The organism is Agrobacterium sp. M50-1 (assembly GCF_049843495.1).
GTDB classification, from domain to species: Bacteria; Pseudomonadota; Alphaproteobacteria; order Rhizobiales; family Rhizobiaceae; genus Agrobacterium; species Agrobacterium radiobacter.
This window is the reverse complement of record NZ_JBBHZH010000003.1, coordinates 1-57,671: the sequence shown is the minus strand read 5'-3', so window position 1 is coordinate 57,671 and position 57,671 is coordinate 1. Positions and strand designations below refer to the sequence as shown.

The 57,671-nt window shown below is 59.2% G+C and carries 48 protein-coding genes, 1 pseudogene and 1 riboswitch (1 of these 50 running past the window's edge); of the genes and pseudogenes, 22 read left to right on the top strand and 27 right to left on the bottom strand.

Translation table 11 applies throughout. The features are described 5' to 3' along the window. A protein-coding gene (locus WDZ78_RS07830; protein WP_425672732.1) for an FAD-dependent oxidoreductase crosses the window boundary here: on the top strand, positions 1–57 show its final stretch. Its footprint begins 1,980 nt before the window's first position; 57 of the gene's 2,037 nt are visible here — the last part of the coding sequence; its start codon lies off the left edge, out of view; it ends in the stop codon at positions 55–57. Positions 58–135: 78 nt separating this feature from the next. On the opposite strand, the gene WDZ78_RS07825 is transcribed toward WDZ78_RS07830, so the two are convergent. From WDZ78_RS07825 to WDZ78_RS07810, 4 genes are all read right to left on the bottom strand, one after another. Then, positions 136–1,197 (bottom strand): ABC transporter ATP-binding protein, encoded by a 1,062-nt coding sequence (locus WDZ78_RS07825; RefSeq protein WP_425672731.1) that lies wholly within the window; start codon positions 1,195–1,197, stop codon positions 136–138. Beyond that, complete coding sequence (locus WDZ78_RS07820) at positions 1,194–3,425, bottom strand: ABC transporter permease (RefSeq protein WP_425672730.1); 2,232 nt, start codon at positions 3,423–3,425, stop codon at positions 1,194–1,196. Before WDZ78_RS07820 ends, WDZ78_RS07825 begins: the two co-directional genes overlap by 4 nt. An 85-nt stretch (positions 3,426–3,510) precedes the next feature. Beyond that, positions 3,511–4,536 carry an ABC transporter substrate-binding protein gene (locus WDZ78_RS07815; RefSeq protein ID WP_020011729.1) on the bottom strand — a complete coding sequence of 342 codons (1,026 nt, stop codon included), beginning with the start codon at positions 4,534–4,536 and terminating at the stop codon, positions 3,511–3,513. A 112-nt stretch (positions 4,537–4,648) separates the two neighbouring features. Next, positions 4,649–5,641: an ABC transporter substrate-binding protein gene (locus WDZ78_RS07810; protein ID WP_425672962.1), complete on the bottom strand. Its 993-nt coding sequence runs from the start codon at positions 5,639–5,641 to the stop codon at positions 4,649–4,651. Positions 5,642–5,881: 240 nt separating this feature from the next. On the opposite strand from WDZ78_RS07810, the gene WDZ78_RS07805 reads away from it, so the two are divergent. Next, positions 5,882–6,622, top strand: a complete 741-nt coding sequence (locus WDZ78_RS07805) for a response regulator transcription factor (RefSeq protein ID WP_425672729.1) — start codon at positions 5,882–5,884, stop codon at positions 6,620–6,622. Continuing rightward, on the top strand, positions 6,619–8,724 hold the full coding sequence (locus WDZ78_RS07800; protein WP_425672728.1) for a sensor histidine kinase: 2,106 nt from the start codon (positions 6,619–6,621) through the stop codon (positions 8,722–8,724). Before WDZ78_RS07805 ends, WDZ78_RS07800 begins: the two co-directional genes overlap by 4 nt. Here WDZ78_RS07800 and WDZ78_RS07795 read toward each other — a convergent pair. After that, positions 8,721–10,055 carry an aspartate aminotransferase family protein gene (locus tag WDZ78_RS07795; RefSeq protein WP_425672727.1) on the bottom strand — a complete coding sequence of 445 codons (1,335 nt, stop codon included), beginning with the start codon at positions 10,053–10,055 and terminating at the stop codon, positions 8,721–8,723. The genes WDZ78_RS07800 and WDZ78_RS07795 overlap by 4 nt on opposite strands. Before the next feature lie 102 nt (positions 10,056–10,157). Between WDZ78_RS07795 and WDZ78_RS07790 the strand changes: the two genes are divergently transcribed. Next, on the top strand, positions 10,158–11,006 hold the full coding sequence (locus WDZ78_RS07790; RefSeq protein WP_173992184.1) for a LysR family transcriptional regulator: 849 nt from the start codon (positions 10,158–10,160) through the stop codon (positions 11,004–11,006). 292 nt (positions 11,007–11,298) lie between these two features. Next, complete coding sequence (locus WDZ78_RS07785) at positions 11,299–11,502, top strand: cold-shock protein (protein WP_003503933.1); 204 nt, start codon at positions 11,299–11,301, stop codon at positions 11,500–11,502. A gap of 639 nt (positions 11,503–12,141) precedes the next feature. Here WDZ78_RS07785 and WDZ78_RS07780 read toward each other — a convergent pair. Next, positions 12,142–13,380 (bottom strand): amidohydrolase family protein, encoded by a 1,239-nt coding sequence (locus WDZ78_RS07780; protein ID WP_020008996.1) that lies wholly within the window; start codon positions 13,378–13,380, stop codon positions 12,142–12,144. An 81-nt stretch (positions 13,381–13,461) separates the two neighbouring features. Between WDZ78_RS07780 and WDZ78_RS07775 the strand changes: the two genes are divergently transcribed. Further along, on the top strand, positions 13,462–13,860 hold the full coding sequence (locus WDZ78_RS07775) for a hypothetical protein (RefSeq protein WP_020008995.1): 399 nt from the start codon (positions 13,462–13,464) through the stop codon (positions 13,858–13,860). Positions 13,861–13,889: 29 nt separating this feature from the next. On the opposite strand, the gene WDZ78_RS07770 is transcribed toward WDZ78_RS07775, so the two are convergent. Beyond that, the gene (locus WDZ78_RS07770; protein ID WP_020008994.1) at positions 13,890–14,594 is read right to left on the bottom strand and encodes a GntR family transcriptional regulator; all 705 of its coding nucleotides are present in this window, start codon (positions 14,592–14,594) and stop codon (positions 13,890–13,892) included. 233 nt (positions 14,595–14,827) lie between these two features. Between WDZ78_RS07770 and WDZ78_RS07765 the strand changes: the two genes are divergently transcribed. The 4 genes from WDZ78_RS07765 to WDZ78_RS07750 all read left to right on the top strand — a co-directional run bounded on the left by WDZ78_RS07765 (position 14,828) and on the right by WDZ78_RS07750 (position 19,139). Then, a complete protein-coding gene (locus WDZ78_RS07765; RefSeq protein ID WP_026363360.1) occupies positions 14,828–15,667 on the top strand; it encodes an ABC transporter ATP-binding protein in 840 nt (279 codons plus the stop codon). Between the two features lie 3 nt (positions 15,668–15,670). Further along, the gene (locus WDZ78_RS07760; RefSeq protein WP_020008992.1) at positions 15,671–16,444 is read left to right on the top strand and encodes an ABC transporter permease; all 774 of its coding nucleotides are present in this window, start codon (positions 15,671–15,673) and stop codon (positions 16,442–16,444) included. A 29-nt stretch (positions 16,445–16,473) separates the two neighbouring features. Further along, positions 16,474–17,496: an ABC transporter substrate-binding protein gene (locus WDZ78_RS07755; protein WP_034500890.1), complete on the top strand. Its 1,023-nt coding sequence runs from the start codon at positions 16,474–16,476 to the stop codon at positions 17,494–17,496. Positions 17,497–17,558: 62 nt separating this feature from the next. After that, the gene (locus tag WDZ78_RS07750) at positions 17,559–19,139 is read left to right on the top strand and encodes a gamma-glutamyltransferase family protein (RefSeq protein WP_081629421.1); all 1,581 of its coding nucleotides are present in this window, start codon (positions 17,559–17,561) and stop codon (positions 19,137–19,139) included. Between the two features lie 61 nt (positions 19,140–19,200). On the opposite strand, the gene WDZ78_RS07745 is transcribed toward WDZ78_RS07750, so the two are convergent. Beyond that, positions 19,201–19,443, bottom strand: a complete 243-nt coding sequence (locus tag WDZ78_RS07745) for a hypothetical protein (RefSeq protein ID WP_020008989.1) — start codon at positions 19,441–19,443, stop codon at positions 19,201–19,203. Between the two features lie 339 nt (positions 19,444–19,782). Between WDZ78_RS07745 and dinB the strand changes: the two genes are divergently transcribed. Then, positions 19,783–20,880 carry a DNA polymerase IV gene (dinB, locus tag WDZ78_RS07740; RefSeq protein WP_020008988.1) on the top strand — a complete coding sequence of 366 codons (1,098 nt, stop codon included), beginning with the start codon at positions 19,783–19,785 and terminating at the stop codon, positions 20,878–20,880. A gap of 541 nt (positions 20,881–21,421) precedes the next feature. Here dinB and WDZ78_RS07735 read toward each other — a convergent pair. From WDZ78_RS07735 to WDZ78_RS07710, 6 genes are all read right to left on the bottom strand, one after another. Continuing rightward, the gene (locus tag WDZ78_RS07735; protein WP_425672726.1) at positions 21,422–22,150 is read right to left on the bottom strand and encodes an SDR family oxidoreductase; all 729 of its coding nucleotides are present in this window, start codon (positions 22,148–22,150) and stop codon (positions 21,422–21,424) included. A gap of 52 nt (positions 22,151–22,202) precedes the next feature. Further along, complete coding sequence (locus WDZ78_RS07730) at positions 22,203–23,327, bottom strand: ABC transporter ATP-binding protein (RefSeq protein ID WP_425672725.1); 1,125 nt, start codon at positions 23,325–23,327, stop codon at positions 22,203–22,205. Between the two features lie 4 nt (positions 23,328–23,331). Beyond that, on the bottom strand, positions 23,332–24,165 hold the full coding sequence (locus WDZ78_RS07725) for a carbohydrate ABC transporter permease (RefSeq protein WP_020008984.1): 834 nt from the start codon (positions 24,163–24,165) through the stop codon (positions 23,332–23,334). Continuing rightward, a complete protein-coding gene (locus WDZ78_RS07720; protein ID WP_099086759.1) occupies positions 24,162–25,028 on the bottom strand; it encodes a carbohydrate ABC transporter permease in 867 nt (288 codons plus the stop codon). The genes WDZ78_RS07725 and WDZ78_RS07720 overlap by 4 nt, the downstream gene beginning before the upstream one ends. Positions 25,029–25,245: 217 nt before the next feature. Beyond that, positions 25,246–26,532 (bottom strand): ABC transporter substrate-binding protein, encoded by a 1,287-nt coding sequence (locus WDZ78_RS07715; RefSeq protein ID WP_425672961.1) that lies wholly within the window; start codon positions 26,530–26,532, stop codon positions 25,246–25,248. Positions 26,533–26,647: 115 nt separating this feature from the next. Then, complete coding sequence (locus WDZ78_RS07710) at positions 26,648–27,664, bottom strand: hypothetical protein (protein ID WP_003504412.1); 1,017 nt, start codon at positions 27,662–27,664, stop codon at positions 26,648–26,650. Between the two features lie 497 nt (positions 27,665–28,161). Between WDZ78_RS07710 and WDZ78_RS07705 the strand changes: the two genes are divergently transcribed. Genes WDZ78_RS07705 through WDZ78_RS07695 form a run of 3 tightly spaced genes read left to right on the top strand, consistent with a single transcriptional unit; the run spans position 28,162 to position 31,096 of the window. Then, the gene (locus WDZ78_RS07705; RefSeq protein ID WP_425672724.1) at positions 28,162–29,430 is read left to right on the top strand and encodes an ADP-dependent glucokinase/phosphofructokinase; all 1,269 of its coding nucleotides are present in this window, start codon (positions 28,162–28,164) and stop codon (positions 29,428–29,430) included. Between the two features lie 10 nt (positions 29,431–29,440). After that, complete coding sequence (locus tag WDZ78_RS07700) at positions 29,441–30,214, top strand: SDR family NAD(P)-dependent oxidoreductase (protein ID WP_425672723.1); 774 nt, start codon at positions 29,441–29,443, stop codon at positions 30,212–30,214. 60 nt (positions 30,215–30,274) lie between these two features. Continuing rightward, positions 30,275–31,096: a DeoR/GlpR family DNA-binding transcription regulator gene (locus WDZ78_RS07695; RefSeq protein WP_020008978.1), complete on the top strand. Its 822-nt coding sequence runs from the start codon at positions 30,275–30,277 to the stop codon at positions 31,094–31,096. A gap of 25 nt (positions 31,097–31,121) precedes the next feature. Here the strand turns inward: WDZ78_RS07695 and WDZ78_RS07690 are convergent, their stop codons facing one another. The 4 genes from WDZ78_RS07690 to WDZ78_RS07675 form a co-directional block, all read right to left on the bottom strand. After that, entirely contained in the window at positions 31,122–32,726 is a 1,605-nt protein-coding gene (locus WDZ78_RS07690; RefSeq protein ID WP_425672722.1) for an FGGY-family carbohydrate kinase, read from the bottom strand. 113 nt (positions 32,727–32,839) lie between these two features. After that, a complete protein-coding gene (locus WDZ78_RS07685; protein WP_425672721.1) occupies positions 32,840–33,655 on the bottom strand; it encodes an ATP-binding cassette domain-containing protein in 816 nt (271 codons plus the stop codon). Continuing rightward, positions 33,652–34,737 carry an ABC transporter permease gene (locus WDZ78_RS07680; RefSeq protein ID WP_425672720.1) on the bottom strand — a complete coding sequence of 362 codons (1,086 nt, stop codon included), beginning with the start codon at positions 34,735–34,737 and terminating at the stop codon, positions 33,652–33,654. The genes WDZ78_RS07685 and WDZ78_RS07680 overlap by 4 nt, the downstream gene beginning before the upstream one ends. Positions 34,738–34,969: 232 nt before the next feature. Further along, positions 34,970–35,995: a substrate-binding domain-containing protein gene (locus tag WDZ78_RS07675; RefSeq protein ID WP_425672960.1), complete on the bottom strand. Its 1,026-nt coding sequence runs from the start codon at positions 35,993–35,995 to the stop codon at positions 34,970–34,972. Positions 35,996–36,298: 303 nt separating this feature from the next. On the opposite strand from WDZ78_RS07675, the gene WDZ78_RS07670 reads away from it, so the two are divergent. Continuing rightward, positions 36,299–37,540: an ROK family transcriptional regulator gene (locus tag WDZ78_RS07670; RefSeq protein WP_020008973.1), complete on the top strand. Its 1,242-nt coding sequence runs from the start codon at positions 36,299–36,301 to the stop codon at positions 37,538–37,540. Between the two features lie 38 nt (positions 37,541–37,578). On the opposite strand, the gene WDZ78_RS07665 is transcribed toward WDZ78_RS07670, so the two are convergent. Beyond that, on the bottom strand, positions 37,579–38,925 hold the full coding sequence (locus WDZ78_RS07665; protein WP_425672719.1) for an MATE family efflux transporter: 1,347 nt from the start codon (positions 38,923–38,925) through the stop codon (positions 37,579–37,581). 412 nt (positions 38,926–39,337) lie between these two features. Further along, the gene (locus WDZ78_RS07660) at positions 39,338–40,717 is read right to left on the bottom strand and encodes an enoyl ACP reductase FabMG family protein (RefSeq protein ID WP_425672718.1); all 1,380 of its coding nucleotides are present in this window, start codon (positions 40,715–40,717) and stop codon (positions 39,338–39,340) included. Between the two features lie 639 nt (positions 40,718–41,356). On the opposite strand from WDZ78_RS07660, the gene ggt reads away from it, so the two are divergent. After that, a complete protein-coding gene (ggt, locus tag WDZ78_RS07655; RefSeq protein ID WP_425672959.1) occupies positions 41,357–43,114 on the top strand; it encodes a gamma-glutamyltransferase in 1,758 nt (585 codons plus the stop codon). Between the two features lie 247 nt (positions 43,115–43,361). After that, positions 43,362–44,060, top strand: a complete 699-nt coding sequence (gst, locus tag WDZ78_RS07650; protein ID WP_026363353.1) for a glutathione S-transferase — start codon at positions 43,362–43,364, stop codon at positions 44,058–44,060. Positions 44,061–44,213: 153 nt separating this feature from the next. Here gst and WDZ78_RS07645 read toward each other — a convergent pair whose 3' ends face one another. Continuing rightward, on the bottom strand, positions 44,214–44,627 hold the full coding sequence (locus WDZ78_RS07645; protein ID WP_020008968.1) for a winged helix-turn-helix transcriptional regulator: 414 nt from the start codon (positions 44,625–44,627) through the stop codon (positions 44,214–44,216). A gap of 89 nt (positions 44,628–44,716) precedes the next feature. Here WDZ78_RS07645 and WDZ78_RS07640 point away from each other — a divergent pair, with 89 nt between their 5' ends. After that, the gene (locus WDZ78_RS07640; RefSeq protein WP_425672717.1) at positions 44,717–45,601 is read left to right on the top strand and encodes an NmrA/HSCARG family protein; all 885 of its coding nucleotides are present in this window, start codon (positions 44,717–44,719) and stop codon (positions 45,599–45,601) included. A gap of 67 nt (positions 45,602–45,668) precedes the next feature. Here WDZ78_RS07640 and WDZ78_RS07635 read toward each other — a convergent pair whose 3' ends face one another. The 6 genes and pseudogenes from WDZ78_RS07635 to WDZ78_RS07610 form a co-directional block, all read right to left on the bottom strand. Further along, positions 45,669–47,618 (bottom strand): MacB family efflux pump subunit, encoded by a 1,950-nt coding sequence (locus WDZ78_RS07635; protein WP_425672716.1) that lies wholly within the window; start codon positions 47,616–47,618, stop codon positions 45,669–45,671. Between the two features lie 8 nt (positions 47,619–47,626). Continuing rightward, the gene (locus tag WDZ78_RS07630; protein WP_425672714.1) at positions 47,627–48,820 is read right to left on the bottom strand and encodes an efflux RND transporter periplasmic adaptor subunit; all 1,194 of its coding nucleotides are present in this window, start codon (positions 48,818–48,820) and stop codon (positions 47,627–47,629) included. Positions 48,821–49,066: 246 nt separating this feature from the next. Further along, positions 49,067–50,431 (bottom strand): sensor histidine kinase, encoded by a 1,365-nt coding sequence (locus tag WDZ78_RS07625; RefSeq protein WP_425672713.1) that lies wholly within the window; start codon positions 50,429–50,431, stop codon positions 49,067–49,069. Continuing rightward, positions 50,418–51,092: a response regulator transcription factor gene (locus WDZ78_RS07620; protein ID WP_425672712.1), complete on the bottom strand. Its 675-nt coding sequence runs from the start codon at positions 51,090–51,092 to the stop codon at positions 50,418–50,420. Before WDZ78_RS07620 ends, WDZ78_RS07625 begins: the two co-directional genes overlap by 14 nt. A gap of 199 nt (positions 51,093–51,291) precedes the next feature. After that, a complete protein-coding gene (locus WDZ78_RS07615; RefSeq protein ID WP_081629420.1) occupies positions 51,292–51,576 on the bottom strand; it encodes a YMGG-like glycine zipper-containing protein in 285 nt (94 codons plus the stop codon). Positions 51,577–51,870: 294 nt separating this feature from the next. Beyond that, positions 51,871–52,308: pseudogene (locus tag WDZ78_RS07610) on the bottom strand (Fic family protein); the annotation flags it as partial. A gap of 498 nt (positions 52,309–52,806) precedes the next feature. Here WDZ78_RS07610 and WDZ78_RS07605 point away from each other — a divergent pair. From WDZ78_RS07605 to WDZ78_RS07590, 4 genes are all read left to right on the top strand, one after another. Continuing rightward, the gene (locus WDZ78_RS07605) at positions 52,807–53,556 is read left to right on the top strand and encodes a L,D-transpeptidase (protein ID WP_425672711.1); all 750 of its coding nucleotides are present in this window, start codon (positions 52,807–52,809) and stop codon (positions 53,554–53,556) included. Positions 53,557–53,728: 172 nt separating this feature from the next. Beyond that, a riboswitch (glycine riboswitch) is annotated at positions 53,729–53,822 on the top strand. Between the two features lie 449 nt (positions 53,823–54,271). Next, on the top strand, positions 54,272–55,123 hold the full coding sequence (locus tag WDZ78_RS07600; protein ID WP_425672710.1) for a LysR family transcriptional regulator: 852 nt from the start codon (positions 54,272–54,274) through the stop codon (positions 55,121–55,123). A 157-nt stretch (positions 55,124–55,280) separates the two neighbouring features. Continuing rightward, positions 55,281–57,017, top strand: a complete 1,737-nt coding sequence (locus WDZ78_RS07595) for a peptidoglycan D,D-transpeptidase FtsI family protein (RefSeq protein ID WP_425672709.1) — start codon at positions 55,281–55,283, stop codon at positions 57,015–57,017. A gap of 15 nt (positions 57,018–57,032) precedes the next feature. Then, positions 57,033–57,671, top strand: a 639-nt coding sequence (locus WDZ78_RS07590) for a trimeric intracellular cation channel family protein (RefSeq protein WP_425672708.1), incomplete at its 3' end; no start/stop codon positions are given.

Below are 57,671 nucleotides of genomic sequence, written 5' to 3'. Positions count from 1 at the left end.
GCGCGCAATACGCATGCGGCGATCTACGATGCGCTTCGTCTGGCAAAGGACATTTGAGGCGGGCGTTCCCGACACACGGAGGCAGACCAAAGCTGCCTCTGTCGCAATGTAATCCTGAATAGGAGACCGGCGGCGTCAGGCCTGAATCAAGGCGATACCCCGGTTCCTGAACCCCAGCGTCACGTCGCTCGCTGCCGGCAGGCTGGTCTCCACGGCATGGTCGACAATGAAAAGCGTACCGATATCGGTTTCCACCTCATATTCGACGTGACCGCCGAGATAGGCGCTGTGCAGCACCCGGCCGGCAAGCCCCTGCCCGCCCGGCTGTCCGATGGAAATCGAGCCGGGACGAACCGCGAGTTTGGCTGGGCCCGGCCGGGCATTGCGGGCCGAGACCCGATGATCGATCCCGCCGACGCGGATCAGCGCATCGACGCCCTCAACGCCGATGACCTCGCAACCGACGACATTGGCCTCGCCCATGAAATCGGCGATGAAGGCGGAAGCCGGGGCTTCGTAAAGATCGCGTGGCGCACCCGACTGAGCGATCTCGCCATCCTTCATCACGATGATCCGGTCGGAAACAGCCAGCGCCTCATCCTGATCATGCGTCACATAAACGGCAGTAAAGCCAAGCCGCTGCTGCAATTCGCGGATTTCGGTGCGGACCCGGCGGCGAAGGCGGGCATCGAGGTTGGAAAGCGGCTCGTCCAGCAGCAGAACCTGCGGCTCGAGCACCAGAGCGCGAGCGACCGCGACACGCTGCTGCTGCCCGCCGGAAAGCTCGGCGGGCAGACGATGCCCCATGCCGGCAAGGCCGACAAGCTTCAAGCCCTCTTCCGCCTTTTCCCGTGCCTCCGCCTTGCGCAGCCCGGAGGATTGCAGGCCGTAGGCGACGTTATCGAGCGCCGTCATGTGCGGGAAAAGCGCATAGGACTGGAAGACCATCGAGACATCGCGCTCATTGGCGGGCAGCATGGTCACATCCTTGTCGCCGATTAGGATACGCCCGTTGGTCGGATGTTCGAGGCCAGCCAGCATGCGCAGCGTCGTCGTCTTGCCGCAGCCGGAGGGGCCGAGCAGCGTCACCAGCGTGCCGGGCTCGATGGTGAGCGACAGATCGGGAATGGCGGTGAAAGCACCGAAGGTCTTGCGGACATTCTGGAAGGTGACGGAGCCGGGCTTTACGGAAATCATGCGGTTTTCTCCTGGGCAAGAGGAACGGAGGAAGTGGAGGGCAGGCCGGCGACGCGGTTTTCGCGCCGCAGGCGACGCTCGCCGACAATGAGTTGGAAGCCGGTAATGACGGTGATCATCACCACGATCAGCATGGAGGAATAGGCGATCGCCACCCCATATTCGCCGTTCTCGACGAGGCCGACGATATAGGAGGTCGCCATGTTGTATTCGGCGCTGACGAGGAAGATGACGGCGCTGATCGAGGTGATGGCGCGGACGAAGGAATAGACCAGTGCGGCCGTGATTGCGGGCCTGAGCAGCGGCAGGATGACCTTGCGGATGGTGCGGAAACTATTGGCCCGCAGCGTCAACGAAGCCTCATCAAGGCTCTTGTCGAGCTGGCTCATCGCCGCGATGCCGCCGCGCACGCCGACCGGCATGTTGCGGAACACGAAGCAGGCGATCAGGATCAGCGCCGAGCCCGTCATTTCCACCGGCGGCAGGTTGAAGGCCATGATATAGCTGACGCCGATGACCGTGCCGGGAATGGCAAAGCTCATCATCAGCGCGAATTCGAAGAGGTTCCGCCCGGCAAATTTCTGCCGCACGATGATATAGGCAGTCAAAAGACCGACGGCAGCGGTCAATGGCGCGGAAACCAGCGCGATCTTCATGGTCGTCCAGAACGAGTTCCAGGCTACACCGGTCCAGGCGATGGAGCCATTGGAGAAGCTGATGGAAAAGGCGCGGATGTAGTGGTCGAAGGTCAGGGAATTGTCGAGACCCCAGGTCTTCACGAAACCGCCCACAAGGATCATGCCATAAACAACGATGGTGAAGACCATCCACGGCACGACGACAGCGTGGACGCCGATGGACAGGCCACGCGGAAGCGCGATATGCGCGCCGCTGTCGCCCTTCCCCGTCACCGTGGCGAAATTCTTGCCTGCCAGCCATAAACGCTGGGCAAGGAAGGCCGAAAGCGTGAAGCACAGCAGGATGATCGCCAGAACCGCGGCGCGGGACGGATCATTCTGCGAGCCGACGACGGCAAAGAAGATTTCCGTCGACAGCACACCATGCGTGCCGCCGAGCACCAGCGGATTGCCAAAATCCGCCATGCTCTCGATGAAGCCGATCAGGAAGGCATTGGCGAGCCCGGGCTTCATCAGTGGCAGAGACACCCGCCAGAAGGTGCGCCAGCGGTCGGCGCGCAGCGTCTGCGAGGCTTCTTCCATTGACGGGCTGACGCCTTCGACCACGCCGATCAGCACCAGAAACGAGATGGGCGTGAAGGAAAGGACCTGCGCAATCCAGATGCCGGTCATGCCGTAAAGCCAGCGACCCGGTTCGATACCGAAGAGATAGGAAAGCCATTCGGTGACGACGCCGGCGCGGCCGAAAAGCAGCGTCAAAGCAAGGCCGATGACAAAAGGCGGCGTGATGATCGGCAGAACCGTCAGAAGCCGCAAGCCCTTCTTGAACGGAAAGCGCGTGCGGGTGGCGATCAATGCAAAGCCAAGACCGAGCACGGTCGAGCCGAAGGCGGTCATCAGGGCCAGGAACAGCGTGCGCCAGGCAACACCGCAACGCTCTTCACCCATCACGCAGCCGAGGCTCCAGATGCCGGGATCCTTGATATTGCGGATGAAGCCTTCGGCGTTGAAGGAGCCGTCGAAATCCTGAACGGACGCGACCAGCATGCTGCCGATCGGATAAAAGACAAAAACCGTGACAAGGAAGACGAGAACGGAAATGGCGCCGACAACGAAGGCGTCGCCCTTCATGACGCCGCGTTCGGCAAGCCCGAAGGCAAAAAGAAGCACGAAGACGAACGACATGACGACGGCCCCAGCTCCCATGGAGGGCTGGCCATCGGCAAGCATGCCGAAGAGGTTTTCGCTCACTGACCAGCTCCAGCCGGTAAAGCCGATGGCCAGCCCCTGCAGGGCGAGGAAAACGAGACCGACGGCTCCGATAATCGCAAGCAACCGCCCACGCCGCATCGGATCATGAATGGGCCGGACAAGGCATGCGGCAAGGAAGAAGACAACGACGCCGGCAAGCCACGGTTTTCCATAGGACAATATCTGCAGCACACCGGGAGCATCGCTGCCGGAAGAGAAAAATCCGGATAGCCAGCGGAAGCTGAAAAAGCCGCCTTCTATGCGATACCAGGGAAGAAAAATGAGGGCAAAAGCCCCGAGCGCCAGGACCATGTCCAGCCTGCGATTGCCACGTGTCATGGCCGACCTCGCTTATTTCATGCCGATGAAAGAGTGGCGGACACCCCGGCTTTGAAAGCCGGGATGCCTATCGCCGGAGTTAAGATCAGTTCGCGACCGCACCGACCTCACGGTCCCAGCGTTCCAGCAGCGCCTTGCGCTTGGCCGGATCGCCATAGGTCTTGAAGTCGTAGTCGATGAGCTTGATGTCTTCGAACTTCGGCGCTTCCTTCGGCACTTCCGCCGTCTTGTTGGAGGGAAGCTGGAAGGACTTGGCGTCCTTCATGCGTGACTGCACGTCCGGCTTCAGCGCCCAGTCGTACCAGGTCTTCGCATTGTCGAGGTTGCGGGCGCCCTTGATGATCGACATGGAGCCGATCTCGTAACCCGTGCCTTCGCACGGTGCGATTGATTTGACCGGGAAGCCTTCCGCCGTCTGCGCCACCGCATCATGCATGAAGACGATGCCGAGCGCCGTTTCGCCACGCGCCGCCGCCTTGACCGGTGCCGAACCGGACTTGGTATATTGCGAGATATTGGCGTTGAGCTTCTTCAGATAGTCGATCGCCTGATCCTCGCCCATGATCTGCACGAGCGACGCCAGCGCCGTATAGGCGGTGCCGGACGAATTCGGATTGGCGATCTGGATTTCGCCCTTCAGCTCCGGCGCCAGCAGATCGGCCCAGCACTTCGGCTCCTTATAGCCCTTGGACTTGAAGATTTCCGTGTTGTAGCCCCAGCCCAGCGCGCCTGCATAAACGCCGACAGTCCTGTAACCGGTGCTTTCCGCCTGTTTGACGGCCCAGTCCTGCAGTTGATCCAGCATCGGCGACTTGTATTCGAGCGTCAGGTTCTCGGATGCCGCCTGCATGTGCGGATCGCCGGTGCCGGCCCACCAGATATCGGTCTTGGGGTTACGGGCTTCCGCGCGCACCTTGGCGTAGGTCTCGCCCGAAGACAGGCGCACCATATTGACCTTGATGTCGTGTGACTTTTCGAAATCGCCCTTCATCTGTTCGCAGATGACGACATCGGCCGAGCAGATCAGGTTAAGTTCGCCCGCCGCCTGAGCGGAAACGGCGCTAAGCGCCGTACCGGCAAAAAGCAGGGTGGAGAGTATTGTCAGTCGCATGGTTATCCTCCTGTAGCTTGCGTCTGAATTCTTGGGCCACGCGCAGACATGGCTCTGCCGGTCGCGACACCTTGTGGAGCGCGTGCTGTCTTTTGGGATGTTGGTTTTTGCCCTACTGGGTCGGGTGGATTTCGCTGTCGAAGCGGCTCAATAACCGACTTCGCTCTTCAGGCTGGCCAAAGGTGGCGAAGTCGTAATCCACCATCTTGATCATCGATATGTCAGGTGCGGTCAGCGGCAATGTCGCCCGGGCGTTGGAAGGCACCTGGTTCTGGCCGGCCGCGGCCCCGGTCGCCTGCCCTTGCGGGCTCAGCGCAAATTCCACGAAGCTTTGCGCAAGGGCAGGATTGCGATTGCCCTTGACGATGCTGACTGCCCCGATTTCATAACCGGTACCCTCGCACGGCGCGACGATGACAAGCGGGAAACCCTCGATCTTCTGGGTCACGGCATCGTGCATGAAGGAAATCCCGATCATGATCTCGCCCCGCGCCGCCGCCTTGACCGGCGCTGCACCAACCTTGGTATAGCTCACGACATTCTGGTTGAGCTTCGCCATGAAACCAAAAGCTTCCTCCTCGCCAAACAGCTGGACGAGAGTGGCCAGCATGGTGAAGGCCGTACCGGAATAGTTTGGATTGCCGGTCAGGATATGGCCGCGATAGACATCCTTCGCCAAGTCCTTCCAACAGGTCGGCGCCGGCAGATTGTTCTTCGCAAGCAGTTCCGAATTATAGGCAAAACCCAGCGCGCCGGCATAGACTCCGGCAGACCGCGATCCCGACATCACGGAGAAATTCTGCGCCCAGGGCAACAAATCCTGCTGATGGACAGGCCGGTATTCATCCAGCAACCCTTCCGAACCCGCCTGCAAGTGGGTGTCGCCGGTACCACCCCACCAGACATCAACCGTAGGATGGGATCGTTCGGCACGGATCTGATCGAGGATTTCGCCGGTGCTCTTCCGCACCATTGATATTTCGAGACCGGCCTTGGCTTCGAAAGCCCGCTTCATGGTCAAACACCAGGCCTCGTCGACGCCGCACAGGACGCTCAACTTCGGCTCGGCCATGCCATGCCCTGCGCCGCACAGCCAAAGGACCATGCTCGCCGCAAGTGCGGTCAATCGTTTCACTTAAAGCCTCCCTGCCTGGAACCTCCCCGTTCCAGTCTCCACCAACAGCATGTCACATCCAGCCCGCACCGCAATCGAAGAATGGTTACCAATCTTTCACCGCACCGCCGAACAAGATTACAGATATTACAATTATGACAGGGGAGATAACCAGCCAGCCTTTGAAGATCGCCGCCGCCATGCCTATGATGATGGCGGGAGGAATATGCAGTGCTTAATCAGAAGGTTCGCATTCTGATCGTTGAGGACGATCCGGATATGGCCGAGCTCATCTCGGACCTCATCGAGGCGGAGGGCTGGCTGCCCACCTGCGCGCGCTCCGCCGAGGAGGCGGACGAGATATTGGCGAAGGACAGGATGGAGCTCGTCCTCGTCGACCACAATCTGCCCGGCACATCCGGGCGCACCTTTGCCCAGCGGCTGCGCAGCCAGATCGACATCGGCATCGTTATGGTCACCGCCGCCGGCAGTGCCGCCGACCGGGTGCTCGGTCTGGAAACCGCTGCCGATGATTATGTGGTCAAACCCTTCGAACCGATCGAACTCACGGCGCGGATCAAGGCCGTCCTGCGACGAACAATCCCGTCGCTGAAACAGGACAAGGACAGCGAGCGTGAGCACGGCCGCACAGCGCTGCGCCTCGGCGACTGGGCGATCGATCTCGATGCCCGTCGCGCCGTCTGCCTTGCTGACCGCAGCCGCACCCTCACCAGCGCCGAATTCGCGCTTCTGGAAATTCTCGCCGAAACACCCAACCAGGCCGTCAGCCGCTCCCAGATTCTCGACAGGCTAGGTTCGGAGAGCGACCGTTATATCGACAGAAATGTCGACGTGCTGGTGCTGCGGCTCAGGCGCAAGATCGAGCGTAACCCGGATCTTCCGCGTCACATCAAGACGCGGCGCGGCAAGGGTTATGTCCTGCATACCGACGAGGGCGAGCTTTCCCCGTGATCAGCCGCTCTTTCCTTTCCTCGATCGCCTTTCGCCTGCCCTTTGCGATCGTCTTTACCTGCATCCTCGTCTTCAGTCTTTCCGCCATCGCCATTTACGGCCTGCAGCGCGCCCGCGATGAAATGGCGGCCTATGGATTGCAGGCCTTTTCCAGCCTCGCCAAGGCGTCGCTGGTCTCGCGGCAGGTCTCCGATCTCGTCTCCAGCGCACCGTTTCTGATGAATGCCGCCTCGCCCTATCGCGTTTCCAGCGAAAGCCGCTCCGTGGTCCAGCAGGTCGACCTGCTGTTGCAGATGACGGGTCCAGACAGCGGCGAACGGGCCGCACGCGGCTTTGCGAGCGAGCGTATCGTTGAACTGCTTCAGCTTATCCGGGCGCAGACACTGGACCTCGCAAAGGACGCCGATGCCGCGCAGGGGCACAAGGCAGAGGCGGCGGCAGCACTCGGTGAAATCGCCACCGGTCAGGGCATCCTCGATCCGGAACTGCGCCGGCGAATGAACGGCATCGTGCAGGCCGCATCTGCATCCGACAGCCTTTTCCAGCTTGGCGAACTGCGCCGCCGCTACATGGCGGAAACAACGGCGCGCCAGCAGGGTTACCCCGGCGAGCGGCTGCCCGAGTCCGAGTTACAGCCCTATGAGCGGGTATTCGAGGCCCAGAGCCGTTACCTTCTGGAGATGTTCGCGATCCGCGCGTCGGTCTCCCGGCTTCACACCGTATCGCGCGATCTTTCCCATGTGACCGAAACCCAGGGCGACGCGGTTGCGCGAAGCCTGAATGAAGACCTCATTTCGACCTCCGATGCTCTTAACCGGCTGCTGATCATTGTTGCCGTGGCCTCGCTGCTGGTTCTCATCGTGGCAATCTTCTCGATCCGCTCGGTAATGCGTGTCTCGCGCGGGATCGTGACGCTCTCCAACGGCATGAATGCCCTCGCCAAGGGGGAAAAGGACGTCGGGCCGCCCTCTTATACGGGTCCCGAAACGGAGTTGATCCGGCTGCTCGACGCATTCCGCGCCTTCCACGACAGCGTCGATCGCGTCTCGCGCCTCAGGCGCACGGCGGAAGCGGCGGCCCGCACCATTCGCTCGACCTTCCGCAACATGAATGAGGGAATAGCGCTGTTCGATCCGGCCGGCCGGCCCATCACCATGAACCGCCGCATCATCGAACTCGTCGGACGCTCCGGCTCGTCGCGAAAACTGCCGCTTCGCCGGTTTGTCGAACCCATCCCGGAAATCGACCCGGCTCTACTGCCCTTCGATACAGAGCCGGGGGAATTGCTCGACCGCGCAGTCGTGCGCCATCGCACTGACGATCAGCGGGTGATCGAAGTCTCGATGTCACGCCAGCCGGATGGCGGCATCGTGCTGCTCGCCCGCGATGTGACCGCTCTCGACCGTCAGGAAGCGGAAGCCGTGAAGGCCCAACGGCTTGATGGCATTATGCGCATGACCCACCAGCTCAGCCATGAAGTGGGCAACATGATCGGCATCATCACCGGCAGCCTCGGCCTTCTGGAACGGGAAGCCGGTTTCAACGATCGCCAGAAGCGGCACATCGCCCGTATCCGCAAGGCGGCAGACCGCGGCCGGTCTCTGGCCACCAGCATGCTCACCATCGGCAGCCAGCAGCCGATCCACCCAAGCGTCATCAATGTCGCAAGCCTGCTGCGGGGCATGGCCGATATTCTGGAAATCGCCGTCGGCCCCAAATGCCGGATCGCGCTTGATACCGATGACAATCTTCCCTCGATACCGCTGGACCCTGCCCTCTTTGAGCAATCCATTCTCAATCTATGCCTCAATGCCGCAGCCGCCATGCCCGATGGCGGCCTGATTTCGATCGAGGCCGCCTCTGGAAAAGATACGCTGGTGATCACCGTCACCGACGAGGGCATCGGCATGACGCCGGAGGCCGTGGACAAGGCGTTCGAGCCCTATTTCACCACGCGGGGCGATCATGGCGGTGCGGGCCTTGGCCTCGCCATGGTCTACGGGTTCGTCCGCCAGAGCGGCGGTGAAGCGCATATCAGTTCCAGACCCGGCGAAGGCGCAAGGGTGGAACTGACATTCCCGGCAAATGCCGGCCACACCTAGCGGGCAAGCTGTGCGGATTCGATAGAATCCGCCAGTATCTCCAGCCCAAGGTCGATTTCCGAATCCGATACCGTCAGCGCCGGCGCAATGCGGAAAACGCCGCCCATGCCGGGCAGCTTGACGATGTTCATGCTGAGGCCACGCAACATCGCCTCCTGCATGATGCGCGCACCAAGTTCGAAACCCGGGGCTTTCGTGTGGCGGTCTGCGACGACTTCAAGTCCGAGCAAAAGCCCGCGCCCGCGCACATCTCCAACGCATTCGAACCGTTGCTGCAGCGAGAGCAGCCCCTCCTTCAAACGATTTCCGCGGGCAATCGCCTGTTCCACCAGACCATCTCGCGCCACCACATCGAGAACCGTCACGCCGACAGCCGCCGGCAGGGGATCGGAAACATGGGTCGTATAGAACAGAAAACCCCTCTCGAAAGCCTTCTGCTCGACCTCCGCACGCGTCATCACCGCCGCAAGCGGCAAGCCGGCGCCGAGCGTCTTCGACAGCGTCATGATATCAGGCGTCACGCCATCGCGCTGAAAGGCGAACATGTGTCCGGTCCGGCCGACGCCGGTCTGCGCCTCATCGAGGATGAGCAACATGCCCCGCTCCTCGCACTTTTTCTTCAGGGCAGCGAGATAACCGAGGGGCAATTCGAGGATACCGCCGCTCGACAGGATCGGTTCGGCAATGAAGGCGGCGAGATTGCCCGTCGACTGGCGATCGATCAATTCGAAGGCATCGTCAAGCTCCGCCTGCCAGTCATTCGATCCATCGGGGTTCTTGAAGCGCGGACGATAGGCATTCGGCGCGGGAATAACGAGTGAGCCGGCCGTCGCCGGGCCATACCCCCGGCGGCCGGCGCTATAGGTGGCGGAGGCCGCAGCACCGGTCATGCCGTGCCAGCTCTGTGCGAAGGCGACGATCTCATGCCCGCCGGTCACGAGCTTCGCCTTGCGGATCGCCGCTTCGTTGGATTCAGCGCCTGTTGTCAGCAATTGCACGCGATCGAGACCCGGCGCCAGAGCCGCCAGCCGCGCCGCAAGTTCAACGACCGGGCGGGACAACATGCCGGAAAACAGATGCGCAACCGATGCCATCTGCCGGTTGACGGTGGCGACAATATCCGGATGGGTATGTCCGAGCAAAGCGCTCATCTGGCCGGAGGTGAAATCGAGAATGGCGCGGCCATCCGCATCATAAACGAAACTTCCCTCGGCCCGCTCGACGATGATCTCCTCAAAGGCGGGTCCGTAACGGGTCAGGTGTTTATTGGCAGCGTCCCAGAATGCCGGTTCGTCGTTGAGCGAGGCGAAGTTCTTCGCGAGATTGTCCATGGCTCGTTCCCCAAAGTTTATCTTGCCGAAACATAACAACCCATTGCCACCCCGGTCCAATTGATAGTATTTTATTCCGATATCGATAATTTTGATATCGCCATGCTCGACCTTACGCTCCTGAAGAACTTTACCATTGTCGCGCGAGCTGGCTCCATCAGCGTCGCCGCCACACAGATCGGGCGCACCCAATCCGCGCTCAGCACACAAATGCAGCGGCTGGAGGAACTGGTCGGCCACACGCTGCTGCAGCGAACGGGTTCGGGAGTACGTATAACCGCGGCGGGCGAGAAGCTGCTCGCCCATGCCAGCGCGCTTCTTGCCCGGCATGATGAAATCCTTGCCGACATGGGCGAGGCGACGCTGCAGGGAACCGTCAGCCTGGGCTGCCCTGAAGATTACTCCATCGCCTTCCTGCCGGAACTGCTGAAAGGTTTCTTCAGCACCTACCCGAAAGTCGATCTGCGCATGGTCTGCGCTCCCACGACGGAATTGCGTCCCCTCCTGCAGCGCCGCCAGATTGACATGGCGCTGGTTTCGCAATCCGATCCTGAACACCGCGACGTGCTCCGCAGGGAAAGTTTCGTCTGGGTGGCGGACAGGCCGGAACCGGACCTCATCACCAAGGATGTGCTGCCGCTGGCGCTCTCAGCACCCGTGACGCTCGATCATCGCGCGGCGTGCGACGCCATGGAAACCGCCAATCGCCGCTACCGTGTCGCCTTTGCCAGCAACAGCCTTGCCGGCCTCATCGCAATCGCGCGTTCCGGCCTTGCCATCAGCGTTCTGACCAGAACCGCCGTTCCACCGGACCTTCATATTGTCAAAAGCGGACTGCCACCCCTGCCGACAATCGGCATCGCAATCGAGTTTACCGATCCGCAGACGTCATCGGCAGCCAGGGCGCTCGGCGATCACATCCGCGCTGTTCTTCCGGGTCTCAGCCTTTAACGCCGGTCGATCCGTCGCTCCGACCTACAGTCGTTTGGTCCTGAATTTGAAATGAGAACGTCTTTATGGGCAAATCTAATCTCTTCGCGATCTTAAGCGTAAGAATATCGGAACGACAGACATGTGACCGTTCATGAAGAAAACGGCTCATCGCGATGCTCTTTGCTACAAGCGGCAACGCGGTAAACGCGCCTTTTTCCAGCTTTGTTATTGCCAAGGTGGGACCGCTGACTTGATGCGGATCACCGCAACCGCTATGCGATGATGTCGCACATCAAAAAACGAGGACATCATGGCAACTGGTATCGTAAAATTCTTCGCTCAAGATAAAGGCTTCGGCTTCATCACTCCCGACAGTGGTGGCCCTGACGTCTTCGTCCATATCTCAGCCGTCGGATTTGGCGGCGCCCTGCAGGATGGCCAGAAGGTCAGCTACGACGTGGGACAGGACCGCAAGACCGGCAAGTCCAAGGCAGAAAACGTAACTGTCCTCTGACAGGCCACTCTGTCGTCGAATGTGAGTGCCCCGTTCGAAATGACCAATGTCACTTCGAACGGGGCACCTGCTTTTCGGTCCTGTCGAACGGAAAGACAGGAGCGGCAGGCAAAGAACTGAAATGTAAAAGCCGCACGAGGACGTTGGTTCTCGCGCATGAGTATCTGGAGAACCTGCAGATATCTTCCGAACCGTGTCGTATTATCGTCGAATCTCGCTGTATAGGGCGGTCTCCGGAGCAACTGCATCAAGTCGGCGACAGGGGTTCAGACACGTTATTTCTGCGATAACGAGAACCAGATAGACTTGGCCTTCGATGCCGCGCACAAGACAATTGATGCTGCCGGGCCGGACCACCCCCTCAGCAGGGGCACTGGGCGATCACATTCGCGCTCTTCTTCCGGGGCACTGTCCTTAACCTTAAATGACCTGTCCGTTTGACCCATATGCCTGGCTTTGAATAGCCCCGAGTTTGGTAGACACCCTCGAGTTAGATTTTCTGCTACTTCTCGAACTCGGCGGGAGTTCGACGGTAATGGGGAGCCAGTGCGTGGCCTGCGTTCGATTGACACCAATGTGGCAACCACTGTCTGGATTTTTGAGCGGTACGCGAATGGCGTGAGCCCCGTTATGCTTCTGTCAAGGCCGGAGCAACGTCGCGGCCGGCCTTATAAAACTCTTACGCCCGCGCTTGAAACCCATAGCAGGTTCGCGCAGCCCGCCGAAGACCTCGGTCTCGTCCTCGCCTTCCATGACGACGATATCGGCTATCGCCCCGACAGCCAGCCCGTAACCTTCGATCCGCATCAACCGGGCTGCATCCTCCGAGACAAGATCCAGACAGGCTGCAAAATCCTCCGGCCCGAGATGCATGACATTGGCGTAGAGATTGGCCATGCGCAGCAGCGAACAGTCGCCGAAGGGCGTGAACGGGTTGAGAATATTGTTGCTGGCGATGGATGCGGTGACGCCCCGATCCCTCAGTATATGCACGGGTGCAATACCTCGAACGGCGCGAAAGCCGGCTTCCCGGCCGTTCAGATAGAGATCGGTCGACGGCAGCGCCGTCACCCCGACGCCCGCCTGGCGCAACCGCGAAACCCGACGTTCGAATGCTGCCTCGTCCATCGCCGCAAGCTTGGTAGCGTGGCCGACAGTCACCCTGCCCCGCCAATCGGCCCCCTCCGTCCGCTCGCAAATCTCCTCCAGATGCCCCCAGCTCGGATCGAGGTCGAAATCCAGATGAAAATCCAGATCCACGTCATGCCGCGTGGCCATGGTGAAAAGCCGCTCCATTTGGCCGGACGGATCGCTGTCGGTATAGGGACAGCCACCGAGAAGGTCCGCGCCCTCCCCAAGCGCCTGCTCCAGCAGGTCCTCCGTGCCAGGATCGTTGGTCAGCCCTTCTTGCGGGAAGACGCAGATGGAAAGATCGAGCGCGAAGGCATAATCCTGTCTCAACCGCTTTATCGCCTCGAAGCTGCGCAGACCCGCCCGCGGATCGACCTCAACATGGGTGCGCATATGCATCGTACCTTTGGCAATCGCCATCTCTATCGTCCGCGCCCCGCGGGCATAGACGTCCTCGACCGTATAGTCCCGCTTCAGATGGGCAACCGCGGCAATCGCCCCCTTCAGCCCACCTCCGGCATTGCCGCAACGGCAGAGCAGACAGGACTTGTCGAGATGCACATGGGTATCGACGAAGCCCGGCAGCACCAGCCGCCCGCCGATCGACTCATCCTCGTGGCCCGCGCCGGCGGCGATCCGGCCAATGGCGGCGATGCGGCCATCCACAATGCCTATATCCTGCAGCACGGCACACCCCCTCAGGCGCACATCGCGTAGCACGAGATCGAAGGATTCTTGAAATGACATATTGCGACTCGAGGCGTAATTTTTGTAACACTTACTGTATGCACTTTTGATATAAAATTCGCAACAGTCCTGGAGATATCGATGCACAAGACAACAGAACGCGACCTGCAGGCAGTGAAGGACTATCTCGCTGCCTCCATGGCGCCCGATCCGGTTCGCGCCGCGACCTATGTCGCTCCCGGCTTCACCTGCCGCTTCACCGGCAACCGGCTTTTTGACACGCCAAGCGGCCCGACCAGCTTCAATGCCTCCCGCTACAAATGGGTGAAAAAACGCATAGAGCGCTATGACGTCGTGCCGGGCGAAACCGAAACCATCATCTACAGCCTAGGCTATCTCCACGGCGAATGGCCGGACGGCACCCCTTTCGACAACAACCGCTATATCGACCGGTTCACGGTACGCGACGGCCTGATCATCGACACCGACGTCTGGAACGACAGCGCCGAATGGATACTCGACCCGTCCATCGCCCGCTGAATGCCCGTTAAAGGGGCCATCAGGCCCTTTCAGTCTGCATAGGGCGCCAGGATATCCATCAAGTCGCGTGGCTTGGCGCCCGAGCTTTGCAGCAATGCCCGCAAGGCAACCGCCTCCAGATGTTCGCCCATCATCGCCTCCGCCTTTTCCGCCGGCCCGGTGCGGATCGCCTCGATCAATTCGAGATGTTCGCTGACTGCGCAGTCGGAGGAATGTGGTCGTCCGAAGACGGCAAGCGACAGGCCTGCGCGATAGCAGATTTCCGTGACATAGCGGATCAGGATCGGCTTGCCGGTCATCTGCGCCAGAAGCACATGAAACTCGGTGGCGAGCCGGATCGAAGCACCTTCAGGCCCGTGCCGCGCGCCGTGCTCGGCCTCCACGATTGCTTTCAGTTGCTTCGCCTGCGCATCCGTCAGCTTGCCCGCGAGACGCCTCACCACCTGCTTTTCCAGATCAAGACGGATGTCGAAAATATCCCGCGCATCCTCGAAGGACGGCGTGGCGACCACAGCGATGCGGTTGCGCCGCAGATCGACAAGACCTTCCGCCGCAAGCTGGCCGAGCGCATGGCGGGCAATAGTGCGACTGACACCGAACCGCTCACCGAGCGAATCCTCCGGCAGCCGGTCACCCGGGTGCAGCGCCCGCTCGATGATGGCACGGCGCAAGCCCGTACAGATCGCCGCGACGCGATCCCCTTCACTTCTTGCCGAACCCTTGCTGCCCGCCATCACCAACCCTCTTCTTCCGGTCAATCGATAAGCGAGGCGACGGCAAAGATCAACTCGGCGCGCTGCCGCATTTAAATGCAAATGAAATCGAAAATGCACAAAACAATTGCATACAGTTATTGCATTCACTTTTACAGATAATGAATCCATCCTGGAACGCCACAATTCCGCACTTATAGAAACTGGCACGCTCATTGCATGCACTTTTCGGAAACGCTTTCAATGGTGATCTGATGCTGACTGTTCCTCAACCGACGACATACGCCCCTCCCGCCGTGGAGCTCTCCCAGGCAGCCGTCTGCTTCGGCCGGCAGGAAAAAGCCGTCGTTGCGCTGCAGGAGACCAGTCTGCGCATTGCCGATGGGGAATTCGTGGCACTCGTCGGCCCGTCCGGCTGTGGCAAGTCGACGATCATGCGGCTCGCCGCCGGCCTGCTGCAGCCGACCAGGGGCGCGGTCATCGTCGGCGGCCGCGAAGTCGACGCCAAGGCGCTGCGCATCGGCATGGCCTTCCAGAACCCTACCATGCTCCCTTGGCTGACGATCGAGCGCAATGTCATGTTGCCGCTCAAGATCGTAAAGCCGTTCCGTTCCGAATACCGGGCGAAGAAGAACGGTGACTTCCGCGATCGGGTGCGTGCGCTGCTTGCCGATGTCGGACTCGACAAATTTGCCAACCACTACCCGTGGCAGCTTTCCGGCGGCATGCTCCAGCGCGCCAATCTCTGCCGCGCGCTCGTCCACGAGCCGAACCTGCTCCTGCTCGACGAACCTTTTGGCGCGCTCGATCAATTTACCCGCGAAGAACTATGGGGCACGATGCAGTCGCTCTGGATGAAGCGCAAGCCGACCGTCCTGCTCATCACTCATGACCTGAAGGAAGCGGGCTTCCTCGCTTCACGTATCTGCGTCATGAGCGCAAGGCCCGGTCGCATCATTGATGACAGCACGGTCGATTTCCACCGCCCCCGCACCATTGAGATGACGTTCGAGCACGATTTCGTCGCGCTCAACCAGCGCCTGCGTGAACTCATCATCAATGCCCGCTCCGACACCGCAATCCAGGGAGCCTGATCCATGAGCTATGCATTGCGCCGCCGCTTCTGGGCAGCCGCCCTCATCGTCGCCTTCTTTGGCCTGTGGGAAATCCTATGCCTGGTACTGCAGGTGTCCGATCTCGTCCTGCCTCGTCCGAGTCAGGTCTTCGATACGCTCATCGACCGCTTGCCCATCCTCATGCCGCATATCATCCAGACGCTCTGGACGACGATGGTCGGCTTTGTCCTCGGCGTAGCCGTCGGCGTCGTCATCGGTGCTGCGATCGGCGTGTCGCGCACGGCCTATGATACGGCCTATCCGCTGCTGATCGGCTTCTCGTCGATCCCCAAGGTCGCGGTCGTGCCGATCTTCGTTCTGTGGTTCGGCTCCGGCTCGGTGCCTGCAATCCTGACCGCGCTCGCCATGTGCTTCTTCCCGATCGTCGTCAACATCGCCACCGGCCTTGCGACAACCGAGCCGGAACTGGAGGATGTCCTGAAATCGCTGGGCGCCAGCAAACTCGACATCCTGTGGAATGTCGGCCTGCCACGCACCATGCCCTTCTTTTTCGCCTCGCTGAAGATTGCCGTCACCTTCGCTTTCGTCGGTTCCGTCCTGTCGGAAACCGTCGCCTCGAACCGCGGCATCGGCAATGTCATGATGTCGGCCTCGTCCAATTTCGATGTGCCGCTGGTCTTTGCCGGCCTCTTCATCCTCGCCCTTCTGGGTGTGCTTCTCTACGTCGCCTTCTCGCTTATCGAGGTGCGCGTCACGGGCTGGGCCGTCCGCGGCCAGGATTTCACTGCCGCCTGAATATCTACTCAAAACAAATGGAGCCAGACATGCTGAAGAAACTGATCTCGACTCTTGCGCTTGGCCTTTGCCTCGGCGGTGTCGCCCAGGCTGACACGGATATCAAGTTCACTCTCGGCTGGAAGACGCAAGGCTCGGACGCCCCCTTCCTGCTCGCCATGCAGAAGGGCTACTTCAAGGAAGAAGGCCTCAATGTCACGATCGACCAGGGCGAGGGTTCAGCCGCCACGGTCACCCGCATCATGTCGGGCGTCTACGATGCCGGTTTCGGCGATATCAATGCCATCATCCAGAATGCCGCCACCCGACCGAACGAAGTGCCGGTCATGGTCTACCAGCTCTGGAGCAAGCCGCCCTTCGCCATCGTCAGCAAGAAGGAAAGCAACATCACCAAGCCGGCCGATCTGGAAGGCAAGAAGCTCGGCGGCGCACAGGGCACGCCCACCACCCGCCTCGTCAACGTGCTCGGTTCGATCAACAAGGTCGACATGACCAAGGTCGCAATCGAGAACATGGGCCCCAACCTGCAGGAGCCGATGCTGATCAAGGGCGATATCGACGGCGCGCTCGTCTTCAATATCACCAGCTGGTTCAACCTCATCAACAACCGCCAGGACCCGGCAAAGGACTATAACTGGCTATCCTTCGGCGATTATGGCCTGGATCTCTATGCCAACGGCATGATGGTGTCGCAGAAACTCGTCAAGGAAAACCCGAAGGCCGTGGAAGGACTGGTGCGCGCGGTCAATAGGGCCACCAGGGAAATCGCCGGCAATTCCAGGGCAGGCATCGAGGCCATCATGGCCTATGACAATCTCGCCAAGGAAGAGCTCGAATTGGCGCGCATGAAATTCTCCTACGAGAACCTGATCATCTCGCCTGAAGTCGACAGGCTCGGTCTCGGCGATGTCGATGACGCCCGCCTGGCCCGCTCGATCGATATCGTTACCGAAGGCTACCAGCTACCGTCGAAGCCGAAGCCGGAAAATGTCTTCTCGCGTCAGTTCCTGCCGTCGTTGGCCGAGCGCAAGCTCGTCTACAAGGTTGACTGATTGACGGAAACACGCCTCCCTGGCCGGAAATGTCCGGCCAGGCTATGAAGAGAGGAAATTTCATGTCGCTAAATGTGCCGCTAGCAGCCCGGCCGGGAATGGTCACCAGCCCGCATCCCCTGGCAAGCGAAGCCGGCGCAGCGGTGCTGAGGCGCGGCGGCAACGCCATCGAGGCCGCCGTTGCGATCGCCGCGACACTTGCGGTGGTGATGCCGCATTTTTGCGGTCTGGGCGGCGATGCTGTATGGCTGGTTGCAGACAGACAAGGCCTCCGCCGGTCGTTTCTCGGGATAGGTCAGGCCGCGGCTGTCCTTCCTGATTATCATACGCCGATCCCGTTGCGTGGCTCCGCTTCCATGATCACAACCGCCTGCGCGGTGGATAGCTGGGGGCATGCCCTGACATTTGGGCAGCAGCATTGGCAAGGGCGCGAACAGCTTTCAGATCTCCTGACGCCGGCTATCGCTTTTGCGGAAAACGGCTACCGGCCGAGTCACTCGCAAGATTTCTGGCTCGAATTCAGACGCGCCGAGATAGCCGGCTGGCCGGGTTTCGCGGCCGCATTTGATCATCCCGGGAGCAGGGGTATTTTCACGCAAAGTTCACTCGCTCGGACGCTTCGCCATGTCGCCGAGCATGGGCACCGTTCCTTCTATGAGGGAGAGTTGGCGGCACGCTTCGGAGAGGCTATGGCTTCGCTAGGGTCGCCGATCACTGCCACCGACTTGCGGCTTACCCGCACCCGCGATGCCGAACCCGTGTCGCAGGACTATCGCGGCGTAACACTGCTCGCGCCGCCTCCGCCAACGCAGGGGGTTTCCACACTCGCAATCCTTGGCATTCTGTCCCGGCTGGATCTGGCGGCGCTACCGTCGTCAAGCGCAGCGCGATACCATCTCTTGGTTGAAGCCGTGAAACAGGCGTTCCTCGATCGCGAACACATCGCCGATCCGGATTTCGTTAACGACAATACCCCCGGCCTTCTTGACCCGATGCGGCTTGAGGAGAAAGCCTGGACCATAGACCGCCAGCAGGCCCTCGAGTGGCCGCATCCTTACCAGCATGGCGACACGGTGTTCTTTGCGGCAACCGACGAGCAAGGACGCTGTGCAAGCGTGCTTCAGAGTACCTATTTCGACTGGGGCAGCGGCGTGGTCGTAGGCGATAGCGGAATCATCTGGCAGAACCGTGGTGCGGCGTTTTCAGTTGCGCCCCGCCATCCGAACGCCATCCGGCCAGGAAAGCGCCCGTTCTACACCCTTAACCCCGGCATCGCATTCAAGGATGGAGCGCCCCATATGCTTTACGGAACTCAAGGGGCCGATGGCCAACCGCAGACATTGTCGCTGCTGCTCACCGGCCTGCTCGACTACGGCATGACGCCCACACAGGCTCTGGCCCAGCCTCGTTTTCTGCTTGGGCGCACCTTTTCCGACGTCCACAACAGCCTGAAGGTCGAGCAGTCGCTTGGCGGAAACATCATCCGGGAACTCGCTGCGCTCGGGCATGACATCTTGTCGCTGCCGGCACTTTCGCCGATTTTCGGCCAAGCCGGTGTCATCTGCATCCAAGATGAAGGAAGGATTATTGGATCCCACGATCCGCGTGGGGAAGGCGTCACTATTTGTGTTTCCACAAATTGAAAATCGGCAACGCGGTTTCCATGATGGTGCAACAATTCGCAACATGGAGTCTTCCCAGACCTCAAAGAGTATCAAATGGTTTTCCGGCCATCGGCGCGATTTTCGTGAACAGCAAATCCTGATCTCGCCACTGCTTTTCGAAGCTTGCGATGGAGCGTGCGCTCATCTCAGGATCGAGTGCTCCCAACTCCGCCGGAATAGCTTCCACGAGGCTAATTCCAGGAATGATCGTCGTGTAAAAAGATGTGCTTTCAGCCGGCGCCAAGAGAACGTAGCCGCCACTTTCAGCCAACGCATTTTGCAATCATCATCTCTCGCAAGTTCCATACGATAGCCGCACAGAGTCGCGTGGCGCGTGTTCTTCGCCGACGCCGACTGGATAAAGATGTCCGGTCGCGCAATGCCGTGCCGTTGGACAAGACGCTCCACTACAAGGTCGGCCGCCTGTCGCGTTTAGAAAACTGCCGTGATCGTAGCCCTGTCGTCGGCCATCGGTCAGCCTTCAGTTCGCTTGAGTACATGATCAAACGCCTGAAGAAGCGGGTAGTTTCGCTTTGGAGGTCCCAAACACGGCTAGCACTTGGATGCAGCTCCAAAAACTGATATGTTCCCGTTTCGTTTCCACCAGTGACACGCAAGCGCCATGGATCTCACCACCGTCTCAACCGTCAGGAAAATCATCCATGTGGATATGGATGCCTTCTACGCGTCGGTCGAGCAGCGCGACAATCCGGAGCTTCGTGGCAAACCCCTGGCTGTTGGCGGAGCGGCTGCCCGCGGCGTCGTTGCAGCAGCAAGCTACGAGGCGCGGGAGTTCGGCGTGCGCTCGGCCATGCCGTCGGTCACGGCGGCTCGAAAATGTCCGGATCTGATCTTCGTTAAGCCCAGGTTTGAAGTCTATCGCGCCGTCTCGCAGCAGATCCGTGAGATTTTTGCAGAGTACACGCCGATCGTCGAACCCTTGTCGCTCGACGAGGCCTATCTCGACGTGACCGAAAATCTCAAAGACATGCCGATTGCCACTGACATCGCGCTGGAAATCCGCGCCAGGATCAAGGCGGTCACGGGGCTGAACGCTTCGGCTGGTATTTCCTATAACAAATTCCTCGCCAAGATGGCGTCGGATTTGAACAAGCCAAACGGCCAGGCAGTCATCACGCCAAAGAACGGTCCGGCGTTCGTCGAGCAGCTCGCCGTCAAGAAATTCCATGGCGTCGGCCCGGCTACGGCGGAAAAGATGCAACGGCTTGGTATCGAGACTGGCAAGGATTTGAAGGCAAAGTCCCTGCAGTTTCTGGTGGAGCATTTTGGGAAATCGGGCCCGTACTTCTATGGTATTGCCCGGGGCATCGATGACAGGCGGGTTCGGCCGGACCGGGTGCGTAAGTCGGTCGGTGCTGAAGATACATTTACCGCCGACATCAGCGATCTTGATCTCGCAACCAGCGAGCTCCGGCCGCTTGCCGAAAAGGTCTGGGCCTACTGCGAGGCCAAGGGCTTCAGCGGCAAGACGGTGACCGTGAAAATCAAATACTCCGACTTCACCCAGGCAACGCGGAGCAGGACGTCTGCTCTCCCCTATTCGGGCATCAAAGACATTTTCGATGCGGCCAACGCCTTGCTGGCTGGTGTCTATCCGTTCAAGCGCCCGGTCCGGCTCCTTGGTGTAACACTGTCGTCGCTCACCAATGAAAAGGAAGCCGAAGGCGAGGAACAATCGCAGCTCGGCTTGGGTTTGTAGTCAAAGGAACCTGGAACGAATCCAGCAGCGGAAGCCGAAATTCCAAGTTGTGGCAGATGTCGCTTGGGTGGAGCGACATCTGCCATTTCTTCAAGCTCCGACCGGAATCGGGTTATCGATAACCCGTCGATTGATTGCTTCGAAAAGGCCGTGCTCCTTCGCTCCTCGATTGTCATATAGATGGCATCGACGGTTGCTTCGGGGGTCGTCTGTGGCGAGCGCGACGAGGGTTTGCTCGATAAAATCGGGAAGTGGCACGGCGCGTGAGTCACCGCTTTTGTAGATCAGATCGGTGTCCACCCACGGCGGTGCGATTTCCTGCACCCGAACGCTGGTGTCGCGCAGTTGAAAACTGCTGCGACAGAGCAAAGGAATGAAGCGCTGCTTTGGTCGCCGAGTAGATCGCGTTACCTTTTCGGGCTTCCTCTCTTAGAATGAACGTAGCCCTCTTCATGAATGGCTTTTTATCTATCTCCCTCAGCGTGGTGCGTCACTCCATCTGCTCGCTCCCCAGTAACGCGACACCGAACATTGATGGCGATCAGCGGCAGGTGAACCCACCGTCGACAGGCAGCGAAACGCCAGTAATCATTGAGGCTGCGTCGCTGAGCAAAAAGACGATGGGGGCGGCGATTTCCGCTTCGCTGGCCCACCGGCCAAGCGGCATCTGCTTAAGGAAAGGCTCGGCCACATGCGGCTGGCTCCAGTGGCCAGACGAGATCGGCGTCATGACGACGGTTGGATTGACGCTGTTGACGCGGATATTATAGCGGCCGAGCTCCAGCGCCGAGCAGCGGGTAATGTTGTCAAGAGCTGCTTTGGACGAGCCGTAGGAAATGTGGCCCGGCAACGCCACAAGGGCTGCCTGGCTGGACACGTTGACGATGGCGCCGCCCTTGCCGAGCCTCACCATGGACTGGCTGGCATATTTCGTCACCAGCAGCGCACCACGCGCATTGATGGTGATGGCCTTGTCGAAAATGGCGATATCCGTGTCCATCGGCGTGGCGATCTCACCGCCGAAACCGCCGCAATTGACGACCCCCCATAGATCCAGCCCCTCCAGCGCGGCGCGGATTTCTTCGTCGCGGGCGAGATCGAACGCCAGTGTGCGGCAACCGGTTTCTTTCGCGATGGCCGCGAGCGCCTCTTGCGAACGCCCTGCCGCGATGACATCGGCATTGGCGCGCACGAGATGGCGAACCGTTTCCCCGCCAATACCGCCGCTGCCGCCCGTCACAAGGATCGTTCTGCCCTGAAAATCCGTCATTTCCCGTCTTCCTCCCTCATGGCGCCGAAGATTCCGCGCCCTTCACAACGTTTCAATTGATCCGCACCGCTTCAGTCTCCTGCGCGATCTTCATATCCCGCGACACTCTCTGCCCGTTCGCATCGAACAGATGGCAGGCGGCAGCCGGGAACGACACGGCTATGCGGTCGCCCGCGCGCGCCATGCGGCCAAGACTGTCTCTTATGGTGATCGTTTCCTCGCCCTCGCGGACATGGATGAAAGTATCGCTGCCGAGCAGTTCGACCATCGTCGCTTTCATCTGATAGGACTGTCCGCCCTGCCCATCGCCGATTGCAATATGTTCGGGGCGGATGCCGAGGGTAACGGTGTCGCCAGATTCAAGCGGCCTTGAAACCGCAATGTCTAGGGAGGGGCCGGTCGCGAGAGACACGGTGGCGATGCCTTCTGCGACGGCGACAACGCGCGCTTTCAGAAGGTTCATGGCGGGCGAACCGATGAAACCCGCAACGAAAAGATTGGCGGGACGCTGGTAAAGCGCAAGCGGCGAGCCGATCTGCTCGATACGGCCGCCATTCATGACGACGATCTTGTCGGCAAGCGTCATCGCTTCCACCTGGTCGTGTGTGACATAGATCATCGTGCAGCCGAGTTCCGCCTTCAGCCGCGCGATCTCCACCCGCATTCCGACGCGCAGAGCCGCATCGAGGTTGGAAAGCGGTTCATCGAGCAGGAACAGCTTCGGCTTGCGCGTCATCGCGCGGCCGATGGCGACACGCTGGCGCTGACCGCCGGACAATTCGCGCGGCTTGCGTTTCAGGTAGCTCGAAAGCTTGAGTTTGCCGGCCGCCCGCCCCACCCGCTCGCCGATTTCAGCCGCTGGCGTCCGGGCGATTTCCAGCCCGAAGCCGATATTGCGGGCAACATTCATATGAGGATAAAGCGCATAGGACTGGAAAACCATGGCGACGCCGCGTTCGGGCGGCTCGGCATCACTCATATCCGCGCCATCCACCAGCACGCGGCCCGAACTGATCGGCTCCAGCCCGGCGATGATGCGCAGCAGCGTGGATTTTCCACAGCCCGACGGGCCGACCAGCACGCAGAATTCGCCATCCTCTATGGTCAGCGACAATTCGGGAATGACCGTCAGGCTGCCGAAGGCCTTTGTGATTTTGTCGATCGAAAGCATCGCCATGGGTCTAGCCTTTCACCGCACCGGCAGTCAGGCCGCGCACGAAGGCGCGCTGCACCAGCACATAAAGAAGAATGAGGGGGAGCGCGATCAGGGTCAGCACCGCAAACAGCGCGCCGGGATTGGCCATGTAGAGGCCGGAATATTGCATCGGCACGATGGTGAGCGTCTTCATCTCGCTTTTCGTCAGCACGATCAGCGCCAGGAAAAATTCGTTCCAGGTGACGATGAACTGCCAGATGGTGACAAAGACCAGCGCCGGGCGCACCAGCGGCAGCGCCACATGCCAGTAGGTCTGCCAGGCGTTGCAGCCATCCACTTTGGCCGCCTCGAACAGTTCACGCGGGGCGTCTTCCATGAAGGATTTCAGAATGACCATGGCAAAGGGCACGCCAAGGGCGGCATAGGGCAATATGAGGCCGATATAGGTGTTCACCCAGCCGAAATTCTTCAGGAGAATGGCAAGCGGCAACACCATCGAGGCGAGCGGCACCATGAGCGTGGTCAGAAGTGTGGTGTAGAGGAACAGCGTGCCTTTGAGCCGAAGGATGGCGATGGAGAAGGCAAAAAGCGAGGATACGGCGACCACGATCGCCACCGTCGCGACGGTCACGATCAGGCTGTTCAGGAAGATGCCGCCGAGCGGATTGTCGCGGATGACCGTGATGAAATTGTCGAAGGTCACCGGCCATGTGAAGAGCGCGGCGTCGAAAGCCTGCGCCGGCGTTCTCAGACCAACGGACAGCATATAGACCTGCGGGACCATCCAGATGCCGAGCACGATGAACAGCACCGCATGAATGAGAAGGCCGCGTGCGCGGTTACGGGCAAAAGCCGTCATGACCGATCCTTTCCGGCAGGCGTCAGCCGCGCGCCCAGCGCCGCGATCTGCAGCAGCGAAAGGCCAAGCGCCACGACAAGAACAATCACGGAAAGCGCTGCACCGCTGCCGGTATCGCCCAGCACAAAGCTCTGCTTGAAGATGAAGGTGCCGAAAACCTCGCTTGCCCGGTTCGGGCCGCCGCCGGTCATCAGATGCACGATGGGAAAGGTCTGAAGGGTGCCGATGACGCCGAGAAGCAGCAACGATTTCGTGGCGGGCGCCAGCATGGGAACCACGACATGGGCGGCAAGCTTCAAACCCTTCGCGCCATCGATGCGCGCCGCATCCAGCACTTCAGACGGCATGTTGGCGATGCCGGCGATATACATCAGCATGGAAAACCCGGTCCACTGCCAGATATTGACGACGATGAGGGCATAGATCGCCGTTTTGGGATCGCCGATCGGCGAGGTCGACATGACGATGCCAGCATATTTCAGATATTCCTGCGCGATGCCGTAATAGGGCGCGTAAATCTGTACCCAGACAAGGCTGACCACCGAAACGGAAGTGACGACGGGCAGGAAGAACATGGTGCGGAAGAAACCGCGCAGCCGGTCCGTGTGCCGTTCGATGAACCAGGCGAGCACCCCGCCCACCAGCATCTGGACCGGAATGGTGATGACACCCCAGAGCGCCATGTTGCGCACGACGGTCCAGAAGGTGGGGTCACCAAGAACCGTGGCGTAATTCGAAAATCCCGCAAAGCTGCGCGCCTCGCCGGAAGCCGCATAGAAGCTCTGTCCCGTCACCCAGAGGATTGGATAGGCAATGAAAACGACGAACAGCAGAACGGCAGGAAGGGCGAAGACATAAAGCATGGACGTCCTCGAAACTCTGCTGCGTTCAATGATAACAGGCGTAGCGCCGGCCCTTAAAACTTCTGCACGCATGGGTTCTCACCGATTGATAATCACGCCGCCATCAAACGAAACGGCATCGAAAGGTGTTGAAGCGCACCCGGGAGGTCTTGTCGCGGTCGATGCGCTTCAACCCGCCGGGCGCATTTGGCAACGCCCGGCATCTTGAGGCCGCCTGTCACTTTGACGCGAGCGCTTTCTTGGTCGCCTCGTCCACCTTGGCCAGCGCGGCCTCGGCTTCGATGCTACCGGCGGCGACGCCCGCCAGGGCGTTGTCCAGCGCCTCAGCCACGGTCGGCGAAGAAAAGCGCTGGTTTTCAGCCTTGGGCAGATCTGCCATAAACCGCGCCGACAATTGCTTGACGTGGTCGGTAATATCGCCCTTCGGCATATGGCCTTCGAAGGCCGGCAGATCGTTCAGGTCGTTCAGCGCCTCCTGCAGACCGACACCGTTGGTCAGTTCAGCAAGGAAGGTCCATGCGGCGTCATTCTTGCCGCCATTTTTCGTCAGGCCGTAACCGATGTCGATGCCGCCGACAGGTGGGCTTGCCTTGTTGCCCTCCTTGACGGGTGGCATGTAGAAAAAGTCGAACCCGTCCATGTTCTGTACATATTCGGAGAGCGGCGGCGGGAACTTGCTTTCCTGCATCCACCAGGAGCCAAGCGCCATCATGCCCACCTTGCCCTGTGCGAAGAGCTGCGCGCCGGTCGGATAGGCATGCGCGCCAAGCGCGCCCTGCTGGAAGATGCCGTCATCGAAGAGGCCCTTCCACGCCTTCATGGCGGCCACCAACTCCGGCGCGGTCCACGGCGTTTCACCCGCCTGCGCCTTGTCGACGATGCCGGGGGAAAACTGGTTGGCGAGCATCAGGAAGACGTTTTCGTTCTGCCAGCCGTCCGCAGCCCCCTGAAACATCGGGATAAGACCGTTATCGCTCAGCGCCTTGGCGGCAGCCTTCAGTTCCGCATAGGTCTTCGGCACAGCGATATTGTGTTTTTCGAAGAGCTTGCGGTTGTACCAGATGCACAGAACCTGCGACTCCTGGGGAATGATGTAGAAATTCTTGTCGCCGGCGGGGTTGCCCATCAACATCTGTTTGCGGTTGACGGGGAAAATCTTCTCCTCCCACGTTGCACCCCATTGTTTGGCGGCGCGGTCGTTTACGGGCTCCAGATTATCGCGATATTGCTGTGTGAGGGACCCCGGCTGCAGGCCGATGATGTCAGGCAAACTCCCGGATGCCGCCGCCGCCTTCAGCGCCGTGATATATTCCGGAGAATAATTGTAATAGGTGTAGTTCACCTTCACGTCGGGATGGGCCTTCTCGAAGGCCGCGATCGACTTCTTCATGGTGCTTTGCACGAACCATGACCATACGGTCACTTCTTTCTGCGCGGCGCTCGCGACAGCAGCGGACAGAACGGCAGTCAGAACTGTCGTTGCAAGAAACAACGTCTTCCTCATCATATTCCTCCCTTTATTGTTTAAAGACGCATTGTTTAAAGACGCCGGCGGACCTGCCGCCCGATTTTGTCGCGGCCCTCCCCAGAGCCGCGTTCACTCGAAATGCCGGCAGCTATCAGGCTGCCTTGGCCGCCGCCGCTTTCAGCACATCCTCGGTAATGACGCGGTCGTCAGCGAGCGGGCGTACCGGGGAAAGCCCCAGTGTCTGCAGCTCGCCATGATAGGCGCGAACCGCCTCTTCCGGCTTCAGGGCGCCGTCGGCAACCGCGCGCATCAGCACGATCAGATTGAGCGGTGCTTCAGCCAGATTGATCTTGCGCCCGAACAGCGCGAGCCGCGCACCGTAACGCTCCGACTGCGCCACTAGCTCAAACGTATCGCGGGTAGTGCCCGCTCCGCCGCCAAGAACGCCGACGATCAGCTCGGAATCGAACGAGGCGAGTTCCTCCAGCGCCTTCGGCCCGTTATAGGGCATCTTGAGAAACAGCGGCCGTTCGGCACGCGGCACGCTCGCCAGTGACTTGATGATGTGGTCATTGACAAACTCGCCGGTCTGCTCGCGCGTAAGACCGATATCGACATTCGGGTTGAAGACCTCATAGAAATATTTGAAATTGTGCTTCGACGCTTCGGCGCGGAACTCGGCGAAAGCTTTCAGCGTGCATATGTCACGGTCGAGATCGTTGGTGAAGCACACCGAATAAAGGCAGAGATCGGTGCCCGAGGTCGGGTAGTTGGCGATGGCGCGGGCAAGGCCCGTATCGCGGAACGGGACGGATGGCGACTGTGTATAGGTGCCATGCCGCACGCCGCCCCAGCACATGCTTTCCAGATTGCCGCGAATGGCCGGTTTCACCTCGCTGCCGGAAAACGCGCCGCGCTCGTCCAGCAGATCGAGATTGGACTGCGACACCAGCATGATGTCGACCACGTCCTGATCGATGATCTCCTCGATCTGGGTGATGAATTCCTGGCGGGTGCGACGGCGTGGCGGCTTGACGGAATAATCGAAACCGGTGGCGGAGACACCCGCGCCGACATCGCTGTCCTTCGCATCGGCAATGATAAAATCAGTCGGTTTGTAACGCCCTGCGCGAATATTCGCCAGTTTTCTGTCGAGTCTCGTGACCATCGTAGCCCTCAATGAATGTTGGAGTTCGGCTGCCAGCGCTTCGATTGCGACCGCAGACTTGCATTTATAAACGGCTACTTCTCATATTCTGTCAATAGCTATCTTTTTCTCTCTAAACGAAGACAGCTCGCCCCATATTCTTAACCGAAGGATGGGATCAAAAGCTTCAAAAGCTCGATTTTTATAAAAATAAATCAATACTTTAAATTGCTCACCCAGACGTTTTCCAGCGTCTTTTCATGCCGCATCAACAAAACATCAGCGCTATAATGGGCGTCAGCCCACACGCTTGAAATGTCTTTATTTTTGGCAAATTAGCGGTCAATACGCCGCCCAAGACGTTCGCATGCGCAAAACATGTGCTGCGCCGCTCTAAAAATGCGCTGCATTGCGCAAATTCTGGCAAAATAACATTTTCAGCGCAAAATCTCGTTGACGATTTGAGAGATAATGGTAGCAATTGACATCATCGCCGCGTGAGGAGGAGATACTCGGCTATGGGTGACGTTTTTACAGGCGACTGGGGGGAGCGTTATGCCGCGCTTGCAGATCCGCGCTCCGGCCCGATTGGAACATCGGCGCTTTCGCGGGCGGGGCTGTTTTTGTGCGGCATGTCCACCTGTGTCGATGCACGGGTCGACATGCACAATATGCAGCCGCTTCTAGATGCTCCAGCCGAAACGCCAGCGGGTCAATTCGCCGCCATGTTGCTGGCGCGCGCCGCAAAGGGTATCGGCGGCGAAGTACGCGCCGACTGGGTGGACGGCCCGCAATGGCTGCGCGACCATCTGGATGTTCGCTACGCGCTGGGCGGCACCGGCCCGCAGGCCGCCTGGGTGCTTTCGCGGCTCGGCGTCGCGTCTCTGGTGGCGCTGGAGGATCGCCACGAGCAGCAGCTTCGCCAGATCCCCCCGGGCGTTTTATTGGCCGAGGGCAATGCGCTCAAAACGGCAGCGGAAGTGACGCCGACAGAACGGCATATTCCCGAAATATTCATCTTCGAATTCACGGCGGGCAAGCCAATCGGTGCGCTCATACCCAATCGTTCGACACGCATCATCGTACGTTTCTGTGATCGTGGTATCCAGCATGATGCAGCATTCGAGGCGGTATCACGAAAGCGCGCCTCCACCGCCGCTGCCGGCCTTCTGTCCGGCCTTAACGATGAAGCAGCCGAAAATGTCGGCGCCGCCGCCCGCCATGTCTTTGCGCTCAGCCGCGACTGGATGGATGCGGGCTTGAAGACGGTGCATTTCGAGCTTGCCGGTTATGCTTCGCAGGACGCCGTAAGCGAGCTGCTCGATCAGGCCAGCGGTGCAATCAGTTCGCTCGGCATGAGCCATTCGGAACTGCTGGCAATGGATAGCGCCGCCCAGCATCCGATGGAGGCGCTGATCGCTCTTGGAGACCGGCTGGATATAGACCGCGTCTGCGTGCATGCTGACACCTGGGCCGCTGCTGTGACACGCAACGACCCCGACGAGGAGGAACTGGCGCTGATGGCCGGATGCGCCATTGCTAGCGCCCGGGCCGCCAATGGGGAGCCGGCAAACGCGATCCGTACCGATGCGCTGGCGCAGTTCCACGCGTTGCCCTTCGACAATCGCGTGCGGAAAGGCCGCTGGACCTTTGTTGCCTGCGCCTCGCCTTATGTTGAAAAGCCCGCCACCACGCTCGGCCTCGGCGACAGTTTCACGGCCGGGTGCCTTCTCGTTCTCGGCAATCCCGGCGTCGCGACCGCCCCCGCCGCCCTCAAACATGCCTAAAGGAAAAACGATGTTTCTCGAACGATTTCGTCTGGATGGAAAAACCGCCTTCATCACCGGCGGCGGGCGCGGCATCGGCCTTGCGACGGCGCAAGCGCTGGCGGAAGCAGGCGCGCATGTCATCATTTCCGACATGAATGCCGAGGTGCTGGAGACGGGTCTCTCGGAACTGAAGGCACAAGGCCATGCGGCGGATGCCATGCAGCTGGATGTAACGGATGCGAAAGCCGTCGCCGAGGCCGCGCGGGCCGCCAACGACCGCTTCGGCGCCGTCGACATCCTGATCTCCAATGCCGGCATCGCCTGGCCGGACACGCCGGGCGAAGAGATGAGCGACGAGGTCTGGCTGAAGGTGGTGGATGTCGATCTCAACGGCGCTTACTGGTCATGCCGTGAATTCGCCCGGCCGATGCTGGCGCGGGGACACGGCTCCATCGTCACCCTCGGTTCGATGTCCGGATTGATTTCCAACAAGCCGCAGCGGCAGGTGCATTACAACACGGCAAAGGCCGCCGTTCACCACATGACGCGGTGCCTCGCGGGCGAATGGGCTGAGCGCGGCGTTCGGGTCAATTGCGTTGCGCCCACCTATGTCGATACCGTCATGTCGCGGGGCGGCTTTTTAGACGAAACGCTGATGCCGGTCTGGATGGAAATGACGCCGATGAAACGCGTCGCAAGGCCCGATGAGATCGCCGCGCCGATCCTGTTTCTGGCGTCGGACGCCGCCAGCGCCATGACGGGCACAATCGTTGCGGTGGATTGCGGATACACGATTTGGTAGAGCTTGACGGACATTGGAGAGAATCGGCGCGTTTTTGCGGGCCGAAAACCGGGTGATTGCATGGAGTCTTCGAGCAAGCGTGTTGATATGGTTCCCGCCAAAAGACGGGCGCTCATTCTGGAGCACCTGCGCATCAATGGCGCGGCGGGCATTCAGGAGCTCGCGGATACGATCGGCGGATCGCAATCGACCGTGCGGCGTGATCTCGAGCATCTGGTGGAAAAAGGCTATCTCGAGCGCACCCACGGCGGTGCGCATCTGTTGCAGCCGATGCGTGCGACCTTCGAAAGGGAGATGACGGTCAATGCAGCGCTTCAGCACGCGGAAAAAGTTGCGATCGGCCGCGAGGCGGCGGAGCGGCTGAGTGCCGGTGACAGCGTCATCTTCGACAGCTCCTCGACGGTCATGGAGGCGGTGCGGGCCGCCGCCGAACGCGACCTTCCGTTGACGGTGGTGACCAACAGCCTGCAGATCGCCGATTTCGCCGCCGACATCAAATCCTGGCGCACCATCCTGCCGGGCGGCACGGTGCGGCCGGGGCATCGCCATCTTGCTGGCGAGCCGGGGGAAAGCTTCATCAAAACGCTGCATGCCGATATCTGCATGACGGGGGCTTCGGCGGTTACCGGCACGCTGCTGACGGAAACTTCGCTGGAAGTGGCTTCGCTCAAGCGCGCCATGATCGCCGCGGCCCGCAAGACCGTGCTTCTGGTCGACAGCTCGAAATTCGCGGCGCCCGGGTTCTGCACGCTTTCGGATATTTCGCAGATAGATGAGGTCATCACCGATAACGGCATTTCGCAGGATGCGATGACGTCGCTCAAAGCTACGGAGTGCAAGGTGACGCTGGTTTCGCCCGCCGCCCCTGCGCCACTGACCTGACGAACCGCCGTTTCCATCGCCAAATTCACTGTGCCGCCTCGGCGTTCGGCGATTGCGGTTGCGAATGTGCATTTTGACGTGCGGCAAACAGATGAAGCGAGCGCATGGCTCGCCGGAGTTCCTCGTCCGCCGCAAGCCGGCGATATTCGGCATAAAGCGTCTCGTATTTTTCGAAATGGCGCAGGTTCGGCACAAATTCGCGAAGGCTGCGCGCACCGAGCCTTTCTGCGCCCTCGGCAAAAGAGCCAACGATCCCGGCCGCCACCGCCGCATGGATTGCCGCGCCGAGCGCCGTCGGGTTCTCCACATCAGGAACCTCGATTGTGCGCCCGAACACATCCGCCATCGTCTGCACCAGAAAAGGGTTGCTGCGGGCCAGACCGCTCGTCATCACGATACGGCTGATCGGCACACCGCCCGCTATCGCCATGTCCAGAATGGATCGCGTGCCGAAACACAGCGCCTCGATCAGCGCCCGGTAGATTCCGGCCGAGGTCGATTTCAGGCTGAGGCCCACCAGCAATCCCGACAGCATGGAGTCGGCGAGCGGAATGCGGTTTCCCGCAAACCAGTCGAGCGCGAGAACACCGCCCTCGCCCGGACTGACCGCCTGCGCCGCCTCATTATGCAGGGCGAAGTTGCGGGAAAGGTCTTCATCGCGCGGAAAGGTTTTCACATACCAGGCCAGCATATCGCCGAACGCCGCCTGCCCCGCCTCGTAACACCACAGATCCGGCAGGGCTGCACCAAAGGCCGCCCCTTCTAGCCCCGGCGGCAGGCCGCGTCCTTCGCCGTCCAGAATGAGAAAACCGGCAGAGGTTCCGAGCGCGCCGACAAAAACACCGGGGCCGACGGCGCCGACCGCAGGCAGCACGACATGGCTGTCGATAACCGAAACCGCAACGACGGCGTCGCCTGTAATCCCGGTACGGCGACGCCACTCCGGCGTCAGGGAACCGGCCGAACTACCGACCTGAAGCGGTTTTGAAAGACGCTCCGCAAGCCCCGGCACCACGTCCTCCGGATAGCCGGTTTCCCGGGAGAACTGCACCTTGTAGGAGGCAAAGTCGAGGCTTCGCGCCTCCTTGCCGGTAAGTTGCCAGACCAGCCAGTCTCCCGCCTCGATGAAGCGCCCGGTTTCGGCCCATAATGCGGGTGCTTCAGCGCGCATTTGCGCCGCCTTGGCAAGCATCCATTCGCCGGAGAGCTTTCCGCCGAAGTTTCCAAGGTAATCACCGCCCAGAGCATTGATCGCATCGGCATGAGCCTGCGCCGAGTGTTTCCAGAGCTTCACATAGGCATGCGGTTCATCCGGATAAAGCACTGAAAGCGCCGTACCGTCGGCGCGTGCGGGCATGGGGGAAGACGCGGTGAAATCGATACCTATTCCCGCAACATTGCGACCGTTACCGAGCGCCGACAGAATGATCTCGGCGGCTTCCGTGTAATCGTCCGCGACCTGAAGCACGAAATTGGCCGGAAGGCTTCGACCGCGCAGCGAATGCGTCAGAATGCCGTTGCGATACGGATGGACATGGTGACCTTCCTGCGCGCCGGTGCGGGCATTGACGAGAATGCCGCGCGCCGATTCCGAGCCGAAATCCATGCCGATCATATAGGTATCGGCCATGATCTCACGTCCCCCGGCGACTGCTGACAAGTATGGCGTGGGCATCATTCAGGGGCATGGGATCTCGCAATTGGGTGGGACTGAAACACTGCCGTTCTTCACGTTGCCATTCTTCACGTTGTCGGGCTGGCAGCGGCATGGGCGCACCGGCCCGGCGGATCGATATCGGCAGCAGCCATGGCGCCGGTCATGATCGCCACGGCATCGGACATGGTGATGTCTCGCGGATTGACGACGGCCGCCCGCCTGCCGAGCCTGTGGATGTGGATACGGTCGGCGATTTCAAACACATGCGGCATGTTGTGGCTGATAAGCACGATCGACAGGCCCTTGTCGCGAATGCTAAGGATCATGTCGAGAACCTTGCGGGATTCCTTGACACCAAGAGCTGCGGTCGGCTCGTCGAGAATGACGACGCGCCCACCGAACGCGCAGGCACGGGCGACGGCAATGCCCTGCCGCTGCCCGCCGGACAGCGTTTCGACGCTCTGGTGAATGTCCTGCACTGTCATCAAACCGAGGTTCGACAGGTGTCGCCGCGCTTCGGTCGCCATGCGGGGGCGGTCCAGCAGACGAAAGACCGATCCGCCGATGCCGGACACACGCATTTCGCGCCCGAGGAAAAGATTGTCGGCGATGGAAAGCGCCGGCGAAAGGGCAAGGTTCTGAAACACCGTTTCGATGCCGGCGGAGCGCGCATCCATCGGCGTTCTGAAATCGACACGTTTGCCTTCCAGCCGGATTTCGCCGGTGTCGGGGATAATCGCGCCGGCAAGCGCCTTGATGAGCGTGGATTTTCCGGCGCCGTTGTCACCGATCACGGCAAGAATTTCGCCGCGACGCAATTCGAAGTCCGCCCCGTTGAGGGCAACGACATTGCCGTACCGTTTGGTCAGCCCGCGACCTTCGAGCGCAAGTTCGCCTGTCATGCCGAAACTCTCCGGAGCCACTGGTCGACGCCGACGGCCGCCACGATCAGAATGCCGACAGCGAATTCCTGCCACAGCGCATCGAGGCCCGCGAGCGCGAGACCGTTTCTAAAGACCCCCACGATCAGCGCGCCGATCAGGGTGCCAATGATGGTGCCGCGTCCGCCGAACAGCGAAGTTCCGCCGATCACCGTCGCGGTGATCGAATCCAGATTGGCAGTCGATCCGGAGGTCGGGCTGATTGCGCCGACCCGGCCGATCAACGCCCAGGCGCCGATGGCGGAGATGAGACCCGCGCAGGCATATACCGCCAGCAACACGCGGCGCGTATCGATGCCCGCAAGCGTCGCCGCATCCGGGTCATCCCCGGTCGCATATACATGGCGGCCGAATGCGGTGCGGTTCAGCACGTACCAGGCGAGAGCGGCAAGAGCGAGCATCAGCACGGTTCCGAGCGTAATGCGAGCGCCGCCGAACTGGATTGCAGCCCCCATCCATTGCAGGATCGGTGCAACCTCCGCCACCTCCTGGCTACGGATGGTCTGGCTGCCGGAATACCAGAGGTTCAGCGCCCCGAAGACGCTCCAGCTCCCGAGGGTGACGATGAAAGGCGGAAGACGCACATATGTTATGAGAAACCCGTTGATGAGGCCGCAACCCAGCCCGCCGCCGAGCCCGATAAGGAAGGCGAGTTCCGGTGGCAACCCGGCTGTAATGGCAAGGCGGCCCATGAGCGTCGAGGTCAATACCATGATGGCGCCGACCGACAGGTCGATGCCTGCCGTCAGGATCACCAGCGTCTGGGCGATGCCGATAATGCCGATGATGGTGACCTGTTGAAGAATGAGCGAAAGATTGAAAGGCTGAATAAACCGTGAGCCGACGATGATGGAAAACACCCCAACGCTGGCTGCAAGAACAATGAACGGCACCACCGTTGGATTGCCGTGCAGGAAACGTTGCAGCCTCCGAAGAGGGCTCGTGTCCTGATCCTCGAACACGGCATGAGATGTTTCTTTTCCTATCGAACCGGCCTCAAAGCCTGCCGGACCAGTCGAAGCATGTTTGCTGGGTTCAGTCATCGAGATACACCCTTCGCAGGTCTGCGGCTTCAACCCGGACACAGGACCGGCTGCCGGAAAATGCGATGCACGGATTAAACACGTTGGAGCGCCTTTTTCACATCCGCAGGGAAGTGCGGCGTTCTGTTACGGCAAATTTTTAAAAAGCGTGGCCAGACGGTTTTTATTCGGAAACTGACCTGGCCAGGAGTGACGCCCCGCGGCTTAGAGAGGACGGGGCGTCAAAGGCTAGTCAGCCCCAGCAGGCCTTCAGCGCTTCATCGGAAGTAATCGAGTCAACGCCGGCAACCGGCTTGTCAGTGACGAGCGTGACGCCGGTGTTGAAGAACGGCAGGCCGGGGCTGGCCTCAGGCTTCTTGCCGGACTTCACATATTCGACGATCGCATCGACTCCAAGCGACGCCATCTTGAGCGGATATTGCATCGACGTTGCGCCGATCACGCCCGCCTTCACGTTTTTTACGCCAGGGCAACCACCATCCACAGAGGTGATTATGACGGAGTCCTGCTTGCCGGTCGCCTTCATCGCTTCATAAGCGCCGGCCGCGGTCGGCTCGTTGATGGTGTAGACCACATTCAGATCGCTGTCTTTCTGGAGAAGCGTTTCCATGCCGGTGCGGCCGCCCTCTTCAGATCCCTGCCCCCACTGGTGGCCGACGATGCGCTCGTCGTCTTCATCCAGATAACGCGTCACGTCCTTGGGATCGATGCCGAAACCCTTCATGAAGCCCTGATCGCGGGCGACATCCACCGTCGGCTGGTTTTCAAGCGCATCGATAAAGGCGACCTTGGCCTTGGAAGCATCGCCGACCGTTTTGGCGGCCCAGGAGCCGATCAGTTCACCCGCCTTGAAATTGTCAGTCGCAAAGGTCGCATCGGCGGCATCGGCGGGTTCCAGCGGCGTATCGAGCGCGATGACGAGGATACCCGCCTTACGGGCCTGCTCCACCACCGGCACCACCGCCTTGGTGTCGCTCGCCACCATCAGAATGCCTTTTGCACCGGCAGAGATCAGGTTTTCGACGGCAGCTACCTGGCTTTCATTATCGCCGTCGAACTTGCCGGCGAAACTCTGGATCTTCACACCACCCAGTTCCTTGGCCTTCAAGGTTGCGCCTTCGCGGATCTTGGCAAAAAACGGATTGGCTTCGGTTTTTGTGATAACGCCGATAAGGATGTCTTCAGCCTGTGCGTTCAAGGGAATGAAGGCAAGGCCTACCCCCAAGGCGAGCGCTGCAGCGCCCAGACGTCCGGACATGGCAAAACTGCCCGCAGAAGCGGGTTTTTCAAAAAACTTCATTTGAAATCCTCCCAGATTACCAAGCGCTCCCTCCCATCCGGAGGACGTAATCCGTCTTGGCGCGATTATTACTGACCGTAATTATGCATACTGTCAACATTATCTAGTTACCATTTTGTATTTTTTTATACATATATCGGGAGCAATATCGGAAATTTCGGATTATAAGGGGATTTTCTACCAAATGTTGGTAAGCAGTCTCGTCAGGCACGCGGCCGCATGCCAGACACTCAAAGACGCTGTGAGGAACGGGAACCGGCAATGGCAAGCACAACCTCCGGACAAGGATCTACCCCTCGCGAATGGCAGGGCGATCTCAACGCGATCAAGGCAAGCGCCGCGCTCTTGTCGCTCGTCGGTTCGGGTCGCGCCCGTTCGCGCAGCGCCCTGACTGAACTTTCCGGTCTCTCGCGGGCGACCGTACACCAGAAACTCGCAGGCCTGATCGATGCGGGGTTGATCCGCGAGACGGAGGAAACGCTTCCAAGCGGCGGACGCCCGACGCGGGCCCTTGATCTCAACCGCGATTTTGCTGTCGTCCTCTCCGTCGACATCGGCGAGCAGCATATCCGCGTCGCCGTCACCGACCTGCAGCCGCGCATCCTCACGGAAATCGCGGAAACATTCGATATTCTGCGCGGCCCTGCTGTGGTTCTGAACTGGATCGAAGAGCAGTTCGAGGCACTTTTATCGAGGATTGGCAAAACAACCGGCGACGTGCTGGGCATCGGCATAGGCCTGCCTGCCCCTGTAGACTACGCCAACGGCCGGGTCGTCGGTCCTTCCGTGATGGTCGGATGGGACAATTTCGAAATCAGGCAACATCTTGAAGAAAGATTCGGCGTTCCAGTCTACGCCGAAAACGACGTGAACCTTCTGGCGTTGAGCGACCATCGGCAGCGACGGACAAACATCAGCGAGATGGTTTTTGTCAAGGTCGGGACGGGCATCGGCAGCGGCATCATTACGGAAGGCCGCCTTTATCGTGGCGCGCAAGGTGCCGCAGGCGATATCGGCCATATCCAGTTCGCGCGCGAACCCGCACCACTCTGCCGCTGCGGCAAGATCGGCTGCGTCGAGGCACGCGCGGCCGGATGGGCAATCGCACGCGAATTGCGGAGAGAGGGCATCGAGGCGCACACCGCCCGTGACGTGACCCGACTGGTGGAGCTTGGCCAACCGCTTGCCATCCACCTCGTCAGGGAATCCGGTCGCATTCTCGGCGAGGTCATGACGAGCCTCGTGAGCATCCTCAACCCGCAGATGATCGTCATCGGCGGCACACTTGCGATCGTCAACGACCACCTTCTGGCCGGCATACGCGAGCTGGTCTACAAACGCTCGCTTCCACTGGCAACCAGAGAACTGGAGCTGGTGATCTCGCCCCCGGATCCGGACGCAGGCGTCATGGGCGCCGCTATTCTCGTGGTCGAGGAACAGATGAAGGCAAAAAACGTCGAAACGGTGATTTTGCGCCATAGTGCGCACCCGGCGCTTAAGTGAACGAGAAAGCGTGCGTTGTCACACGTCTCACCGGATTTCTAGCGGTCTCGCCGCCAGATAAGCCCTGCCAGAACGAGCATCATGAGGTCTGCCATCGGCGCTGCCGCCCAGATGCCTGTTTCCCCCCAGATCAAGGGAAGTGTCAGGGTCAGTGGAATGGCGAACAGATAGGTTCGGCCCAGCGAGAGGATTGCGGTCTGACGCACCTTCCCAACGGCTTGTACATAGCTCGCGGCCATCAGGACAGGACCGAAGGCGAAGTAGGCGGCAACATAGACTGGAACAATCCTGGCCACTTCCAGCGCCACCGTGGCATCACTCACGAAGAGCCATCCAAGGCCATCGCGCGCCAGGCTCAGGGTCAACTGAGTAAGGAGGCCATAAACCGCACTGACACAAATGGCCAAACGCAATGTATCCGACGCCCGATCGGCTTGTCCTGCCCCAATGGTGTTGCCGACAATCGCCTGTAGGGCGAGGCTCATGCCCATAAGGGGCAGAAACGCGAAAGTCATGACACGCATGACGACGCCATATGCGGTCACCATGGTTTCCTGATTGCCAAGATTCAGGCGATGCAATGAAAATAGAACCGCCGCGGAACTCAGGGAGAGACCGATGAAGTTCATGCTTCTCGGTATTCCCAGGGCCAGCATCTCACCCCAACTTCGACCAATCCGAAAACCGACAACTGGCAAAATGCCCTTGCCCGCCATGCGATAGCCAATGATGAGCAAAAGCGCAATTAGCTGTGCCAGCGCAGTTCCGCCAGCAGAACCAGCGGCTCCGAACTGGAAATAGCCGATCAGCAATGCATTGAGAGCAATATTCGCAAGCGTCAGGATTACACCGGCCATGGCCATGAACGCCACGCGCCCCTCGGTGCGGAGCGCGTCCGAATGAACTGTCAGCAGAAACATGACCGGCGCTGCGACAAAGGAGACCGCCAGAAAGCGCCACCCCGTATCGGCGAGGTGCTGGTTGCCACCTGCCATCCAGGTAACGATCACGCCGCCACCGAGGAAAAACAGGGCGATCGTAACCACACCAAGCACGACAGCCAGACCCTGTGCTGAAGCGAGGACCTCACAAGCCTCTGACATGTCGCGCGCGCCAAGACGGCGCCCGAGCACGCTGGCCATGCCGGAACCGACAATAGCTGACGCCGCTACCAGTAGCATGGAGAAAGGAAAGACCAGTGTTACCGCACCAAGCGCTTCGGGCCCGACAAAGGCACCCAGTAGCATAGCATCGGCAACGATCAGCATCCCATTGACCATGGTCACAAGGATGATCGGCAGGCTGGTTCGAATAAAAACGGAAGAAATCGATCCATGCAGGAACGAATTGGTCGGCACGGAGGCCGAACGGTTTTGCTCACTCATCTCAACATTCCAAAATGGGCAAGTCGGATTTTCTGAGTGGGCGCTTGCATTGCCACCGCACCAACTACCCAAAAGGGGATATTGCGATCAGCTTGAACGAGCAGGAGTTCACCAATGACAGGGCGTCATGCAAGCGGCAGGCCTCCTGAAGCCGGGAGATTTATATGACTGCATCGCTACGCGGTCAAGCAAAACCCAGTCGCCCTCATCCTGTTGGCTGAGGGACGACATTTACCCAGAACCGTCAGTTCAGGTTCCACCTCGAGCTGGGCAGCAGGTAGCATAAGTCCAACGGCAGCTTCGGGGGCATCTCGGTGTCCGTCAGAACGGCTTGAAAGAAGGAGCGTTCTTGTCAAAAGATTTGTCGCTCCATGGCCAAAGCACCCAGCTTCCAAGCGAAGTTGGGAAGCCGTCACGCCACCTCAAGGTGTGAGGATTCCATTCCCTGCGCGACAGGCGGCGCAGAAGACTTCGAATGCGGGTGGGAAGTGTTAAGTCGCCGAGCCACGATATCGTGGTTGAGCCACAGGACGGGACCGGAGGGTTCGGAAGATTCGCCAAAAATTAGCTGCCCCGTTGCCTTCACAACGAGACCGCTCAGGAGGTCGCTGATCATCACCTTGCCATCCCGATGCATCTGGGTGATCTCGTTTGACGTGCCAATGGTCAGATCGGCCTGTGCCTGACTGTTTGCCATGGGCCAAGCCGAAAAGACATAGAACGGGCGCATGACCTCGCTGGCCTGCATGGCGGCGATCTTCCGGAAAACATCCTTCATGGTTAAGCCATCGGCCAGAAGCTGCTGGCAGGCCTGCCACTGTTCATCTGCCCATTGGCCGCCGTTTTCTTTCTTCAACGCAAGCAGCAGCGGTATGAGGGGCAGCTCGATACCCGTGAACACATCGGACGAGTTGGTCCGGATTTCGGGACAGTTATAGACAGTTGCCTTGATCCCTGTCGCCCAGGCTTCCTCTGCAATGCCTTCGAGCCGCATCTTCGCATATCCCTGGGTGTAGTTGGTATAGGTCTGCCAACGATAGCTCCCATCGATCAGGACCGCCGATCCATGATAACCATAGGCCGTATATCGCACTTGTCCGCCCGAAGCTTCGACGCGCTCGCGGATCGCCCTGCTGAAATCAATGAGATGGCGAAAGGTGTTTGCGGAGACATCGTCAAAATTCTGCAGAATGAGCTTTCCCATGTCACTGTCGAGCAGGGTCTGCGAAGACATGTGGCGGGCGCCGGTTCCCTTATAGATTCGATTGGCGACGACCAGGAATACCTTCGCCTTCGGAATGCCCCCAGCCATTGTATGGGCGAAGAAAACATTGCGGCCAGCGCCAATCATTCCGTCTAGAACGGTCATGACCCTTGAAAGCGACTCCGTAAAACGCGCAGTAGCGATGTCGCGGCATTGCCCGACATAGTCCCAGTCGAGCTTGTCGTGTTCCCAGCTCTCCAGTGTCATCTTTGCCAGGAGATCGGTGGGAGTTGGACCGTCTGCGGGCGCATCGAGATCGAAACCCGCCATAAGAGGTATGTTGATAATCCTGCCGCCCAGCTGGGCCTCCGCCGAAGACAGTTCCTCGGCGTCAAGCGGCCGGAGCGCGTTGTTCTCGTCGCGCCGCCCGACGGTGATCCCCACAATCTCCATTCCAGCCCGCCTGGCTTCGTCAAGCAAGCCGGTGGCGTATCCGCGGCCGAATAGTTCGCCGAACAATACGAAAACATCGCCCTTACGGAAGACCGTGTTTTCGGAAAGACTATTCAGTGCAATCGGATTTTCCATACTGTCAACTCTTTGCCTCGCGTATCGTAGAGCAATGGCTCACACGACCTGTGATAAAGACATGACCGCATAGTCGCCGGATGGGAACTCATTTTCGGTGACCGTTCATTTCAAAACGTGAAATCAATCCCCTGTTGTTCTTACACTGCAGCGAAATGCCAAAGCCGTTGGAGATAGGCGCACCGATACCAAAACGAATTACTTCGAAACGCTCGTCTACGGATGCTTGAGAGGCTATCGGCGTTTCCTGAGGCGCAAAGCAACCCTATTTTTTTGTGCCGGGAGGCGGCTTGCATCGAGACTCATGCAATTTACAAAGTTCTTGGTACAAATCGAACTGGCGACACTGCTGTTAACGGAGGCTCCGTTTCCAACGATATGTCGACCCTTCGACATGATGGACACGCGGCGAAACAGCCACCATAGTGTCGAAAAAGCGGCGTACCAGACCGAGGCTCAATAGCGGGGCGAACCAACGGACGGGGCCGAAATACCGGTGAAGGCCGAACCTTTGCGGGAACGAAGGAACAGTCCGGACAACGGTCCGCGCCTTGGTCGATACAGGTTCGGCCTGCGTGCTGGCTCGGTTTGATACACTACTTGCATGAACTGGTTGTCCCTCTCTGGAGGATAAGGCTAATGAAAATGCGATTTCTCAGTGAGGCTGTTCTCGCCTTGATGCTTTCCACCGCAATCGCCTCCGCGCAGCAGGCGTCCGACACGGTGGCGCCCGAGAAAGCAACGGATGTTGCGACTGCCAAACGTATCGAGTCAAAGAGCTTCATGGTGGCGGCGGCCAATCCGCTGGCGGCCGAGGCGGGGCGCGACGTGATCGCAGCGGGTGGCAACGCCATCGATGCAATGGTGGCGGTGCAGGCCATGCTCGGCCTCGTTGAACCGCAGAGTTCCGGTCTCGGCGGCGGCGCCTTCCTAGTCTACTACGACGCTAAAAGCGGCAAGCTGACAACGTTTGACGGCCGCGAGACGGCGCCGATGGAAGCCACGCCAAAGCTCTTCCTGGATGACAACGGCCAACCGCTTAAATTCATGGACGCAGTGGTCGGCGGCCGTTCCGTTGGCACACCGGGAACAGTGCGGCTTCTGGAGGAAGCCCACAAACGCTATGGAAAGGCGGAGTGGGCAAGCCTCCTGAAGCCGGCGGAAACGCTGGCTACCGAGGGCTTTAAGGTGTCACCGCGCCTTGCCTCCCTGATCGCGTCCGAGGGCGACCGGTTGAAGAAATATAAAGAGGCGAGGTCATATTTCTTCGACACCTCCGGGGCCGCACTGCAGACCGGTGCCCTGTTGAAGAACCCGGCCTATGCCGAAACGCTTGCGGTGCTCGCCAAAGGGGGTGCCGATGCTTTTTATAGAGGGAGAATTGCCGAGGCGGTCGTCGACACTGTGCGTGGGGCACCCGACAATCCCGGCGTGCTGTCGCTGACCGATCTGTCCAACTATCGCGTGATCGAGCGCGAACCTGTCTGTCTCAATTATCGTGCTCTTGATGTGTGCGGCATGGGACCGCCCTCTTCGGGCGCCATCGCCGTCGGCCAGATACTCGGCCTGGTGGAGAATTTCGATTTAAGGAGCCTGGGGCCGAAAAACATTGAAAGCTGGCGCATTATCGGCGATGCGCAGCGTCTCGCCTTCGCCGACCGCGAGCGTTACGTCGCTGATACCCATTTCGTGCCACTGCCGATCAAGGGTCTGTTGGACAAGTCCTATCTGGGCGAGAGGGCAAAGCTGCTGGACGGCGACAAGGCGCTGGCCAACGATGCCGTCAAGGCTGGCGAGCCGCAATGGGACCACGCGCTAGTTTTCGGCCGTGATACCGCGCTCGAGTTGCCTTCCACAAGCCATTTTGTCATCGTCGACAAGGATGGCAACGTGGTCTCGATGACGACGACGATCGAAAATGGCTTCGGCTCGCGTCTGATGACGAACGGCTTCCTACTCAATAACGAGTTGACGGACTTCTCCTTCAAGACCCATGACGGCGGCCTGCCGATCGCCAACCGCGTTGAGCCCGGCAAACGGCCGCGCTCCTCCATGGCCCCGACTATCGTGATGAAGGATGGAAGACCCCTGCTCGCCATCGGTTCCCCCGGCGGCAGCCAGATCATCGGCTATGTGACACAGGCGCTGATCGCCTACATTGACTGGGGCATGCCGGTTGAGGCGATCGTCGCTCAGCCGCATCTCATAAACCGGTTCGGGACCTACGACATCGAGGCTGGCACCAGCGCGGAAGAACTGATCGGGCCGCTGAAGGCGCTGGGTTACGAGGTGAAACCGGGCGAGATGAATTCCGGTTTACATGCTATCGAGATAACCGCCCAGGGCTTGGCCGGCAGCGCCGATCCACGACGCGAGGGAATGGTTGTAGGGGAGTGAAGGCCCGGCCTGCGAAAAGACGGCGGCCTCAAGAGACAGAGCATAGCGTCGTGTGGAGGCTAGGTGACTACCCCGCGTGGGTGTCCTGTTTTTAGCGAGGAAATCGTAGGGAACAGGACATTACGTCCAAAAACAACTCTTCCTGCGCCATTGAAGCCGTCAAAGCGTCAGAGAATTCCTGAGTGCACGTCGGGGAACTGGTTGTAACCCACTCCGTTAGTTGTCTGCATGACCAATGGAGGACGGCATGAAGAACTTCGCCCTTTATTACTGGCCAGTTCCTTTTCGAGGTCAGTTCATCCGCGGAATTCTGGCCCATTGTGGGTACTCCTGGGATGAATACGATGTCGATGCGATTGAAGGAATTATGGATTGTGGGGTGGAAAAGCAGCCGGTTGCCTTCATGGGGCCACCGGTTCTGATTGACCGTGAGCGCAATTTTGCGATCTCCCAGATGCCGGCGATCGCCATATACCTCGGTGAGCGGCTGGATATGCTGCCGACAACTGTTGAGGGCCGCGCACTCAGCGCCAAGATCGTTAACGATGCCAATGATGTCCTTGATGAGTTGACTCTCGACGGCGGGCGAGAAATGTGGACACCTGAAAAGTGGGAGGAATTCATCCCTCGTTTCCAAAAATGGGTCCGTATTTTTGCGGATACCGGAGTACGAAACGGCTTGAGTGCTACTTCCGGCTTTATGCTCGGAACGGAAAAGATCGGCGTTGCAGATATAGTAACCGCAATCCTTTGGACGACTGTAGCGGACCGGTTCCCGGCCATTAAGGGCCTCATTGAGGACACCTCACCCATAATCTGGGGTCTCTCCAGAAGAGTGGGAGCTACAGCTCCGCTGGCTGCCTTGAACCGCAAGAGTTTTGAAGACTATGGCAACGCTTATTGCGGAGGAGAGATTGAGAAGTCGCTCCGAAAGGTAGCGGGTTGATTAACGTCTGCACGGCGCCATAGCTTTGTCTGCTTTGCAGCCGGTCCAAAGTCTTGAAAAGATACGCGCCGCCGACGCATTATTTCCACAACCCCGCAGTTGAAAGAGACCCGGACCGACGTTTGACCTTCAAACAATTTCGATCACTGGGATTTACAACTCCACTTGGTCGTAAGCGCGCCGGCGCGCTCTGATGGTGTCCAGATTGTCGTGGACCCAGAAGTTAAATCCCTCAAGGGCGTGCAAAGCTCCATGGGCGATCTCTGTCAGCTCGTACTCGACACGCGGCGGCACCTCGGGAAAATAGTGACGCACAACAAATCCCTCGCGCTGGAGATTACGCAGTGTGAGCGTCAGCATGCGCTGCGTAATCTCACCGACATCTTTTCTCAATGTCGAAAAGCGGAGCCGATGATCTTCCGCGAGAGAAAGACGCCAAAGAACCGGCATAGTCCATTTGTCACTCAGCAGGCTGCAGACCCCGTTTGCCGGAATGGGTCTTAAGTGTCTGCCATTTTCTGATCCGCGCACTGGGCCGGCATCGATCTGTTTTTCCAAGGGTATCATCCTTGTGCCTGATGCTGAAAAATGTGCCGTCTTCCGGCAGAATTACATTCGTATATATAGACGGTCCTTGTTTAACGCGAGGGTTTCAAGTGACCAATAGCAAGCACCCAATTCTGGTTTTCGGCGCCACGGGAAGGCAGGGAGGGTCTGTCGCCAAAGCCCTGTTGAAGGTGGGATGGCCAGTTCGCGCACTCGTTCTGGATTCCACCAAAACTGCATCGCTGCAATTGCGGAATGCAGGCGTCGAGCTTGTGCAAGGTTCATTTGAAGACACCAAAGTAATCCGCACAGCGATGAAAGACGCTTACGGTGTTTTTAGCGTACTACCAGCAAACCTGGCTGCCGAAGACGAAGTCCGTCATGGTATATCGATTGCGGATATCGCTGCCGAAACCGGCATCGACCATTTTGTTTATTCGTCAGGCGCCAGCGTGGGGAATGAACTGACTGGCGTTCCGCGTTTCGACGCCAAGCCTCGTATCGAAGCCCATATTCGACAGCTCGACATGACTACGACCATCATACGGCCGATGATTTTCATGGAAATGCTGGTGAGGCCTGGCTTCGGTCTGGATGAGGGCCGTCTGGTGTCCCTGATCCGATCCGACCATTTCATTCAGCTTACTGCCGTTGAAGACATCGGCAGGTTTGTTGCAGCCGTGCTTGCCGACAAGTCCCGCTTTGGCGGCGCAACACTTAAGATCGCAAGCGATCGACTGACCGGGCATGAACTTGAGGTCGCTTTCAGCGAAGCAGCCGGTCGCTCGATAACCTATGAACGGTTTCGCGATGACGTTCTCGCTGCAAACACGGATCTCGCGCATATGGCAGAGAGCCTGGTAGACGGGCCGCTCGCCGAGCTCGTCGATCTGAAAGTCATGCACGAAATTAACCCCAACCTTCTCACTTTCAGGTCCTGGCTCGCTGGCGATGGGCGTAAGCTGCTCGATGCAGCCTTGCAACCGTCGGTCTAGTGACATACGCCAGCCTCAATAATGACAAGCGAACCACAACGGCTACCGAGCAGACGTTTGCAGCTCATCAGTCACGCGCCAAGGCTTCGATCGGGTCCAGCTTTGCCGCATTTCGGGCGGGAAGGAAGCCAAAGACGATTCCGATCAGGGTCGAGCAGGCGAAGGCCACCATTATGGAGCCCGAAGAGAAGATCATTTTGAAATCGGGGCTCAGCAAATTGAAAAGAGCGCTGATCCCGAGGGCGAGCATCACTCCCATGAAGCCGCCGACAAGGCAGACCATGATGGCCTCGATCAGGAACTGGGAAAGGATGTCGCTGCGACGCGCGCCGACGGCCACACGAACGCCGATCTCTTTGGTACGTTCGGTCACGGACACCAGCATGATATTCATCACACCGATGCCACCGACAATCAGCGAGATCACGGCGACTGACGAAATCAGCAGCGTCAGGGTTTGCGTGGTGGTCTCGATAGTCTCGCGAATGGTCGCCGAGTTGGTAAGGAAGAAGTCTTTCGCGCCATGCCTACGCTCGATAAGGCGGGAAACTGCGGCTTCGACATTGCCCGGGTCGACATCGCCACTGATGCGGACCGTTATGCCGTCGACGTTCGGACGACCCAGCATGCGGCCCATGACAGTTGTGTAAGGCGCATAAACGGTCAATGTATCAATCGCCGGGCCGAGGGAGTTTTCCCGTTTCGTCACACCTACAACCCTCGCCGGCATCGTGCCCAGAAGGATGACCTGCCCCACCGGGTTAACCCGGTCTGGAAACAGGTCTCGCGCAGCATTTGCATCAATCACCACATTCTGGCTGTAGGCGGTAACGTCCTGGGCATCGAACAGTTGTCCATGCGCCAGCTCAAGACCCCGTACACGAAAGAAGTCCGCGCCAACTCCGGTGACTGACGCATTGACGGCCACGGCGGCGCGCTTGACAGTTACGCTTGTCGTGACGGTTGGTGTCACGCTGTCGACATAGGGCTGGTTCACCAGCGCTTCGGCATCGGCGGGAACCAGGGTCCGTATCTTGCCCGCTTCCAGATCGCCGAAGCCTTTCCCTGCCCGCACCTCGATCGTGTTGGTGCCGAGCGAACTGATACTGCTCAGAATTTGTTGCTGCGAGCCGGCTCCCAGTGCCGAGATAGCCGCCACCGAGGCGATACCGATGATGATGCCGAGCATGGTCAGAAGCGAGCGCATCTTGTGCGCCCAGATTGCCGCGCCCGCCATACGAAAGGCTTCGGTCATCCGATCAATTGCGCCGCGCCAGCCAGCGCCCGGCGCGTGCTCGCGGATGGGACGGTCCGTCGCGGCGGATTTGGATATATTGCGCTCGTCGGAAATGATAACGCCGTCGCTGATCTCGACAACCCGATCCGCGTGTTCGGCGATCTTCTTGTCGTGAGTGACGAGGATGATGGTGTGCCCCTCGGCGTGAAGCTCGCGCAGGATCTTCATGACTTCGGCGCCGCTGTGCGTATCCAGCGCTCCGGTCGGTTCGTCGGCCAGAATTATCTCGCCGCCATTCATCAGGGCGCGGGCGATCGACACCCGCTGCTGCTGGCCGCCCGAAAGCTTGCCCGGGATATTGCCCGTCCGCTCGGCGAGGCCCAGCCGGGTCAACAAGGAGATCGCTCGCTTGTGCCGGTCGGATCGGCTGCGTCCGGCATAGATGGCCGGCACCTCGACGTTGCTGGCCGCGCTGAGATCGCCAAGCAGATGATAGCGCTGGAAGATGAAACCAAAACGCTCACGGCGTAGCGCCGCGAGTTCGTCCACGGACATCTTCGAGGTCTCGCGCCCTTCGATCCAGTAGCTGCCGTCCGTCGGACGATCGAGGCAGCCAAGGATGTTCATCAGCGTCGACTTGCCGGAGCCCGAGGCGCCAATGATGGCCATCATCTCGCCGGCCTCGATGTCGAGGTCGACGTCTTTCAGCACCCGCACCATCTCGTCGCCTGCGGGGAAAGCGCGGGATACCCCACGTACGCGGATCAGTGGTTCCGTCATAGCGCGCCCTATCGCTTCGCCGCGGCCAGTTGAGCCTGGCCATCCGTGCGTTCGTCCGTGGATGCTCCCAGGACGATGGTCTCGCCTGCCTGAAGACCGCTAAGGATCTGGATGTCCGCGCCGTTATCGATGCCGACCTGGACCTGCCGGATCTGGACCTCGCCCATCGCGTCCAGTATGCGGACACGCGCCGTATCACCGGCCCGTGGCGCGCCTTCCACTGCGCTCAGCGGAATCAGCACGGCGTCGCTGACACGGCTCAAAACGATGGACACCTGCGCCGTCATGGAGGGCCGCAGGACCCCGTCCGCATTCGCCACGTCGATCAGCCCGGTGTAATAGACCGCGCCGTTGGTTGAGCCAATCCGGCTCGCGGCGGCGTTGCTCTCGTTGGCGATGGAGGCCGGGGCCGGTTCCACCTGTCGCAACTCCCCATCGAAACGGCGCTTCGGGTCGCCAAGAATGCTGAACCAGACCGGCAGGCCCCGCCTTACACGCACGACGTCAGCCTCGGAGATATCCGCGCGCACCGTCATTGTATCCAATCGTGCGATCATGACGATGGTCGGCGCGGTCTGCAGGGCATTCACGGTTTGACCCTCGTCAGTGACGATAGCGACCACTGTGCCGGCGATTGGGGCAGTGATGCGGGTATAGTCCAACTCTATACCCGCGGACTCCAGCGCGACCTGCGCTTGGGCGACCTGAGCGTCCAGCGACTGAACCTCAGCCCGCGCGGTGTCTCGCATCGCAGCCGCAGCGTCATACTGGGCGCGCGGCGTGGAACCACCTGCCAGCAGGTCACGCTCGCGCTCGAAATCCTTCTCGGCTTTCACCAGACCGGCCCTGCGCGCGGTGTGAACGGCGCGGATGTTGGCCAGAGCGGCCTCGCGGTCCCGCAAGGTGTTGCGCCGGGTCTGGGAATCGATCTCGGCCACCAATTGGCCAGCCTCGACGATGTCACCGATCTTGACAGCCAGATGCTCAATGCGACCCGAGGCCTGAGCGCCGACACGCACCAGCTCGAGCGGTTCGAGAACCCCGGTCGCCAGCACCACCTCTTCAATGTCACCCGTTCGCGCCTGCGCGGTCACCAGTTCAAGCTTCGCCGGCGGACGCAGAAACAGGAGCCAGACGACCAGCAGACCGACAAGGGTTGCCGCCGCCAGGATGAAACGCTTGCGGGTAATGTGTCGTGTCATTTAGTCGTGGCCCATGCTATTGAAATTTGCGGGCTTTCTCTGTCACGAGAGTTACCTGAAAATTACGGAGAGCGGTCGTCGCGCCTATCCGTTTGGCACGCGCTGTAAGATCAACCGATCAGCAAAGAGTGCTTGCAATGTGGATGGCGTGCCAAAGATTGCCCGCCAGACATCAAGCGATCGCGGCCGTGCTCAGCCAACATCGACGGATGAAGACGCCTTGAACTGTTGGCGCAAGCGACGCCCCTACCGGTGCTGGAAAACGCGCTTCTCGTGCCAGCGTACGGCAAATGTGCTGCCCTTGCCTGGAGCAGACGAAAGCTCAACATAGCCGCCGTGACGGGTCACGATCTCGTTGACCATGCTGAGTCCCAAACCCGCACCTGAGCCGTGAGGGCTGACCCGGTAGAACGGTTCGAATATGCGCGATTGCTTATCGCCGGCAATTCCGCAGCCCTGATCGGCGACAGTCACGCTGCCGTCAGCCTCAATACTGACCGATATCTGTCCTCTTCCGCCTCCGTACTGGACTGCATTACGGACCAGATTGACGAATGCACGCTCCAGAGCTTCGGCATCCCCGGGAACGAACAGGTTTTCCGCATCGCTATCGAACGAAATCTCGTAACCTTCGGCAATCGCCAGTGGAGCAAGGTCGGCGACCACCTTAGACACAACGCTGTTGAGATCGACAGGTGCATCCTGCTGGGGCTTCTGCCGGTACTTCTCGGTGTCGAGAAGCTGGTTCGCGATTGCTGTAAGTCGCTTGATGGCCGTCTGCAGGTGTGTCTTGTCCGCACCTGGTGAAAGCGTATCGATTCTTACCTGCAGGACAGCAATCGGCGTTCGAAGTTCATGGGCCGCGTTGACGAAGAAGCGTTCCGTGGCCTCGAAGCCGCTATCGAGACGACGCAGCGCCCTGTTGATGTCGCGCACCAGGCGAAGCACCTCATTGGGCAAGCCCCGCTCTTCCACCAAAGCGCCACGTGTGTCGAGGTCGATCCGGTCGAGGTGCCTGGTCAGATCGCTGAAGGACCGCAAAGCCCAGCGTGTGACAAACGGGACGCCAATCAGGGAGATGGCGACGAGGATCAGCGCCGGCACGCCGATGGCAAGGTTCCCCAGCAGCACGGTCACACCATATTGGGACATCGAAACACCGCCAGCAAAAATCGTTGCCTCACCGGCCTCTGTGTCGAAACGCTCCATGCGGGCGACACTCAACGGATCATTCAGATCACCATGGAGCTCGACACTTCTGAACGTCCGCAGGAATGTCATGTTGTCGGCAATTTTCCCGGGAGGCGCTCCGTGTGCAAGGACAATATCTTTGCCAAGGTCTGCCACGAACCACAGGTCAGGCGCATCCTCGATAATCTCTTTAAGTTTTGTCGTCGGCACCAGACTGGCCCGGCCATTCGGCTCTAGACGGACCGAGTCTGCGATTTCCTGAGACAGCCAGATGGACGTGATCGCCACATCGGGCTTGAGGCCAGAAAGGAGATAGAAAACCAGGCTGAGCGAGGCGATGACCGCGCAGAGCTGCAGGACAATAAAACCAAAAGTGAATCGCCAGCGAAGGGATGTGCTGGTCAGCCTATTTCTGCTCATGAAGATAGTAGCCTATGCCACGAATGTTCTTGATAACAATGTCGGCCTCCGCTTCGCCAAGCTTTCGGCGCAGGCGAGACATGTTGGACTCCAGTGAGTTCGACTGGATTTCGTCGTCAAAGGAATAGACCTGCCCCTCAAGGGACGAACGCAACACGGTACGACCACGGTTTCTCAAAAGAGTTTCGATGATGAGCAGTTCCCTTCGGGTGAGCGCAAGCCGGACGCCGTTGACATGCACATCGCATGAAACCCGATCATAGGTAACGTTTCCCGCCGACAGGACGAAGGGGCCGGTTGTCGGCACCCGCCTCAGCACAGCGCTCATTCTGGCAATCAGCTCGGGAATTTCGAACGGCTTCGGCAAATAGTCATCGGCGCCGTCATTGAGGCCGGAAATTCGCTCGTCGGTCGACCTCAGAGCGGAGATGATGATCGATCGCGTATTTGAACCCGTACGGTGCAAATCAGCGAGGAAGGTACTGCCATCACCATCCGGCAGTTGCCGGTCGATAAGGACAATATCATAATCCGCCATGGCGATTGCTTCTCGCGCCATCGCCAGATCTCCAACGGCGTCCAGCACGATGCCATGCTGCGAGAGGGCCGTCCTCAAGGCATCCGTCATTTCCGGATCGTCTTCGATAAGCAGAAGTTTCATAGTGGCCTGATCGTGCAAGTCCCGGACAGCTGTTCTCAAGAATTCTAACAGCAAATTTATATGTATGTTTTAGATAAACTCGACTGTCATGACCGACTGGCCGCCAACTTAATCGGCGGTCCAGATGTCCGTCACCGGAGAACCGAAACCTGCTGAGTATCCAGCTGGCTTTTAGCCCCCCGTCGCCAAGGTCAGCTCCTTATCGGCAGCGGCCGTAGTTATCCCGATATCTGCAACCGTAATCGCGTCGGTCCCGATGTTCCCAGCGATCGCGCCGGTTCCTGTCGTTTCGTTCACTGATGTTCCCAATCACAGCCCCTCCCGCGCCACCCGCGGCGGCTCCCACTGCAGCACCTTCCCACGTGCCACTCGCCAGCCCGCCGATGATTGCGCCACTGGCCGCACCAATACCGGCACCCTTTTCCGTCTTGCTGCACGCCGTCAGCGTCAAACAAATGAATATGCCTGATATGATCTTTTTCATGTCTGTCCTTTCGATCCATCGCCGCTACGGTCGCTCTTCGACCGTTGAGACGCGCCAAGGCGACGACGTATGGCCACCGAAAATTACGTGGAAGTTACGCAGAACCGTCGACACCGACACCATTCGAACGCGCAAAGTCGTGTAGGATGCGCGTTTTCGCGATCAGCAATTCTCAGGTAATTCCACCCGCCTAGTCGACAGGCTCCGACGTCCGCTGTTTCTGCTCTTGAGCGGAATCGAACAATCGTTCACCTAGTTAATGACATTGGCGGAGTTCATTAGACTAGCAGCAATTTATTTCTGCAATGACAGCGAGTACCGGGTATGTCGACGTTCACCCGTACGCGTCAGCGCACCGATCTCAACGAGCTGCTGAAGGTCGCGTGTAGCTGTAGCGCGGGATGTGTCTGTGATCGAAATGTAGTTTTCGGCACTTAGACCTCCCTTGAAGCCAGCCGTGCCTTCCTTGAAGATGCGCGCGACTACCTTTTCCTGCCGCTTGTTCAACCGGCCTCGAAAACGATCGTAGAACTTTGCTTTCTGAATGAAAAAATCTACCCGCTCAAGCGTCGCCTGTTGGGCATCCAGGATCGTTTCTGAAAAGAAGATGATCCAGTCGGTGATATCAAGCGTGCGCTGGTGCCGCTCAAGCTCGGAGTAGTAGGCCTTCCCGGTCTTCTCGATTGTGAAGGCGAGTGAAATGAGACTTGGCTGCCCTATGTTTTGCGATAGGAGAATATACGGCCTTATATGGCCAGTTTGATTATCTACCGGAAATCGCCCCCGCTTCTGAATGGCCATATCGACTGGACGATGATCAGTCAGGCCTGTGGGATCGAAGCCGAGGTGACGGCAGAACTGAAAAAGCAGCTCCGGCCAGGCCTGGATGCAATCATCCGCTGGCTCGGCGCACCCATTTAAAGGAGCAAGCGCGGCAGATTTGATCCATTGGCGTCAGAAGTGGGACCCAAAACCGGTTACCGGACGGATTTTATGACCGACCCGGAAGTTATCGGAAGAGGGCAAAAAGTCGTGTTTGCAAGATAGACCCGAGTACACACCGAAGCCGTTCTTACCGGGAATGTCGCAGGGCCAATCTGCGCATTTGCGCAGTATCGAATGGGCAGATTTCGTGGTTTCTGTCGCGCAGCAGACATCCGGGCCGTGGCGCTTTGCCGGTTGTCCGCCCCGATCCCGGCATAGCCCCTAGAATTCGACAGCAGAACAGCCTTGGAACAGAAAATCAATTCTCACTTGTCTCGCAGATCGCTGCTCACCTTGGCAATCAGCTCATTTCTGGCGGCAGGTTGCGAGCAGGTTCCCAAGACGAAACTCGAAGTTACCGCGGCTACCCTGCCCGAAAACAAAAATGAAACGACGTCAGCCGCAAAAACGGCGAAGGACAACAGGCCAAAGCCTGCGGGTACCGGTTTCGCTTACGACGAAATTTATGCGGCGCTGGCGGATGGCGGCTTTGACGTTCCAGCAGTCAATTACCGCGCCATTGACCCACAATACCTCCGACAGGAGGTCGAATACATCACCGCAGAGCCTGCCTATTCAATTGTCGTAGATACAAATGAGAGGTTCCTCTACTGGGTTCTTCCCCGTGGCCGAGCCATACGTTACGGCGTCGGGCTCGGAACTCAGGGACGATCATGGAAAGGGCGCGCCGTCGTTCAATGGAAACAGAAATGGCCAAGGTGGAAGGCGCCGGACGATATGATCGCCCGCAACCCTGAACTCAAGCCATATGGTGTTGAAGCAGGCGGAATGGCCCCCGGCCCCAGGAACCCTCTCGGCGCGCGCGCCATGTACATTTTCCAGAACGGCAAGGATACGCTTTATCGTATTCACGGATCACCGAGCTGGAGAACCATAGGTAAAAATTCCTCCTCGGGTTGCGTCAGGATGCTGATGCAGGATGCGATCGATCTTTATGATCGAGTGAAAGGAAAGACGCCCCTTTTGGTCATCTGATAGCGTTAATCTGAGCGCGCAATGATTAAGAATAACCGCCGCGGGTCAAATTTACGCCATAAACGACACCATATCTCGCGGTCGTTCGGTTTAGCGGATCTGGGGCCTTTCGGTTGTAGAAACGTCAGATCGCAGCGCTCCAGACCTCGTGATTGAGGCGTGGGGCAACACATATCGAGCAGCGGGAGAGACCGATATCTCCCGACATCGGCGCCGACGGAGCAACCACCCCGGAAACTCTCAGGCAAAAGGACCGCTGCAAGATCATACAAACTCTGAAAAGCGAGCTGATGCTCGCGCCGATGGTGTAAGTTCGCCGAAACAAGGTGAGCGAATCTCTCAGGCCAATGACAGAGGGGGTGCCAAAAGCCCAGGAAAAGGGCAAGGAGCACCTATGGCTGGAAGTCACCCTTCCCTATCGACAGTCGATTGCGTTGACGCAGTTTCAAGACCATTTTCATTGACGGTGGCGGCAATTGCATTTGCCGCACACGACCCTGGCAGGCGTGGCGCATTCCGGCGCGTCGGCGCTCGTGTCAGCCGGCTTCAGCGGCGGCATTTCACCCCGGTCCCCTTCAAAAATTGAACAGCTCCACGCGGTTTCACCGGGCAACGCGCTCGACAGGTGTGGCGCAAGCACCTCACGACCCGCCTTCTCGCGATGAGACCGCTACGCGGTTCTTGTACGAACAATACCTAATTCAGGAAATTTAAAATGGTCGATTGGGAAGATTTGCGATTTTTCTCCGCCTTCGCTCACCACGGGTCGATCACGGCAACCGCCAAGGCGCTACGCGTCGATCATACGACTGTAAGTCGGCGCATCACATCGCTGGAAACCTCGCTTTCCGTGAAGCTCGTTGATCGCAGGCCAAGATCATATGTACTGACCGATATGGGCCGCGACGTCGCGAACTTCGCCGAGGAAATGAGCAGGTCTGCATTTGCTCTGAGCCGTTGCGCCGGTTCCGGCCAGAACGGTATCGAAGGTGATATCGTGGTATCCGCCCCGCCATCGCTGCTCTACAGCTTCATTGCGCCGCAAATCTCCACGCTGCAATCTCAGCATCCTGACGTAAGGCTCCGTCTTGTCGGTACCATGGAAGCGATGTCCCTCTCCAAGGGAGAGGCGGATATTGCCATCAGCCTGAAGCGGCCGAGCGAAGCCACGCTGGTTGCGCGTCGCCTCGGACAATTGCCCTATTTCCTCTATGCCGACCCTGCCTACCCGACGAGAAACGGCCCTCCTCTCTATATCAGTTACGATGATACCATGCGGGAGTCGGATCACTATCGCTGGCTTGATGAGAGGCTTTCCGCCGACGAGGTGTTCATGTGCAGCAACGACCTGCGCATACAGGCGGCGGCCGCCGCCAGCGGCTGTGGGGTGGCACTGCTGCCCGCCTACCTCGCCGCGGAACACGGTCTTGTGAGGTTCGATCCACTCGATCCCGGCGTCAGGATCGACGTTTGGCTGGTGATCCACGAAGACGTGCGCGACACGCCGCGGATACGTGTTGCCATGGACTTCATCAGTGAAAGCCTCAAGCCCTTGTGGTGTTCCTGATTATGCGCAGATCAAGCCTGCGCCATTGCCGAATTTTCCGGGATTTGGCGCGGTGTAAAATGCCGCGTGACAGGGTCTGTCCTGCGCGCGTGCAGTGACCGGTTGTACCTGCCCGCATTCCCACCCTATTCCCGATACGTGAGCGTGGAGTATTTTCATGTCTTTGATTGCTCGTTACAGGAGAGGTACCGTCGGATACCTTGTTCTCCCTGCCAAAAAACGCAGCGCAAAAACATCCGCTCGAAATTGTCAGCGGGTGGGCCTGCTAATCGTGGCATTTGCGATCGGTTATGCCGCGATCGCAGTCCGCCTTCTGCAATATGGCTATTTTTCCGAGAGTGACGCGACGGCGAGTATTCCACGATCTCCCAATATAATCGCCTCCCGCCCCGACATTCTGGACCGCAGCGGCCAGCTTATCGCAACGGATATCAATCTCATCTCGCTTTATGCAGAGCCTCGCCGCGTTGTTGATGCAAATGAGGCCATCGAAAAGCTCGCCTCTGTTGTTCCCGATCTGGATTGGGCTGATCTGCACAGAAAACTAACGTCTGACTCCGGTTTTCAGTGGATCAGGAGACAGCTTACGCCCCGCCAGGAAGCTGAGATCATGCGCCTTGGCATTCCGGGCATCGGATTCAGACCCGAAAAGCGGCGGTTTTATCCTGGTGGGCCAGTGGCATCTCACATTGTCGGGCATGTCAACATCGATAATCAGGGGCTGGCGGGCATTGAGCGCTATCTCGACAGGCAAGGCCTGGCAGACCTGCGTGGAGCTGGCCTTACCGATCCCACCCAGCTTGAACCGGTCCGGCTGTCCATCGATTTGCGCGTTCAGAGCATCGTGCATAACATCGTTAGCGATGCCTTGAGGAACTATCGGGCGGAAGCGGCAGGTGCCGTCGTAATCGATGTCGACACAGGCGAGGTTCTCGCGATGGCGTCCGTCCCCGACTATGACCCGAATGAGCCTTCGCGGCGCCTTGCCGATGGCACGATCGACAGGGACTACGAAAAGGGATGGTTCAACCGCATGAGCAATTCAGCGGTCGAAATGGGCTCGACCTTCAAGGCGTTCACCCTTGCCATGGGGATTGATGCAGGCGTCGTCAATCTGAACTCGGTCGTTGATGCCTCCCGCCCGCTGAAGATGGGTGGTTTCATCATCAGGGATTTTCACGGCCGAGGACGGCCGCTGACTATCCGGGAAGTCTTTCGCTACTCATCAAACATCGGCACGGCAAAAATCGCTGATCTCGTTGGCCTGGAAAGTCACCAGCAATTTCTCTTCAGACTGGGCTTGTTGTCAAAGATGCAGACGGAGTTACCGGAAATTGCTTCGCCCGCAGCGCCAAGGAACTGGAAAAAGATCAATTCCGCAACGATTTCCTTCGGTCACGGTCTGGCCACGACACCGTTACAGACAGCTGCGGCTGCGGCGGCCCTCGTAAACGGTGGCATATTTCGGCACCCGACCTTCATCGCCGACAACGGGAGGCGTCACCAAATCACCGGCAGACGTGTCCTGCAGGCCTCGACCAGCGCAAAGGTCCGCGAGCTGTTCTGGTACAACGGCACCCAAGGTTCGGGCCGAAACGCCCAGGTGGCCGGTTTTGATGTAGGTGGGAAAACCGGGACAGCGGAAAAGGTTATCGATGGCAAATACGCGAAGAACCTGAACTTCAATACATTCCTCGCGGCATTCCCCATGCACCGCCCTCGTTATCTGGTGCTGTCGATCATTGACGCCCCGCTTTCCGGTGAGCGTGGCGGGCGCCTGGCGGCCTTCAATGCCGCGCCGATGGTGCGCGACATCATCGAGCGCGCCGCACCACTCCTCGGGGTTCGACCGTCATTCGGGAACCCGCAGGCATATCCTTTGATGAACTACTGAATAGGCGATGAACCCATGTCATTCGCAGATACTGAATTTTCAGATTATTTGATGATCTTTCCCCCGACGGGCAACATTATCCATATTCTCTATTTCGTTGCGATTGTCGCAGAGGCCATGACAGCCGCACTCGCCGCCGGCCGTCGCGAAATGGATTGGATCGGCGTATTTCTGCTTGGATGCATTACCGCCCTCGGCGGTGGAACCGTGCGCGATGTTTTTCTGAACCACTATCCGCTATCGTGGGTCGAAAATCCCAGCTATCTCCTCGTGACGGGATTATCTGCGCTGGCGACGATCCCGATCGCCCGATATATGTATCACCTGCGCAAGATGTTCCTTTTTCTTGACGCGATAGGACTGGTCGTCTTCACCGTCATCGGCTGCCAGATTGCGTCAAACCTCAACCTGCCGCTGGTTGTCGTGGTGGCGGCAGGCGTGCTGACTGGATGTCTGGGCGGCGTACTTCGGGATATCCTGTGCAACGAAGTACCGCTCTTGTTTCGTTCAGAACTCTATGCAACCGTCTCGGTCTTTACGAGCCTGATCTACTTGATCGTGCCCCTCCTGGGGGTTTCCCACGCGATATCCTCGCTCGTCGCAATGGCCCTCGGGTTGATGCTCCGGCTCCTTGCAATACGCTTTAACTTGACC

Coding starts and splice junctions, on each gene's coding strand:
- WDZ78_RS07825 (WP_425672731.1), bottom strand. CDS start 1,197: ATGATTTCCGTAAAGCCCGGCTCCGTCACCTTCCAGAATGTCCGCAAG.
- WDZ78_RS07820 (WP_425672730.1), bottom strand. CDS start 3,425: ATGACACGTGGCAATCGCAGGCTGGACATGGTCCTGGCGCTCGGGGCT.
- WDZ78_RS07815 (WP_020011729.1), bottom strand. CDS start 4,536: ATGCGACTGACAATACTCTCCACCCTGCTTTTTGCCGGTACGGCGCTT.
- WDZ78_RS07810 (WP_425672962.1), bottom strand. CDS start 5,641: ATGGTCCTTTGGCTGTGCGGCGCAGGGCATGGCATGGCCGAGCCGAAG.
- WDZ78_RS07795 (WP_425672727.1), bottom strand. CDS start 10,055: ATGGACAATCTCGCGAAGAACTTCGCCTCGCTCAACGACGAACCGGCA.
- WDZ78_RS07790 (WP_173992184.1), top strand. CDS start 10,158: ATGCTCGACCTTACGCTCCTGAAGAACTTTACCATTGTCGCGCGAGCT.
- WDZ78_RS07785 (WP_003503933.1), top strand. CDS start 11,299: ATGGCAACTGGTATCGTAAAATTCTTCGCTCAAGATAAAGGCTTCGGC.
- WDZ78_RS07780 (WP_020008996.1), bottom strand. CDS start 13,380: ATGTCATTTCAAGAATCCTTCGATCTCGTGCTACGCGATGTGCGCCTG.
- WDZ78_RS07775 (WP_020008995.1), top strand. CDS start 13,462: ATGCACAAGACAACAGAACGCGACCTGCAGGCAGTGAAGGACTATCTC.
- WDZ78_RS07770 (WP_020008994.1), bottom strand. CDS start 14,594: ATGGCGGGCAGCAAGGGTTCGGCAAGAAGTGAAGGGGATCGCGTCGCG.
- WDZ78_RS07765 (WP_026363360.1), top strand. CDS start 14,828: ATGCTGACTGTTCCTCAACCGACGACATACGCCCCTCCCGCCGTGGAG.
- WDZ78_RS07760 (WP_020008992.1), top strand. CDS start 15,671: ATGAGCTATGCATTGCGCCGCCGCTTCTGGGCAGCCGCCCTCATCGTC.
- WDZ78_RS07755 (WP_034500890.1), top strand. CDS start 16,474: ATGCTGAAGAAACTGATCTCGACTCTTGCGCTTGGCCTTTGCCTCGGC.
- WDZ78_RS07750 (WP_081629421.1), top strand. CDS start 17,559: ATGTCGCTAAATGTGCCGCTAGCAGCCCGGCCGGGAATGGTCACCAGC.
- dinB (WP_020008988.1), top strand. CDS start 19,783: ATGGATCTCACCACCGTCTCAACCGTCAGGAAAATCATCCATGTGGAT.
- WDZ78_RS07735 (WP_425672726.1), bottom strand. CDS start 22,150: ATGACGGATTTTCAGGGCAGAACGATCCTTGTGACGGGCGGCAGCGGC.
- WDZ78_RS07730 (WP_425672725.1), bottom strand. CDS start 23,327: ATGGCGATGCTTTCGATCGACAAAATCACAAAGGCCTTCGGCAGCCTG.
- WDZ78_RS07725 (WP_020008984.1), bottom strand. CDS start 24,165: ATGACGGCTTTTGCCCGTAACCGCGCACGCGGCCTTCTCATTCATGCG.
- WDZ78_RS07720 (WP_099086759.1), bottom strand. CDS start 25,028: ATGCTTTATGTCTTCGCCCTTCCTGCCGTTCTGCTGTTCGTCGTTTTC.
- WDZ78_RS07715 (WP_425672961.1), bottom strand. CDS start 26,532: ATGAGGAAGACGTTGTTTCTTGCAACGACAGTTCTGACTGCCGTTCTG.
- WDZ78_RS07710 (WP_003504412.1), bottom strand. CDS start 27,664: ATGGTCACGAGACTCGACAGAAAACTGGCGAATATTCGCGCAGGGCGT.
- WDZ78_RS07705 (WP_425672724.1), top strand. CDS start 28,162: ATGGGTGACGTTTTTACAGGCGACTGGGGGGAGCGTTATGCCGCGCTT.
- WDZ78_RS07700 (WP_425672723.1), top strand. CDS start 29,441: ATGTTTCTCGAACGATTTCGTCTGGATGGAAAAACCGCCTTCATCACC.
- WDZ78_RS07695 (WP_020008978.1), top strand. CDS start 30,275: ATGGAGTCTTCGAGCAAGCGTGTTGATATGGTTCCCGCCAAAAGACGG.
- WDZ78_RS07690 (WP_425672722.1), bottom strand. CDS start 32,726: ATGGCCGATACCTATATGATCGGCATGGATTTCGGCTCGGAATCGGCG.
- WDZ78_RS07685 (WP_425672721.1), bottom strand. CDS start 33,655: ATGACAGGCGAACTTGCGCTCGAAGGTCGCGGGCTGACCAAACGGTAC.
- WDZ78_RS07680 (WP_425672720.1), bottom strand. CDS start 34,737: ATGACTGAACCCAGCAAACATGCTTCGACTGGTCCGGCAGGCTTTGAG.
- WDZ78_RS07675 (WP_425672960.1), bottom strand. CDS start 35,995: ATGTCCGGACGTCTGGGCGCTGCAGCGCTCGCCTTGGGGGTAGGCCTT.
- WDZ78_RS07670 (WP_020008973.1), top strand. CDS start 36,299: ATGGCAAGCACAACCTCCGGACAAGGATCTACCCCTCGCGAATGGCAG.
- WDZ78_RS07665 (WP_425672719.1), bottom strand. CDS start 38,925: ATGAGTGAGCAAAACCGTTCGGCCTCCGTGCCGACCAATTCGTTCCTG.
- WDZ78_RS07660 (WP_425672718.1), bottom strand. CDS start 40,717: ATGGAAAATCCGATTGCACTGAATAGTCTTTCCGAAAACACGGTCTTC.
- ggt (WP_425672959.1), top strand. CDS start 41,357: ATGAAAATGCGATTTCTCAGTGAGGCTGTTCTCGCCTTGATGCTTTCC.
- gst (WP_026363353.1), top strand. CDS start 43,362: ATGAAGAACTTCGCCCTTTATTACTGGCCAGTTCCTTTTCGAGGTCAG.
- WDZ78_RS07645 (WP_020008968.1), bottom strand. CDS start 44,627: ATGATACCCTTGGAAAAACAGATCGATGCCGGCCCAGTGCGCGGATCA.
- WDZ78_RS07635 (WP_425672716.1), bottom strand. CDS start 47,618: ATGACGGAACCACTGATCCGCGTACGTGGGGTATCCCGCGCTTTCCCC.
- WDZ78_RS07630 (WP_425672714.1), bottom strand. CDS start 48,820: ATGACACGACACATTACCCGCAAGCGTTTCATCCTGGCGGCGGCAACC.
- WDZ78_RS07625 (WP_425672713.1), bottom strand. CDS start 50,431: ATGAGCAGAAATAGGCTGACCAGCACATCCCTTCGCTGGCGATTCACT.
- WDZ78_RS07620 (WP_425672712.1), bottom strand. CDS start 51,092: ATGAAACTTCTGCTTATCGAAGACGATCCGGAAATGACGGATGCCTTG.
- WDZ78_RS07615 (WP_081629420.1), bottom strand. CDS start 51,576: ATGAAAAAGATCATATCAGGCATATTCATTTGTTTGACGCTGACGGCG.
- WDZ78_RS07600 (WP_425672710.1), top strand. CDS start 54,272: ATGGTCGATTGGGAAGATTTGCGATTTTTCTCCGCCTTCGCTCACCAC.
- WDZ78_RS07595 (WP_425672709.1), top strand. CDS start 55,281: ATGTCTTTGATTGCTCGTTACAGGAGAGGTACCGTCGGATACCTTGTT.